50 protein-coding genes (1 of these 50 running past the window's edge) are annotated in these 57,671 nt (G+C 71.5%); 34 read left to right on the top strand and 16 right to left on the bottom strand.

Translation table 11 applies throughout. From position 1 onward, the window contains the following. Both FM076_RS07250 and FM076_RS07245 read left to right on the top strand, forming a co-directional pair. Positions 1-237, top strand: partial view of a TerD family protein gene (locus FM076_RS07250; RefSeq protein WP_173869113.1) — the end only. It extends 1,701 nt beyond the left edge of the window; the window shows 237 of its 1,938 coding nt (coding positions 1,702-1,938); its start codon lies beyond the left edge, outside the window; it ends in the stop codon at positions 235-237. 302 nt (positions 238-539) lie between these two features. Further along, the gene (locus tag FM076_RS07245; protein ID WP_173869111.1) at positions 540-1,625 is read left to right on the top strand and encodes a TerC family protein; all 1,086 of its coding nucleotides are present in this window, start codon (positions 540-542) and stop codon (positions 1,623-1,625) included. A 164-nt stretch (positions 1,626-1,789) separates the two neighbouring features. Here FM076_RS07245 and FM076_RS07240 read toward each other — a convergent pair whose 3' ends face one another. Next, a complete protein-coding gene (locus FM076_RS07240) occupies positions 1,790-5,080 on the bottom strand; it encodes a phosphodiester glycosidase family protein (protein WP_243274822.1) in 3,291 nt (1,096 codons plus the stop codon). A gap of 715 nt (positions 5,081-5,795) precedes the next feature. Between FM076_RS07240 and FM076_RS07235 the strand changes: the two genes are divergently transcribed. Beyond that, complete coding sequence (locus FM076_RS07235) at positions 5,796-7,292, top strand: sugar porter family MFS transporter (RefSeq protein WP_173869109.1); 1,497 nt, start codon at positions 5,796-5,798, stop codon at positions 7,290-7,292. Positions 7,293-7,561: 269 nt separating this feature from the next. Here the strand turns inward: FM076_RS07235 and FM076_RS07230 are convergent, their stop codons facing one another. Beyond that, positions 7,562-8,005 carry a Rieske 2Fe-2S domain-containing protein gene (locus tag FM076_RS07230; protein WP_173869108.1) on the bottom strand — a complete coding sequence of 148 codons (444 nt, stop codon included), beginning with the start codon at positions 8,003-8,005 and terminating at the stop codon, positions 7,562-7,564. Positions 8,006-8,039: 34 nt separating this feature from the next. Further along, positions 8,040-11,012 carry an excinuclease ABC subunit UvrA gene (gene uvrA, locus FM076_RS07225; RefSeq protein WP_173869107.1) on the bottom strand — a complete coding sequence of 991 codons (2,973 nt, stop codon included), beginning with the start codon at positions 11,010-11,012 and terminating at the stop codon, positions 8,040-8,042. Positions 11,013-11,208: 196 nt separating this feature from the next. On the opposite strand from uvrA, the gene FM076_RS07220 reads away from it, so the two are divergent. The 14 genes from FM076_RS07220 to FM076_RS07155 all read left to right on the top strand — a co-directional run bounded on the left by FM076_RS07220 (position 11,209) and on the right by FM076_RS07155 (position 25,230). Continuing rightward, positions 11,209-11,910, top strand: a complete 702-nt coding sequence (locus FM076_RS07220; RefSeq protein WP_173869106.1) for a maleylpyruvate isomerase family mycothiol-dependent enzyme — start codon at positions 11,209-11,211, stop codon at positions 11,908-11,910. 9 nt (positions 11,911-11,919) lie between these two features. After that, complete coding sequence (locus FM076_RS07215) at positions 11,920-12,576, top strand: MBL fold metallo-hydrolase (RefSeq protein WP_173869104.1); 657 nt, start codon at positions 11,920-11,922, stop codon at positions 12,574-12,576. An 85-nt stretch (positions 12,577-12,661) separates the two neighbouring features. Next, positions 12,662-14,734, top strand: coding sequence for an excinuclease ABC subunit UvrC (gene uvrC, locus FM076_RS07210; protein WP_173869103.1), 2,073 nt, complete (start codon positions 12,662-12,664; stop codon positions 14,732-14,734). 38 nt (positions 14,735-14,772) lie between these two features. Next, on the top strand, positions 14,773-15,717 hold the full coding sequence (gene rapZ, locus FM076_RS07205; RefSeq protein WP_173869102.1) for an RNase adapter RapZ: 945 nt from the start codon (positions 14,773-14,775) through the stop codon (positions 15,715-15,717). A 5-nt stretch (positions 15,718-15,722) separates the two neighbouring features. Next, entirely contained in the window at positions 15,723-16,748 is a 1,026-nt protein-coding gene (locus FM076_RS07200) for a gluconeogenesis factor YvcK family protein (RefSeq protein WP_243274351.1), read from the top strand. Beyond that, positions 16,739-17,716, top strand: coding sequence for a DNA-binding protein WhiA (gene whiA, locus FM076_RS07195; RefSeq protein WP_016468208.1), 978 nt, complete (start codon positions 16,739-16,741; stop codon positions 17,714-17,716). The genes FM076_RS07200 and whiA overlap by 10 nt, the downstream gene beginning before the upstream one ends. 234 nt (positions 17,717-17,950) lie before the next feature. Continuing rightward, the gene (gap, locus tag FM076_RS07190; protein WP_173869101.1) at positions 17,951-18,955 is read left to right on the top strand and encodes a type I glyceraldehyde-3-phosphate dehydrogenase; all 1,005 of its coding nucleotides are present in this window, start codon (positions 17,951-17,953) and stop codon (positions 18,953-18,955) included. A gap of 140 nt (positions 18,956-19,095) precedes the next feature. Beyond that, positions 19,096-20,307: a phosphoglycerate kinase gene (locus tag FM076_RS07185; RefSeq protein WP_173869100.1), complete on the top strand. Its 1,212-nt coding sequence runs from the start codon at positions 19,096-19,098 to the stop codon at positions 20,305-20,307. A 5-nt stretch (positions 20,308-20,312) separates the two neighbouring features. Next, the gene (tpiA, locus tag FM076_RS07180) at positions 20,313-21,089 is read left to right on the top strand and encodes a triose-phosphate isomerase (protein WP_173869099.1); all 777 of its coding nucleotides are present in this window, start codon (positions 20,313-20,315) and stop codon (positions 21,087-21,089) included. 149 nt (positions 21,090-21,238) lie between these two features. After that, a complete protein-coding gene (secG, locus tag FM076_RS07175) occupies positions 21,239-21,469 on the top strand; it encodes a preprotein translocase subunit SecG (protein WP_173869098.1) in 231 nt (76 codons plus the stop codon). Positions 21,470-21,716: 247 nt separating this feature from the next. Continuing rightward, entirely contained in the window at positions 21,717-22,052 is a 336-nt protein-coding gene (locus FM076_RS07170) for an RNA polymerase-binding protein RbpA (RefSeq protein ID WP_162465822.1), read from the top strand. A 298-nt stretch (positions 22,053-22,350) separates the two neighbouring features. Then, positions 22,351-24,006 (top strand): glucose-6-phosphate isomerase, encoded by a 1,656-nt coding sequence (pgi, locus tag FM076_RS07165; RefSeq protein ID WP_173869097.1) that lies wholly within the window; start codon positions 22,351-22,353, stop codon positions 24,004-24,006. Between the two features lie 157 nt (positions 24,007-24,163). Next, positions 24,164-24,619: a hypothetical protein gene (locus tag FM076_RS07160; protein ID WP_173869096.1), complete on the top strand. Its 456-nt coding sequence runs from the start codon at positions 24,164-24,166 to the stop codon at positions 24,617-24,619. Beyond that, entirely contained in the window at positions 24,514-25,230 is a 717-nt protein-coding gene (locus FM076_RS07155; RefSeq protein WP_173869095.1) for a hypothetical protein, read from the top strand. The genes FM076_RS07160 and FM076_RS07155 overlap by 106 nt, the downstream gene beginning before the upstream one ends. Before the next feature lie 25 nt (positions 25,231-25,255). Here FM076_RS07155 and pgl read toward each other — a convergent pair whose 3' ends face one another. From pgl to tkt, 5 genes are all read right to left on the bottom strand, one after another. After that, the gene (gene pgl, locus FM076_RS07150) at positions 25,256-26,023 is read right to left on the bottom strand and encodes a 6-phosphogluconolactonase (RefSeq protein ID WP_173869093.1); all 768 of its coding nucleotides are present in this window, start codon (positions 26,021-26,023) and stop codon (positions 25,256-25,258) included. Next, a complete protein-coding gene (gene opcA / locus FM076_RS07145) occupies positions 26,020-27,255 on the bottom strand; it encodes a glucose-6-phosphate dehydrogenase assembly protein OpcA (protein WP_173869092.1) in 1,236 nt (411 codons plus the stop codon). The genes pgl and opcA overlap by 4 nt, the downstream gene beginning before the upstream one ends. Then, positions 27,252-28,787 carry a glucose-6-phosphate dehydrogenase gene (gene zwf, locus FM076_RS07140; RefSeq protein WP_173869090.1) on the bottom strand — a complete coding sequence of 512 codons (1,536 nt, stop codon included), beginning with the start codon at positions 28,785-28,787 and terminating at the stop codon, positions 27,252-27,254. The genes opcA and zwf overlap by 4 nt, the downstream gene beginning before the upstream one ends. A 5-nt stretch (positions 28,788-28,792) precedes the next feature. Beyond that, positions 28,793-29,911 (bottom strand): transaldolase, encoded by a 1,119-nt coding sequence (gene tal, locus FM076_RS07135; protein WP_173869089.1) that lies wholly within the window; start codon positions 29,909-29,911, stop codon positions 28,793-28,795. A gap of 121 nt (positions 29,912-30,032) precedes the next feature. After that, a complete protein-coding gene (tkt, locus tag FM076_RS07130; protein ID WP_173869088.1) occupies positions 30,033-32,108 on the bottom strand; it encodes a transketolase in 2,076 nt (691 codons plus the stop codon). A 452-nt stretch (positions 32,109-32,560) separates the two neighbouring features. Here tkt and FM076_RS07125 point away from each other — a divergent pair, with 452 nt between their 5' ends. Then, positions 32,561-33,520, top strand: a complete 960-nt coding sequence (locus FM076_RS07125) for a heme o synthase (RefSeq protein ID WP_173869086.1) — start codon at positions 32,561-32,563, stop codon at positions 33,518-33,520. Between the two features lie 150 nt (positions 33,521-33,670). Here FM076_RS07125 and FM076_RS07120 read toward each other — a convergent pair whose 3' ends face one another. The 4 genes from FM076_RS07120 to FM076_RS07105 all read right to left on the bottom strand — a co-directional run bounded on the left by FM076_RS07120 (position 33,671) and on the right by FM076_RS07105 (position 37,219). Further along, positions 33,671-33,994, bottom strand: a complete 324-nt coding sequence (locus FM076_RS07120) for a hypothetical protein (RefSeq protein ID WP_173869084.1) — start codon at positions 33,992-33,994, stop codon at positions 33,671-33,673. A gap of 120 nt (positions 33,995-34,114) precedes the next feature. Further along, positions 34,115-35,164 (bottom strand): COX15/CtaA family protein, encoded by a 1,050-nt coding sequence (locus FM076_RS07115; protein ID WP_173869083.1) that lies wholly within the window; start codon positions 35,162-35,164, stop codon positions 34,115-34,117. Positions 35,165-35,426: 262 nt separating this feature from the next. Beyond that, complete coding sequence (locus FM076_RS07110; protein WP_173869082.1) at positions 35,427-36,206, bottom strand: ABC transporter permease; 780 nt, start codon at positions 36,204-36,206, stop codon at positions 35,427-35,429. Between the two features lie 86 nt (positions 36,207-36,292). Further along, the gene (locus FM076_RS07105; protein WP_173869080.1) at positions 36,293-37,219 is read right to left on the bottom strand and encodes an ABC transporter ATP-binding protein; all 927 of its coding nucleotides are present in this window, start codon (positions 37,217-37,219) and stop codon (positions 36,293-36,295) included. A gap of 247 nt (positions 37,220-37,466) precedes the next feature. Between FM076_RS07105 and FM076_RS07100 the strand changes: the two genes are divergently transcribed. From FM076_RS07100 to FM076_RS07045, 12 genes are all read left to right on the top strand, one after another. Continuing rightward, entirely contained in the window at positions 37,467-38,336 is an 870-nt protein-coding gene (locus FM076_RS07100; RefSeq protein WP_173869078.1) for a helix-turn-helix transcriptional regulator, read from the top strand. Then, positions 38,333-39,754, top strand: a complete 1,422-nt coding sequence (gene sufB, locus FM076_RS07095) for a Fe-S cluster assembly protein SufB (RefSeq protein WP_173869076.1) — start codon at positions 38,333-38,335, stop codon at positions 39,752-39,754. The genes FM076_RS07100 and sufB overlap by 4 nt, the downstream gene beginning before the upstream one ends. 152 nt (positions 39,755-39,906) lie before the next feature. After that, positions 39,907-41,088 (top strand): Fe-S cluster assembly protein SufD, encoded by a 1,182-nt coding sequence (gene sufD / locus FM076_RS07090; protein ID WP_173869074.1) that lies wholly within the window; start codon positions 39,907-39,909, stop codon positions 41,086-41,088. Further along, positions 41,085-41,411, top strand: a complete 327-nt coding sequence (locus tag FM076_RS07085; protein ID WP_173869072.1) for a non-heme iron oxygenase ferredoxin subunit — start codon at positions 41,085-41,087, stop codon at positions 41,409-41,411. The genes sufD and FM076_RS07085 overlap by 4 nt, the downstream gene beginning before the upstream one ends. A gap of 7 nt (positions 41,412-41,418) precedes the next feature. Next, positions 41,419-42,183, top strand: a complete 765-nt coding sequence (sufC, locus tag FM076_RS07080) for a Fe-S cluster assembly ATPase SufC (protein WP_173869070.1) — start codon at positions 41,419-41,421, stop codon at positions 42,181-42,183. Further along, the gene (locus FM076_RS07075) at positions 42,180-43,436 is read left to right on the top strand and encodes a SufS family cysteine desulfurase (protein ID WP_173869068.1); all 1,257 of its coding nucleotides are present in this window, start codon (positions 42,180-42,182) and stop codon (positions 43,434-43,436) included. Before sufC ends, FM076_RS07075 begins: the two co-directional genes overlap by 4 nt. Before the next feature lie 9 nt (positions 43,437-43,445). Beyond that, on the top strand, positions 43,446-43,952 hold the full coding sequence (gene sufU, locus FM076_RS07070; protein ID WP_173869066.1) for a Fe-S cluster assembly sulfur transfer protein SufU: 507 nt from the start codon (positions 43,446-43,448) through the stop codon (positions 43,950-43,952). Then, on the top strand, positions 43,949-44,278 hold the full coding sequence (locus FM076_RS07065) for a metal-sulfur cluster assembly factor (RefSeq protein ID WP_173869065.1): 330 nt from the start codon (positions 43,949-43,951) through the stop codon (positions 44,276-44,278). Before sufU ends, FM076_RS07065 begins: the two co-directional genes overlap by 4 nt. Before the next feature lie 103 nt (positions 44,279-44,381). Beyond that, positions 44,382-44,702: a DMT family transporter gene (locus tag FM076_RS07060; protein WP_173869063.1), complete on the top strand. Its 321-nt coding sequence runs from the start codon at positions 44,382-44,384 to the stop codon at positions 44,700-44,702. Beyond that, a complete protein-coding gene (locus FM076_RS07055) occupies positions 44,702-45,259 on the top strand; it encodes a TetR/AcrR family transcriptional regulator (RefSeq protein WP_173869062.1) in 558 nt (185 codons plus the stop codon). Before FM076_RS07060 ends, FM076_RS07055 begins: the two co-directional genes overlap by 1 nt. A 54-nt stretch (positions 45,260-45,313) precedes the next feature. Further along, the gene (gene dapD, locus FM076_RS07050; RefSeq protein ID WP_173869060.1) at positions 45,314-46,303 is read left to right on the top strand and encodes a 2,3,4,5-tetrahydropyridine-2,6-dicarboxylate N-succinyltransferase; all 990 of its coding nucleotides are present in this window, start codon (positions 45,314-45,316) and stop codon (positions 46,301-46,303) included. 67 nt (positions 46,304-46,370) lie between these two features. After that, on the top strand, positions 46,371-47,189 hold the full coding sequence (locus FM076_RS07045; protein ID WP_173869059.1) for an EI24 domain-containing protein: 819 nt from the start codon (positions 46,371-46,373) through the stop codon (positions 47,187-47,189). A 111-nt stretch (positions 47,190-47,300) separates the two neighbouring features. On the opposite strand, the gene FM076_RS07040 is transcribed toward FM076_RS07045, so the two are convergent. After that, entirely contained in the window at positions 47,301-49,235 is a 1,935-nt protein-coding gene (locus FM076_RS07040; protein ID WP_428814715.1) for an endonuclease/exonuclease/phosphatase family protein, read from the bottom strand. A 395-nt stretch (positions 49,236-49,630) separates the two neighbouring features. Between FM076_RS07040 and FM076_RS07035 the strand changes: the two genes are divergently transcribed. The 3 genes from FM076_RS07035 to FM076_RS07025 all read left to right on the top strand — a co-directional run bounded on the left by FM076_RS07035 (position 49,631) and on the right by FM076_RS07025 (position 55,256). Continuing rightward, on the top strand, positions 49,631-51,334 hold the full coding sequence (locus FM076_RS07035) for a hypothetical protein (protein ID WP_173869057.1): 1,704 nt from the start codon (positions 49,631-49,633) through the stop codon (positions 51,332-51,334). Between the two features lie 715 nt (positions 51,335-52,049). Beyond that, entirely contained in the window at positions 52,050-53,339 is a 1,290-nt protein-coding gene (locus FM076_RS07030; protein WP_173869056.1) for a YeeE/YedE thiosulfate transporter family protein, read from the top strand. A gap of 390 nt (positions 53,340-53,729) precedes the next feature. Beyond that, positions 53,730-55,256 (top strand): MFS transporter, encoded by a 1,527-nt coding sequence (locus FM076_RS07025; protein ID WP_173869055.1) that lies wholly within the window; start codon positions 53,730-53,732, stop codon positions 55,254-55,256. Here the strand turns inward: FM076_RS07025 and FM076_RS07020 are convergent. From FM076_RS07020 to FM076_RS07010, 3 genes are all read right to left on the bottom strand, one after another. Next, positions 55,243-55,797: a DUF1648 domain-containing protein gene (locus FM076_RS07020; RefSeq protein WP_345944911.1), complete on the bottom strand. Its 555-nt coding sequence runs from the start codon at positions 55,795-55,797 to the stop codon at positions 55,243-55,245. The genes FM076_RS07025 and FM076_RS07020 overlap by 14 nt on opposite strands. Positions 55,798-56,023: 226 nt before the next feature. Continuing rightward, the gene (locus FM076_RS07015; RefSeq protein ID WP_173869054.1) at positions 56,024-56,239 is read right to left on the bottom strand and encodes a hypothetical protein; all 216 of its coding nucleotides are present in this window, start codon (positions 56,237-56,239) and stop codon (positions 56,024-56,026) included. 14 nt (positions 56,240-56,253) lie between these two features. Next, complete coding sequence (locus FM076_RS07010) at positions 56,254-56,916, bottom strand: TetR family transcriptional regulator (RefSeq protein ID WP_173869053.1); 663 nt, start codon at positions 56,914-56,916, stop codon at positions 56,254-56,256. A 217-nt stretch (positions 56,917-57,133) separates the two neighbouring features. Between FM076_RS07010 and FM076_RS07005 the strand changes: the two genes are divergently transcribed. Beyond that, positions 57,134-57,671 (top strand): TerD family protein (locus FM076_RS07005; protein WP_173874554.1); only part of this gene is annotated, 538 nt, incomplete at its 3' end.

Raw genomic sequence — 57,671 nt, 5'->3', positions numbered from 1 at the left:
GTCGGCGTCAGCCTGATGATGGTCGCCGACCGGGACGAGGCCGGCGGCTACGGGCCCGTGCTCGACCCGCTGTGGCGCTCCTTGCTGCGGCTGACCCCCGTGCCCGACGACCACCTGGCGGACCCCTGGGTCGGCCACGCCTGGACGTACGAGCCGCCCCTGGTGCCCGGCGACAGCCAGGTCGTCCCGCAGGTGCTGCGGCGCGTGGTGGCGGCCCGGCACTCCGCCGGGGGGTGAACGCGGGGCCCCGTCCCGGTCGCCCCGGTCGCCCCGTCGACCCCCGCCGCCACCTTCCTCCAGTCGGCCGGGTCCACCGCGCACACCCGCCTGAGCTGGGGCATTGCCCCCCTCTTTACCTTTCCATGGGTTTGCTTTACTCTTTCTTTCAACGGAGGGGAGTATTCCCAGCCACGCGGTGACCCCGTCAGTACGGACCGGACAGGGCCGGTCCCGGGGCGCCGGCCCGGTCCGCTGTGGGCGGCGGTCCCGGGTGGAAGAGACCTCCGGCCCATGCTCCAAGGCAAGCCGGAGGACTGCTCATGGACGTTTCCCCGTCCGTCTGGGTGCTGACCATCGTCGGTCTGTGCGCCCTCATCGCTGTCGACTTCTTCATCGGCGGCCGCAAGCCGCACGAGGTCTCCCTCAAGGAGGCCGGGATCTGGACGACCGTCTGGATCGTCCTCGCCGCCCTCTTCGGGCTCGGCGTCTTCCTGTTCGGAGGAGGTCAGGCCTCCGGGGAGTTCTTCGCGGGCTTCATCACCGAGAAGTCGCTGAGTGTGGACAACCTCTTCGTCTTCGTCCTGATCATGGCGAAGTTCGCGGTCCCCACCATCTACCAGCAGCGCGTGCTGATGGTCGGTGTCCTCATAGCGCTGGTGCTGCGCGGCATTTTCATCGCGGCCGGCGCCGCGATCATCTCCACCTTCTCCTGGGTCTTCTTCCTCTTCGGCGCCTTCCTCATCTGGACGGCGTGGAAGCTCATCCAGGAGGCCCGCGCGGACGAGGAGGAGGACTTCGAGGAGAACCGGCTGCTCAAGTCCATCGAGCGCCGCTTCCCGTCCACCGACAAGTACCACGGCACCAAACTGACGATCCTGGAGAACGGCAAGCGGCTGATGACGCCGATGCTGATCGTGATGCTCGCGATCGGTACCACCGACGTCCTCTTCGCGCTGGACTCCATCCCGGCCATCTTCGGCCTGACGCAGGACCCGTACATCGTCTTCACCGCCAACGCCTTCGCCCTGATGGGCCTGCGGCAGCTGTACTTCCTCATCGGCGGTCTGCTGAAGAAGCTGGTGCACCTGTCCTACGGGCTGTCGGTCATCCTCGGCTTCATCGGCGTCAAGCTGGTGCTGCACGCCCTGCACGAGACCGGAGTGCACGTGCCGGAGATCAGCATCCCGGTCTCGCTGGGTGTCATCTGCGCCGTGCTGATCGTCACCACGATCACCTCCCTGATGGCCTCCAGCAAGCAGGCCAAGGCCGGGGAGGGCGAGCGCGCCGCGTCGGCCGGGCGGCCGGAGGGTGCGGGGGCGGAGTCCTCGGACGGCGACGGGGGCGCCGAAGGCACCGAGAGGACCCGGGAAGCCGAGGCCGCCCGCAAGGCGGAAGTGGACTCCTGACCCCGGCCTCCCGGGCCCGGCCCGGCACCGCCCGGCCCGGGCTCCCGGCCCCGCCCCGTCACCCCTTCCGGTAGGGGGCGGGGCCGGGGCACTTCCCCTCCGCCTGCCGGTGGGGCGGGGGCGGGTCGCTTCCGGCGGGAGCGCGGGGATGCCCGGACGGCCGGTCAGCGGGTGACGGTCACCTTCTGCTCGGCCCTCACCCCGTTGACGAGCACCGACAGCGTGACGGTGCCCGGCGCGCGCCCGCGCAGCACACCGCTCTTTGGGTCGTACCCGGCCACACACCGCCCCCGGGGCACGCTGCCCCGCACACACAGCCCCGCCGAACCCGGCCAGTCCGCGCTGACCGGCCAGCCGACCGGCACCCGGCGCGCGCCCGGGCCGGTGCCCTGTTCGACAGTGGCCGACGCCGTGCCGCTGCCGCCCACCGACAGCCGCTCGGGGGCCTGGAGCGTCAGCCGGTCCACGTGGGCGCGGGTCTGCACGGAGAGCCAGTCGCCGTCCCGGTGCGGCCGGCCCTTGTCGATGCCCAGCAGCGACCACCCGGTGAACCCGCCCTGGTCCGGTGGGGCGGCGGGCGACTTCCCCGCGTTGCCGTTGACGAGGTAGGGCACGCCGTCCACCCGGGAGGCGTCGAAGGTCCCCACGTGCCCGGCGACCAAGGCCGCGCCCTTGCCCGAGCGGGCGCGGAAGCGGGACAGCCAGTCCTCCAGCAGGTCGGCCTCCATCCGGTCGGTGAGCCGGCTGGCCTGCTGCGGCGTCGGATCGCGCGGGGGCACGTGCTGGATGACGGCGACCGAGGTGACGCGGCGGTCCCGCGCCGCCTCGTCCAGCTGCCGCCGCAGTTCCTGGAACTGCCCGTACCCGCCGCCGCGCACCGTCAGCGACGAGGTGTCGAGGGTGAGGAACCGGGTGCCCTTGTGGTCGAACGTGCGCTGCGCGGGGCCGAACTCCTTGACGAAATCGGCGATGGAGCCGCCCATCACCTCGTGGTTGCCGGGGACGTAGTACCAGGGGAGGGCGTCGCCCAGCTCCTCGGTCAGCAGTTTCCGGGCGAACGCCAGATCCGCCGGCGATCCCTCGTCCACCAGGTCGCCGTTGACGACCAGGAAGTCCGGGCGGGCCGCGCGGATCTCCCGCAGGGTGCGGCGTGCCTGCCGTACCGCCTCGCTGTCCGGGTCACGGGCCACGAACTGCGCGTCCGACATCACCGCGAACCGCCAGTCGCGCCCGGCCACCTCGGCTGCCGTGGAGACCAGCGGGTCGTGCGGGCGCCCGGCGGCCGGAAGGGCGACATCGGGCGGGGTGCGCGCCACGAGTTCGTCCAGCACCACCTGGCCCTTGTACTGCGCCTGGGGTCGGGTCTCGGCCAGGTAGAAGCGGCGCAGTGTCAGCGGGTATGCCACTCCTTCGGGTACGTCGAAGGTGACCTGGCGCCAGTCGCGCCAGTCCACCAGCGGTCCGCGCAGCACCTGGTCGGTGCCGGCCGCGTCCTTGAGGTGGAGCGAGGGCCAGGCACCGGAGCCGTCCCCTCTGATCCACAGGGTGAAGCCGCGTGGCTGGCCGGGAATCGACCGGTCGGCGGGCGGGGTGGCGTAGGCGGCGCGGGTGGCGGTCGACTGGGTGAAGTCGTAGCTGAGCTTCAGTCCGCCGCCCTCCTTGCCGGACGGTTCGGGCGCCACCGATCCGGTGGCACGGGCCGCGCTGAACTTCCACGCGGAAGCGTCGTCGAAGTCCGCGACCGTCTGCTCCCGCAGCCCGACGGTGACGGCCAGCCGTGTCGTCTTCCCGCGCACCGTGACGGTCACCGTGCCGGAGGCCGACTCCTGACCGGAGCGCGGGGTGACGGTGAACCCGCCGCCCGCCGCGTCCTGGTCGGGCACGACGGAGAACAGCGAACGGTCGTACGAGAGCCGTGCGTCGGCCGGTTCGATCGGTGCGCTGTTGCCGTCCGCGTCGTAGCCGACCAGCCCGAACGAGCCCTTGGCGTGGCCGTCCGCCAGCCCGACCCGGTCCGTGGTGGGCCGGACGCGGTCCAGCTCCCCGAGGACCCGCAGCGTCACCGAGCCCTTGGCGGAGCCGTTCGTGGCGCCCCCGCGCGCGGTCACCTCGGTGGTGCCGCCGCGGCGGGCGTGGAAGACGCCGCTCCCGTCGGCCCTGCCCTCGACGCGGCCCACGCGGGGCCGTGCCGTGTGCCAGGAGGGGCGGGGCGCTCCGGTGGCGGGCCCGTAGGTCTCGTCGTACGCGGCGGCGGTCAGGGTGCGCCGCAGACCGGGGAAGACCCGGTCCGGGTGGCCGCCCGGCACGGTGTCGGCGGTCGGGGCCCGGTCCGGGTCGAGGGCCGTCTTCACCCAGTAGCCGCTCAGCCGCCCCGAACCTTCGGGAGCGGTCAGCGCCAGACCGTTGGGCACCTCGCGTTCCTCGCCGTCGGAGGGGGAGTTCTCCAGCCGCAGGGTGTCGGAGCCCGGCTCGCGGGCCAGCAGGGTGGAGGAGCCGCCGCCGTCGAGGTTGAGGGCGTTGTGGGCGCCCAGCCTCGTCATCATCAGCGCCAGTTCGGTGAGGGTCACGCCGCCGGAGGCCGCCTGGCGGCCGTCCACGGTCAGCACGTGCATGGTGCCGCCGTCCTTGGAGAACCCGACCGCGGTGCGCGGCGCCGCCGTGTTGTTCGGCCTGCCGTCCCAGTTCTGCGGCTTCCCGTCCACGACCAGCAGGCCCCGGCCGCCGACCGCGGTTCGCGGCACCGGGGAGCCGTCGTCGGTGCGCACCCGGTACTCGACGGCCACCGGGTCGCCGGGGCGCAGGGCGGCCAGCCGGGCGGCACCCGCTCCCCGGCCCAGCAGAACGGTCGTCCCGTCAAGGATGTCACCCTTTCCGGGCTTCTCCGCGACGGAGGCGACCTTGCCGTCCTCGACCGTCACCTCGGTCACCTTCGGTTCCTGATCGACCGTCAGCGCCCGGTCGGCGTCGCCCCAGTGCGAGTCGTACAGGCCGATGCCGCCCTCCGGCACGTTCGCGGCGTTCCGTCCGGCGAGCGGGGCGGCACCCCCGGGGAGGGTGACCGTTCCCTCGAAGTACAGGTCCAGGATGCGGCCGGCCGCCCGGGGGCCGATCCCGGCCGCCTCGGAGGTGCCCGGGGCGGGGGAGTGGGTCGGTGCGCCGTTGTCGATCCCCGGTCCGAGGGGAGCGCCCGTCTCGTTGATGTCGAAGAAGTCCGCGTTGATCGCCGCGATGGTGCGGCGCCCCTTGCCGGGCTTGTGCGCGGCGGCCAGCCGGCTGACGGTGCGCCGCTCGGAGACCTTGCCGGTGGACAGGTAGTCGGCGCTCGTGCCGCTCTCGGCGCTGCCGAGTTCCAGCGAGAGCGCGTCGGCCCGCAGCCACTTGTCCGACTCCAGGCGGGAGAAGGAGGTGAGCGAGGCGCCGGGTGCGAGGGGGCGGGTGGTGCGGGAGAGTTCCATGCCGTCGCCGTCGGCCATGGAACTGCCGTGGGCTGCGGGGCTGCGGTCGGCCACGGCGGGTGGTGCGGCGGCCGGTGCCGCCTGCCGGGCGGACGGGATGGCGGGCGTGGCCGCCAGTGTGATGCCGGCCGGCAGGAGGCCGGTCAGCAGCGCGGAGACGGCCGCCGCGGGCAGCAGCGACCGGGCGAGTCTTCCGCGTGTCGTGGACCGGTTGGCGCGTGCGTGGACTTGTCTCACAACGTCCCCCACGAAGACCTGTGTTCTCGGCACTTTCTGCGCACAGTGCCGCACAGGGTCCCAAGGGGGACCGGTCTACACCAGAGGGCGGGAGCGAAGTCGGGGGAAACATCAGTCTGGCGGAGGCGCATGCGGCGTAACGGGCGCGGAATAGGGGCCGCCCTGACTCGAACGGACCCCACGACTGCCCTTTTCCGACGTATCGGAGTGGTTTCCGCTCATGAACGCGCAAAATCGCCCGCGTCTCTGTTGACAGTTGCGCGAAACCAGCGGAAACCTTGCACGACCACGCACCCCCTGCCCCCTCGAACGCCTCGAACCCCTCCCAGGAGTACGCATCCGACGGCGTGCGGCAGCGTCCGACGGCATACGACGGCGGGCGGACGGCCCCACGGTGCCCTCGGCACCCCGGCCGCCGCCACCGCGCACCGGCCGCGTCGGACGACAGGCCGCCAGGACGCACCGAAGGGCCCGCACCATGGCAGCACCGCCCACCGCCCCGCCCCCACTCTCCTCCGGCTACCGCGCCGGCCGCATGATCGCGCTCACCGGCGCGGTCGTGGGGGTGGTCTACGGCTACGACACCGGCTCCATCTCCGGCGCGCTGGTCTTCCTGAGCGAGGACTTCGACCTGAGCGCGGGCGAGGCGGGGTTCGTCAACAGCATCCTGGTGCTCGGCAACATCCTGGGCGCCCTGGTCGCGGGACGGCTCGCCGACGCGCTCGGCCGCAAGCCCACCATGGTGCTCGTCGCCGCCGCGTACGCCGTCTTCTCCGCGCTCTCGGCCCTCTCACCCACGGTCCTCGTCCTCGACCTGGTGCGCTTCTGCCTGGGCGTCACGATCGGCGTCTCCATCGTGGCGGCGCCCCTGTTCATCGCCGAGTCCACCCCGGCCCGGCTGCGGGGCGCCGCGGTCGCCGGCTACCAGGTGGCCTGTGTCGCCGGGATCACGCTGACCTACTTCGTCAACTGGGGCCTGTCCGGCGGCGGCCACTGGCGGATCATGCTCGGCCTCGCCGCGATCCCCTCCGCCCTGGTCGTCATCCCGCTGCTGCGGCTGCCCGACAGCCCCCGCTGGTACCTCCTCAAGGGCCGGGTGGACGAGGCGGCCCGCGTGATGGCCGCCACCGACCCGGACGTGGACCCGCTCGCCGAGACCGCCGCCATCCAGCACGAGCTGCGCACCGAGCGGCGGGGCCGCGGTGGCTCACTGGGACAGATGGTCCGCCGCCCCTTCCTCCGCGCCACGGTCTTCGTCCTCGGCATGGGCTTCTTCTGTCAGATCACCGGCATCAACGCCGTCACCTACTACAGCCCGCAGATCTTCCGGACCCTCGGCTTCCACGGCGACGGGCAGGCGTTCCTGCTCCCCGCGATCGTCGAGCTGGTCTCGCTGGCCGCCACGGTCGCCGCCCTGTTCGTCGTGGACCGGCTCGGCCGCCGCGTCGTCCTGCTCTCGGGCATCGGCACCATGCTGGCCACCCTGCTCGTGCTGGCCGCACTCTTCGGCACCCACTCGCTCAGCGGAGCCGGGATCTGGCTCGGCTTCGGTGCGATCGCCCTGTTCACCGCGGCGTTCAACTTCGGGTTCGGCGCGCTCATCTGGGTCTACGCCTCGGAAGCCTTCCCCGCGCGGCTGCGCTCCCTGGGCGCCTCGGTGATGCTCACCGCGGACCTGGCGGCGAACTTCCTCGTCGCCCAGTTCTTCCCCTCTGTGCTGGAGGGCCTCGGCGCCACTTGGGCCTTCGGCGGCTTCGCCGCCCTGGCGCTGATCGCCCTGGTCTTCATGGCCCGGGTGGCGCCCGAGACCAAGGGCCGGCAACTGGAGGAGATCAGGGCGTACTGGCAGAACGGAGGCCGCTGGCCGTCCGAGGGGGAGCCCGGTACCACCGGGGGAGGGCTCCGTCCGGGTACCGCCCCGCCGCTGGGCACCGGCGTGGCGACCTCCACCCCCGGCGAGCGGCCCCGCTCCTGAGGCACTCCGGCACAGAAGGCTCTCTCCCCCTGGAACTTCTGCCCCTGACTTCTGCCCCTGGGACTTCCGCCACCCCGGAGGCTTCCGGCCCTGGGACTTCCGCGCCCGAGGCTTCCGTCCTTGCGACTGCGGTCCCTTGGACTCCGCCTCTGGGAGTCCCGTCCTTGGGAGTCCCGTCCCGGAGACTTCTGCCTCCGGGGCTCCCGTCCCCTGGGACCCGCCGCGGCGTCGGGCCCCGCCCGCGGTTCCCGCGGCCCGCCCCCGGGGCCTCAGCTCTCCGGGCCGGCGATCAGCTTGCCGCCGCGCACCTTCACCGGGACGGACGGCAGCGCCTGGGTGGCGGGACCCTTGGCGACCTCGCCCGTGTCCACATGGAAACGGCTCCCGTGCATGGGGCAGACGGCCACGTCCCCGTCCACCTCGCCCAGCAGGCTTCCCTGGTGGGTGCACACGGCGCTGAACCCCTTGAAGTCGCCCTCCTCCGGCTGCGAGACCAGCACCTTCTGCTCGGCGTACAGCTTGGCGCCGCCCACCGGCACGGCCTTCGCGTCGCCCAGGTCCACGGGCTCGTCGGGACCTTCCGAGGCCCCGGAGCCCCCGGACCCACCTCCGCCGCATGCCGCGGCGGTCAACCCCAGCGCGGCCAGCGCGGCGCCGCACAGCACGGTGCGGCGCGTGGCCGGCGATTCCTTGCTCGTCGTCACGCGCCGCACTCTACGTCCTCTTCTGTCCGGTCCGGCCGGCCGGTCAGCGCTTCCTGGTCGCGGCCGTCTTCCTGGCGGTGGCCTTCGCGGCCGTCGCCTTCTTGGCGGCCGTTCCGGCGCCGGACCTGGCGGACCGCTTCTTCGCCGCCGCCCTGACCGGGGCGGCGTCGCTGACGCGGTCGCCCAGGATGTCCCGCAGGAACTTGCCGGTGTGGCTGGCGGGCTCCGCCGCCACCTGCTCGGGCGTGCCCTCGGCGACGACCGTGCCGCCGCCGATGCCGCCCTCGGGGCCGAGGTCGACGACCCAGTCCGCGGTCTTGATGACGTCGAGGTTGTGCTCGATGACCAGTACGGAGTTGCCCTTGTCGACGAGGCCCTCCAGGACGCCGATGAGCTTCCTGATGTCCTCGAAGTGGAGGCCCGTCGTCGGCTCGTCCAGGACGTAGACCGTCCGGCCCGTCGAGCGCCGCTGCAACTCGCTCGCCAGCTTCACCCGCTGCGCCTCACCGCCCGAGAGCGTGGGCGCGGACTGGCCGAGCCGCACGTAGCCGAGCCCCACGTCGTTGAGGGTCCTCAGATGACGGGCGATGCCGGGCACCGCCTCGAAGAAGTCCAGGGCCTGCTCGATCGGCATGTCCAGGACCTCGGCGATGTTCTTGCCCTTGTAGTGGACCTCCAGGGTCTCCCGGTTGTAGCGCGCGCCGTGGCAGACCTCGCAGGGCACGTACACGTCCGGCAGGAAGTTCATCTCGATCTTGATGGTGCCGTCGCCCGCGCAGTTCTCGCAGCGGCCGCCCTTGACGTTGAAGGAGAAGCGGCCCTGCTGGTAGCCGCGGACCTTCGCCTCCGTCGTCTCGGCGAATAGCTTGCGGATGTGGTCGAACACCCCGGTGTAGGTGGCCGGGTTGGAGCGCGGTGTGCGGCCGATGGGCGACTGGTCGACGTGCACCACCTTGTCCACCAGGTCGTCGCCCTCGACGCGGGTGTGCCTGCCCGGCACCGTCCTGGCGCCGTGCAGCTCGCGGGCCAGGTGGGTGTAGAGGATGTCGTTGACCAGCGTCGACTTGCCGGAGCCGGACACGCCCGTGACGGCGGTGAGGACGCCCAGCGGGAAGGAGACGTCGATGTCGCGCAGGTTGTTCTCCCGCGCCCCCCGCACGGTCAGCTGCCGCGCCGGGTCGACGGGGCGGCGCACCTGCGGCACCGGGATCTCCCGCTTGCCGGCCAGGTACTGGCCGGTCATGGACTGCTCGTTGGCCAGCAGCTCCTTCAACGGGCCGCTGTGCACCACCTTGCCGCCGTGCTCGCCCGCGCCGGGACCGATGTCCACGACCCAGTCGGACGCCTTGATGGTGTCCTCGTCGTGCTCGACGACGATGAGCGTGTTGCCCAGGTCGCGCAGCCGCACCAGGGTCTCGATCAGCCGGTGGTTGTCGCGCTGGTGCAGGCCGATGGACGGCTCGTCCAGGACGTACAGCACACCGACGAGTCCGGAGCCGATCTGGGTGGCCAGGCGGATGCGCTGCGCCTCGCCGCCGGAGAGGGTGCCCGCGGCGCGGTTGAGGGACAGGTAGTCCAGGCCGACGTCCACCAGGAAGCGCAGCCGCTCGTTGACCTCCTTCAGGACGCGCTCGGCGATCTGCTTGTCGCGCCCGGTCAGTTTCAGCTCGCGCAGGAAGTCGGCGCACTCGGTGATCGACATCGCGGAGACCTCCGCGATGGACTTGCCCTGCACGGTCACCGCCAGCACCAGCGGCTTGAGCCGGGTGCCCTCGCAGGCCGGGCAGTTCACCTCGCGCATGTAGCCCTCGAAGCGCTCCCGGCTGCTGTCGGTCTCCGCCTCCGAGTGCCGCCGCTTGACGAACGGGACGACGCCCTCGAACGCGGTGGTGTACGCCCGCTCGCGGCCGTACCGGTTGCGGTAGCGCACCTCGACCTGGGTCTTGTGCCCGTACAGCAGTGCCTTCTTGGCCCGCGCGGGCAGGCCCGCCCACGGGATGTCCGTACGGAAGCCGAGCGCGTCGGCCAGGGCGCCGATCAGCCGGCCGAAGTACTCCCTGGTGTGCCCGTGCGACCAGGGGTGCAGGGCGCCCTCGTCCAGCGACTTCTCCTCGTCGGGGACGATCAGCTCCGGATCGACCTCCATCTGGGTGCCGATACCGGTGCACACCTGGCAGGCGCCGAAGGGGGAGTTGAAGGAGAACGAGCGGGGCTCCAGCTCCTCGAACGACAGGTCGTCGTACGGGCAGTACAGGTGCTCGGAGTACATCCGCTCGCGCTGCGGGTCGTCCTGCTCCAGGTCGACGAAGTCGAGGATGACCATGCCGCCCGACAGTCCGAGCGCCGTCTCCACCGAGTCCGTCAGCCGCCGCTTGGCGCTGCTCTTGACGGTGAGGCGGTCCACGACCACCTCGATGGTGTGCTTCTCCTGCTTCTTGAGCTTCGGCGGCTCGGACAGCTGGACCGTCTGCCCGTCCACCCGGGCGCGGCTGTAGCCCTTGGCCTGCAGCTCGTTGAAGAGATCGACGAACTCGCCCTTGCGCTGGCGCACCAGCGGGGAGAGGACCTGGAAGCGGCTGCCCTCCTCCAGGCCGAGCACCTTGTCCACGATCGCCTGCGGCGACTGGCGGGCGATGGGCCGGCCGCAGACGGGGCAGTGGGGTTTGCCGATCCGGGCGTAGAGCAGGCGGAGGTAGTCGTAGACCTCCGTGATGGTGCCGACCGTCGAGCGCGGGTTGCGCGAGGTCGACTTCTGGTCGATCGAGACCGCGGGGGAGAGCCCCTCGATGAAGTCGACGTCGGGCTTGTCCATCTGCCCGAGGAACTGCCGTGCGTAGGCGGACAGCGACTCGACGTAACGCCGCTGGCCCTCCGCGAAGATCGTGTCGAAGGCGAGCGAGGACTTGCCCGAGCCCGACAGCCCCGTGAAGACGACGAGCGAGTCACGGGGGAGGTCTATCGAGACGTTCTGCAGGTTGTGCTCGCGAGCGCCACGGACGAGAAGACGGTCGGTCACGCCTGTCGGCACCTTTCATGTGAGGAACGGGAGCCCGCCGCACCGCGGGAGTCCCCGACCAAGAGTAGGACGGCGCCGCCCGGAGTGTCGTGCGCTTCGGGAGCGGAGCCGGCCTTCGACTCTATAGCACGTGTTTTCGAATTACGGGCGGCCTCGTCATCTTCCACACGAACGAGTGGCCCCGTAGCTTTGGATCATGACGACGCCCGCGCACGACGCCGAACTCGTACGGACCGCGACCGGACGCCTGCTCAGCGCCACCGTCAAACTGGAGCCCTCGCAGGTGGCCGGGCCCTCCCGGCTGCCAGGCTGGACCCGCGCCCACGTGCTCGCCCACCTCGCCCGCAACGCCGACGCCCTCGTCAACGTCCTGGCGGGCCGCCCGATGTACGTCAGCGCCGAGGCCCGCGACGCCGACATCCAGAAGGGCGCGCACCGCACCCTGGACGAGCTGGTGGACGACGTCCGGGCCTCCGCCTCCCGCCTGGAGAGCGCCTTCGCCGCGCTCGGTGAGGACGACTGGAAGCGCACCGTCACCCTGCGCAACGGTGTGACGGATCTCGCCTCCTCCCTCCCCTTCCGCCGCTGGATCGAGGTCGAGCTGCACCACGTGGACCTCGGCATCGGCTACACCCTCCAGGACCTGCCGGGCACCTTCGTCGACCGGGAGCTGGCGAACATGGCCCGCCGCTTCGCCGGGCACCCCAACGTCCCCGTCGCCCTTGAGCTGCGCGCCGAGGACGGCACGACATGGCGGACCGGCGCCACCGAGGCGGGGGAGGACGGTCCGCTCGTGGTGGCCGGCACCCCCGTCGCCCTGGTCGGCTGGCTCACCGGACGGACCACCGGAAGCGGCCTGTCGGCGAGGGGGCCCCTGCCCGAGCTGCCCGCACTCTAGGGTGAGCCCATGCCATACAGCGGAAACGTGACGGTCGGCGGCCCCGCGGACGTGCACGAGCTGCGGGATCTGATGATCTCCAAGGTCGCCGTCGGCCCCATGGACAACAACGCGTACCTGCTGCGCTGCCGGGCCACAGGGCAGCAGCTCCTGATCGACGCCGCGAACGACGCGGGCACCCTGCTGGAACTCATCGGTGACGACGGCATCGCCTCCGTCGTCACCACCCACCGGCACGGCGACCACTGGCAGGCGCTGGCCGAGGTGGTGGCCGCCACGGGGGCGCGCACCTGCGCCGGGCGGTACGACGCCGAGGGCATCCCCGTCCCCACCGATGTCCTGCTCGAGGACGGGGACACTCTGCGGGTCGGCGAGGTGGAGCTGACCGCACGCCACCTGACCGGGCACACCCCCGGCTCCGTGGCCCTCGTCTACGACGACCCCTCCGGCCACCCGCACCTGTTCACGGGCGACTGCCTCTTCCCCGGCGGGGTGGGCAACACCTTCGGCGACGCGGAGAACTTCGCCCGCCTCATCGACGACGTCGAGAACAAGCTGTTCGGCCAACTCCCGGACGAGACCTGGGTGTACCCCGGGCACGGCGCCGACACCACTCTGGGGACCGAGCGCCCGCACCTGGCGGAGTGGCGCGAACGCGGCTGGTAGCCGACGGCGCACACGCTGAGGGGCGCGCGGCCCGGGGCCGCGCGCCCGATGATCGCTGTCACCCCGCCCCAGTAGGGTGTGAGGTATGGCAGACCCCTCCACCTACCGTCCGAAACCGGGAGAGATCCCCGACTCGCCCGGGGTCTACCGCTTCCGCGACGAACACCGCAGGGTGATCTACGTCGGCAAGGCCAAGAGCCTCCGCCAGCGGCTCGGCAACTACTTCCAGGACCTCGCCGGCCTCCATCCGCGCACCCGCACGATGGTGACCACGGCGGCCTCCGTCGAGTGGACGGTCGTGAGCACCGAGGTGGAGGCCCTCCAGCTCGAATACACCTGGATCCAGGAGTTCGCGCCCCGCTTCAACGTCAAGTACCGCGACGACAAGAGCTATCCGTCCCTCGCGGTGACGATGAACGAGGAGTTCCCCCGCGTCCAGGTGATGCGCGGCCCCAAGAAGAAGGGCGTGCGCTACTTCGGCCCCTACGGCCAGGCGTGGGCCATCCGCGAGACGGTCGACCTGATGCTGCGGGTCTTCCCCGTGCGCACCTGCTCCGCGGGGGTCTTCAAGCGCTCCCGGCAGATCGGCCGCCCCTGCCTGCTCGGCTACATCGGCAAGTGCTCCGCCCCCTGCGTCGGCCGGGTCACCCCGCAGGAGCACCGCGAACTGGCCGAGGAGTTCTGCGACTTCATGGCCGGGCACACCGGCTCCTACCTGCGCCGCCTGGAGCGGGAGATGCAGGAGGCGGCCGAGGAGCTGGAGTACGAGCGCGCCGCCCGGCTGCGCGACGACATCGACGCGCTCAAGCGCGCGATGGAGAAGAACGCCGTCGTCCTCACCGACGCCACCGACGCCGATCTGATCGCGGTGGCCGAGGACGAGCTGGAGGCCGCCGTCCAGATCTTCCATGTACGCGGCGGTCGCGTACGCGGGCAGCGCGGCTGGGTCACCGACAAGGTCGAGGCGGTGGGCACCGCCGAGCTGGTCGAGCACGCGCTCCAGCAGCTCTACGGCGCCGAGGAGGGCGACGCGGCCACCGGCGGCGGCAGCGGCGGCGTCCCCAAGGAGGTGCTGGTCCCGGCCCTGCCCGAGCCGGCGGAGCCCATAGCGCAGTGGCTCTCCGAGCGGCGCGGCGCCCAGGTGAGCCTGCGCATCCCGCAGCGCGGCGACAAGCGCGCCCTGATGGAGACGGTCCGGCGCAACGCCGAGCACGCCCTGGTGCTGCACAAGACCAAGCGGGCCTCCGACCTGACCACCCGCTCCCGCGCGCTGGAGGAGATCGCCGAGGCCCTCGATCTGGACTCGGCCCCGCTGCGCATCGAGTGCTTCGACATCTCCCACCTCCAGGGTGACGACGTGGTGGCCTCCATGGTCGTCTTCGAGGACGGCCTCGCGCGCAAGAGCGAGTACCGCCGCTTCCAGATCAAGTCCTTCGCGGGCCAGGACGACGTGCGGGCCATGCACGAGGTCGTCAGCCGCCGCTTCCGCCGCTACCTGGTGGACAAGCAGCGGACCGGGGAGTGGCCGGAGGAGGAGCTGGGCGGCGAACTGGAGGCGGGGCCGGCGGGCCGGGCCCCTGCCCCGCACCCCGCGGACGGATCCGCCCAGCCCGCGCAGCCCGCCCAGGGCGCCGGGCGGGACGAGGAGGGGCGGCCCAAGAAGTTCGCGTACCCGCCGCAGCTCGTGGTCGTCGACGGCGGGCAGCCGCAGGTCGCCGCCGCGCAGGCGGCGCTGGACGAGCTGGGCATCGACGACGTGGCCGTCTGCGGGCTGGCCAAGCGGCTGGAAGAGGTGTGGCTGCCCGGCGAGAGCGACCCGGTGGTGCTGCCCCGCTCCAGCGAGGGCCTCTACCTGCTCCAGCGGGTCCGCGACGAGGCGCACCGCTTCGCCATCCGCTACCAGCGCGGCAAGCGGGGCAAGCGGCTCCGCAGCAGCCCGCTGGACGACGTGCAGGGTCTGGGGGAGGCCCGCAAGAAGGCGCTGCTCAAGCACTTCGGCTCGGTCAAGAAGCTGCGTGCCGCCTCCGTGGAGGAGATCTCCCAGGTCCCCGGCGTGGGCCGCAAGACCGCCGAGACGGTCGTGGCGGCGCTGGCCGGGGCCGTGCCCTCGGGTCCGGCGGTGAATACCGCCACGGGTGAGATCGTTGAAGAAGAGTGAGCAAACCGCACGAAGACGACACCCCGGGGGATGACAGCATGAGCGCGCAGAGCGAGCAGCGCGGAGACGGAGCAGTGGTGAGTACGCTGGGGACGGCGCAGCCGGAGGAGTCGGCGAACGCGACGATCCCGGAGTTGGTGATCATCTCCGGGATGTCGGGTGCGGGCCGCAGCACCGCGGCCAAGTGTCTGGAGGATCTCGGCTGGTTCGTGGTCGACAACCTGCCGCCGGAGCTGATCCCGACCATGGTCGAGCTGGGTGCCCGGTCCCAGGGCAACGTCGCCAGGATCGCGGTGGTCGTCGACGTGCGCGGCCGCAACTTCTTCGACAACCTCAAGGGCTCGCTCGCCGACCTGGCGGCCTTCAACGTCGCCCGGCGCATCGTCTTCCTGGAGGCCTCCGACGAGGCCTTGGTGCGCCGCTTCGAGTCGGTGCGCCGGCCCCACCCGCTCCAGGGCGACGGCCGCATCGTGGACGGCATCGCCGCCGAGCGCGACCTGCTGCGCGAGCTGCGCGGCGACGCCGACCTGGTGATCGACACCTCCAGCCTGAACGTGCACGAGCTGCGGGCCAAGCTGGACGCCCAGTTCGCGGGCGACGAGGAGCCGGAACTGCGGGCCACCGTCATGTCGTTCGGCTACAAATACGGGCTGCCCGTGGACGCCGACCTCGTCGTGGACTGCCGCTTCCTGCCCAACCCGCACTGGGTCCCCGAGCTGCGCCCCTACACCGGCACCAGCGAGGAGGTCTCCAACTACGTCTTCAACCAGCCCGGTGCCAAGGAGTTCCTGGACCGCTACACGGAGTTGCTCCAGCTGATCGCGGCCGGCTACCGCAGGGAGGGCAAGCGGTACGTCACCGTCGCCGTGGGCTGCACCGGCGGCAAGCACCGCAGCGTCGCCATGTCCGAGAAGCTGGCCCGCAGGCTGTCCGACGGGGGCGTGGAGACGGTGGTCGTCCACCGTGACATGGGGCGTGAGTGACGCCCATGGCCCGTAGGAGCCTGAGGCATCTGGCCGGGCCGCGCGGAGCGCTGCGCGGCCTCACCTCCAAGCAGCCCAAGGTGGTGGCGCTCGGCGGCGGCATGGGACTGTCGGCGTCGCTGACGGCGCTGCGCCGCATCACCGGGGACCTCACCGCCGTGGTCACCGTCGCCGACGACGGCGGCTCCAGCGGGCGGCTGCGCGACGAGCTGGGTGTGCTGCCCCCCGGGGACCTGCGCAAGGCGCTGGCGGCGCTGTGCGGCGACGACGAGTGGGGCCGCACCTGGGCCGAGGTGATCCAGCACCGCTTCGTCAGCCGCGGCGACCTGCACGACCACGCGGTCGGCAACCTGCTGATCGTCGCCCTGTGGGAACAGCTGGGCGACCATGTGCAGGCGCTCGACCTGGTCGGCAAGCTGCTGGGGGCGCACGGCAGGGTGCTGCCGATGTCCGCCGTTCCGCTGGAGCTGCGCGCCCTGGTGCGCGGCCACGACCCCGCGCACCCCGACGACCTGTCCACGGTCCGCGGCCAGGCCACCGTCGCCCTCACCCCCGGCGAGGTCCAGGAGGTCCACCTGGTCCCGCACGACCCGCCCGCCGTGCCGGAGGCCGTACGCGCCGTGCTCGACGCCGACTGGGTGGTGCTGGGGCCGGGCTCCTGGTTCTCCTCCGTCATCCCGCACCTGCTGGTACCCGAACTGCTCCAGGCGCTCACCGAGACCAAGGCGCGCAAGGTCCTCTCTCTCAACCTCGCTCCGCAGCCGGGGGAAACGGACGGTTTTTCCCCGCAGCGTCATTTGGAGGTTTTGGCCCGACACGCCCCTAAACTCACCTTCGACGTGGTGCTGGCCGACCAGGATGCCGTGCCCGACCAGGACTCCCTCAGCGAGGCCGCCGAGCAGCTGGGCGGGAAGGTCGAGCTGGCGCCCGTGGCGGCATCTGAAGGGGCTTCCCGGCACGATCCGGAGCTGCTGGCCGCCGCGTACGACCGTATTTTTCGGATGCATGGAAGGATCGGCCCATGGCGATGACGCCTGCGGTGAAGGACGAGATCTCCCGGCTTCCCGTCACCCGCACCTGCTGCCGGAAGTCAGAGGTCTCGTCGATCCTGCGCTTCGCGGGTGGGCTGCACCTGGTGAGCGGGCGGATCGTGATCGAGGCGGAGCTGGACACGGGCATCGCCGCCCGGCGGCTGCGCAAGGACATCCTGGAGATCTTCGGCCACTCCTCCGATCTGGTGGTGATGGCACCCAGCGGGCTGCGGCGCAACAGCCGGTACGTCGTACGGGTGGTCGCGGGCGGTGACCAGCTCGCCCGGCAGACCGGCCTCGTCGACGGCCGGGGCCGCCCCATCCGGGGCCTGCCCCCGCAGGTGGTCTCGGGGGCCACCTGCGACGCCGAGGCCGCCTGGCGCGGCGCGTTCCTCGCCCACGGTTCGCTCACCGAGCCCGGCCGCAGCTCCTCCTTGGAGGTCACCTGTCCGGGACCGGAGGCGGCGCTCGCCCTCGTCGGCGCGGCGAGGCGGCTGCAGATCGCCGCGAAGGCCCGCGAGGTGCGCGGCGTGGACCGCGTCGTCGTCCGGGACGGTGACGCCATCGGCGCGCTGCTGACGCGGCTGGGCGCCCATGAGTCGGTGCTGGCCTGGGAGGAGCGGCGGATGCGCCGCGAGGTGCGGGCCACCGCCAACCGGCTCGCCAACTTCGACGACGCCAACCTGCGCCGCTCGGCCCGCGCGGCCGTCGCCGCCGGCGCCCGGGTGCAGCGCGCGCTGGAGATCCTCGGCGACGAGGTGCCCGAGCACCTGGCCGCCGCCGGACGGCTGCGCATGGAGCACAAGCAGGCCTCTTTGGAGGAGCTGGGGGCGCTCGCGGACCCGCCGCTGACCAAGGACGCGGTGGCGGGCCGGATCAGGCGGCTGCTGGCGATGGCGGACAAGCGTGCGCAGGACCTCGGAATTCCGGGTACCGAGTCCAATCTGACCGAGGAAATGGTCGGCTGACGGGCCGGCCGAGCATCGGCTGAATGAGCCGGGAAATGCTCGGTTGAGCAAGGAAAAGGGCATCGGAACGAGCCCCGAATTGCTCGGCTGAGCGGCTGGCTGACACGGCTCTCCGGCCCGTCCGGCCGATGTGATCCCCGCCGCGATGGAGAGGTAGGGTCGGACTCGGTCGGGGACATCCCAAACAGCACTCGCCGGTGTCCGCACCGGCGTACCTAGCGAGGAGATCGGTTCGTGACGATCCGCGTAGGAATCAACGGCTTTGGCCGTATCGGTCGTAACTACTTCCGCGCATTGCTGAACCAGGGTGCGGACATCGAGATCGTCGGTGTCAACGACCTGACCGACAACGCCACCCTGGTGCACCTGCTCAAGTACGACAGTGTTCTCGGGCGGCTTCCGTACGAGGTGAGCCACACCGAGGACACGATCACCGTCGGCAAGCAGACCTTCAAGACGATGGCGGAGAAGGACCCGGCCAAGCTCCCCTGGGGCGACCTGGGCGCCGACATCATCGTCGAGTCCACCGGCATCTTCACCAAGCGCCAGGACGCCGCCAAGCACCTGGAGGCCGGCGCGAAGAAGGTCCTCATCTCGGCTCCGGCCAAGGAGGAGGACATCACCGTGGTGATGGGCGTCAACCAGGAGAAGTACGACGCCGCCAGCCACAACGTGATCTCCAACGCCTCCTGTACCACCAACTGTGTGGCCCCGATGGCGAAGATCATGGACGAGACCTTCGGTATCGAGCGCGGCCTGATGACCACGGTGCACGCCTACACCAACGACCAGCGCATCCTGGACTTCCCGCACAAGGACCTGCGCCGCGCCCGGGCCGCCGCCGAGAACATCATCCCGACCACCACGGGTGCCGCGAAGGCCACCGCGCTGGTCCTCCCGCAGCTCAAGGGCCGGCTGGACGGCATCGCCATGCGCGTCCCGGTCCCCACCGGCTCGGTCACCGACCTGGTGCTGGAGCTGAAGCGCGAGACCACCAAGGACGAGGTCAACGCTGCCTTCAAGAAGGCCGCCGAGGGGCAGCTGAAGGGCATCGTCGAGTACACCGAGGACGCCATCGTCTCCTCGGACATCGTCAACCAGCCCCCGTCCTGCACCTTCGACGCCTCCCTCACGATGGTCGACGGCAACCAGGCCAAGATCATCGGTTGGTACGACAACGAGTGGGGCTACTCGAACCGCCTCGTCGACCTGACCAGCTACGTCGGCTCCCAGCTCTGAACCCGGGCGGCCACAGCTGAACGACAGGGCTCGTGCGCCGCACGAGCCCTGTCCCATGCAGTGTTCAACCGGGCGTGCCACCAGGTGTTCAACCGGGTGTTCGACCGGGGCAGCCCCGGACCCCTCGACAGGAGCCAGCCATGAAGACGATCGACGAACTCGTCGGCGACGGAGTGTCCGGCAAGCGGGTCTTCGTCCGCGCCGACCTCAACGTCCCGCTCGACGGCGACACCATCACGGACGACGGCCGCATCCGCGCCGCCGTCCCCACGATCCAAAAGCTCGCCGAGAGCGGCGCGCGGGTGATCGTGGCCTCCCACCTGGGCCGCCCCAAGGGCGCCCCGGACCCGCAGTTCTCGCTCGCGCCCGTCGCGCAGCGGCTCGGTGAACTCCTCGGCACCGAGGTCGCGTTCGCGACCGACACCGTGGGGGACAGCGCGAAGGCCACCGTCGGCGGGACCGCCGACGGCGGGGTCACGCTGCTGGAGAACCTCCGCTTCAACGCCGGTGAGACCAGCAAGGACGACACCGAGCGCGGCGCGTTCGCCGACCAGCTGGCCGCGCTGGCCGACGCCTACGTGGGCGACGGCTTCGGCGCCGTCCACCGCAAGCACGCCTCGGTCTACGACCTGCCGGCGCGCCTGCCGCACGCGGCCGGGTACCTGATCGCCACCGAGGTCGGTGTCCTCAAGAAGCTCACCGAGGACGTCGAGCGGCCGTACGCCGTGGTGCTCGGCGGCGCCAAGGTCTCCGACAAGCTCGGGGTCATCGACCACCTGCTGGGCAAGGCCGACCGGCTGCTCGTCGGCGGCGGCATGGCCTACACCTTCCTGGCGGCCAAGGGCTACGAGGTGGGCAAGTCGCTCCTTCAGGAGGACCAGATCCCCGCGGTCAAGGGCTATCTGGACCGCGCCGAGCAGCTGGGCGTGGAGTTCGTGCTGCCGGTGGACGTGGTGGCCGCGGCCGAGTTCCCCGACCTGAAGACCAAGGCCCCCGCGAACTCGGCGGTGGTCACGGCGGACGCGATCCCCGCGGAGCTGGAGGGCCTGGACATCGGCCCGGAGAGCCGTAAGCGCTACGCCGCGAAGCTCGCCGACGCGGCCACGGTCTTCTGGAACGGCCCCATGGGTGTCTTCGAGCACCCGGACTTCGCCGCGGGCACCAGGGCCGTCGCGCAGGGCCTGCTCGACAGCCCGGCCTTCACGGTCGTCGGCGGCGGTGACAGCGCGGCCGCCGTGCGGCAGCTGGGCTTCGACGAGAACGCGTTCGGACACATCTCGACCGGCGGCGGCGCCAGCCTCGAATACCTCGAGGGCAAGACGCTCCCCGGCCTCGCCGCACTGGAGGACTGACCCCCATGCCCACCCGCACCCCGCTGATGGCGGGCAACTGGAAGATGAACCTCAACCACCTGGAGGCCATCGCCCACGTCCAGAAGCTCGCTTTCGCGCTCACGGACAAGGACTACGAGGCCGTGGAGGTCGCGGTCCTGCCGCCCTTCACCGACCTGCGCTCCGTGCAGACGCTGGTCGACGGCGACAAGCTGAAGATCAGGTACGGCGCCCAGGACCTCTCGGCGCACGAGTCCGGTGCCTACACCGGTGAGATCTCCGGTGCGATGCTGGCGAAGCTCAACTGCACCTATGTCACCATCGGCCACTCCGAGCGCCGCCAGTACCACGGCGAGGACGAGCCCGTCGTCAACGCCAAGGTCAAGGCCGCCCTCCAGCACGGGCTGACCCCGATCGTGTGCGTCGGCGAGGAGCTGTCCGTCCGCGAGGCCGGCAACCACGTCGGCCACACCCTCGCCCAGGTCGACGGCGGCCTGAAGGACGTACCGGCCGAGTCCGTCGCCTCACTGGTGATCGCCTACGAGCCGGTCTGGGCCATCGGCACCGGCAAGGTCTGCGGCGAGGAGGACGCGCAGGAGGTCTGCGGCGCGATCCGCGGCCGGCTGGCCGAGCTGTACGACGAGGAGACGGCGCAGCGGGTCCGCATCCAGTACGGCGGCTCCGTCAAGTCGGGCAACGTCGCCAAGATCATGGCGCAGCCCGACATCGACGGCGCCCTGGTCGGCGGTGCCTCGCTGGACGCGGAGGAGTTCGTCAAGATCGTCCGGTTCCGCGACCAGTGAGCCCACGGCGTGTGACGAGGGCCCGCCCCACGTCGTAGGCTTACGGGGCCGGGGCCCGCGCTCCGGCCCCGTAAGCATCGCGTCACCCTGAGTGTCAAACAACCGTAAGTGTCCAGCCACGATCCGAGAGAGTTGGTCCAGCCGTGGTCATGGGGTTCTCAATCGCCCTCATCGTCTTCAGCGCGCTGCTGCTGCTGCTGGTGCTGATGCACAAGGGCAAGGGCGGTGGCCTCTCCGACATGTTCGGCGGCGGAATGCAGTCCTCCGTCGGTGGATCGTCGGTCGCCGAGCGCAACCTCGACCGGATCACGGTCGTCGTCGGCCTGGTGTGGTTCGCCCTCATCGTCGTGCTCGGCCTGCTGACGAAGTTCGACAACTGAGGCCGCGCCGCACGCCGTCGCCGCGCCGCCGCCGAGCCGCTCCCGCGCGCACATCCGACAGGCGGCGCCTGCACAAGAGCTGACAGGGTGTCGTGTCCCCTGCCTATCATGAGGGCTCGCGTCCGGTACCGACGCAGTAACTCCGGTCACCGGGCGCGCGTTGGGCCCTACGTACACTAGGGCGCCCGCAGCGGAGCGCGCGCATGTGCCGATGCTCCGTAGCACCGTGAGGCAGGGAGTTACGACCGTGGCAAGTGGCAACGCGATCCGGGGCAGCCGGGTCGGAGCGGGGCCGATGGGCGAGGCCGAGCGAGGCGAGTCCGCGCCCCGCCTCCGCATCTCCTTCTGGTGCTCCAACGGGCACGAGACCCAGCCGAGCTTCGCCAGCGACGCGCAGATCCCCGAGACCTGGGACTGTCCCCGCTGCGGCTTCCCAGCCGGGAAGGACCGGGACAACCCCCCGGACCCGCCCCGCACGGAGCCGTACAAGACACACCTCGCCTATGTGCGCGAACGGCGCAGCGACGCGGACGGCGAGGCGATCCTCGCCGAGGCGCTCGCCAAGCTCCGGGGTGAGATCTAGAGGCTCCGGGGCGGGATCCGGCCGAGCCCCAGGCGCGCGGCCCCTCGGGGCCTGGGCGCGAACGGCGATGGCCCGGGGCCCGCACGGCACGCGCAGCTCCCGGGGGACGAGCCCGGGAAAGCCCCCCCGCGCCCGTGAGGACGAGCGGAAGCCCTCGTGAGAACGCCGGCGCCGCCCCATGGCACCGAACGATGGACGGCCCGGCCGTACACCGCCCCTGCGGTGCGCGGCCGGGCCGTCCATCGTCTAGGTTGGAGACGGCGGGGATCATTACGAGAGGAATGGGCTGATTTCGCTGATGAACGCTGAAGGCCGCACCCGGCTCGACCAGATGCCCGAATGGCAGGCGCTGTCCAAGCACCGCGAGGAGTTCGGACGGACGCACCTGCGGCGGCTGTTCGACGACGACCCCGGGCGTGCCGAGCGCTACACCGTGCGGGTCGGCGACCTGACCATCGACTACTCCAAGCACCTGGTCACCGACGAGACGCTGCGCCTGCTGCGGCAGCTCGCCGAGGCGGCGGGCGTGGCCCGGCTCCGCGACGCCATGTTCGACGGTGAGAAGATCAACGTCACCGAGGACCGCGCCGTCCTGCACACCGCGCTGCGTACCCCCGAGTCGGCCACCGTCCGCGTGGACGGCGACAACGTGATGCCCAAGGTGCACCAAGTCCTCATCCGCATGGGCACGTTCGCCACCCGCATCCGCGAGGGCCACTGGCAGGGGCACACCGGGAAGCGCATCAAGAACATCGTCAACATCGGCATCGGGGGCTCCGACCTCGGCCCGAAGATGGCCTACGAGGCACTGCGCCCGTACACGCGCCGCGACATGGTCTTCCGCTTCGTCTCCAACGTGGACGGCGCCGACCTGCACGAGGCCGTCAGGGACCTCGACCCGGCCGAGACGCTGTTCATCGTCGCCTCCAAGACCTTCACCACCGTCGAGACCCTCACCAACGCCAAGGCCGCCCGCGCCTGGCTGCTGAACGCGTTCGACGGGGACACCTCGGCGGTGGCCAAGCACTTCGTGGCCGTCTCCACCAACGCGGAGAAGGTCGCCGAGTTCGGCATCAACACCGACAACATGTTCGAGTTCTGGGACTGGGTCGGCGGGCGCTACTCGTACGACTCGGCCATCGGGCTCTCCCTCATGGTGGCCATCGGCCCCGAGTGCTTCGGTGACATGCTCGCCGGCTTCCACCTCATGGACGAGCACTTCCGCACCGCGCCCTTCGAGTCCAACGCGCCGTTGCTGATGGGCCTGTTGGGCATCTGGTACGGCAACTTCCACGATGCGCAGTCCCACGCCGTCCTGCCCTACAGCCACTACCTGTCCCAGTTCACCGCCTACCTCCAGCAACTGGACATGGAGTCCAACGGGAAGTCCACCACCCGCGGGGGCGGCCCGGTGAACTGGCAGACCGGACCCGTCGTATGGGGCACCCCCGGCACCAACGGACAGCACGCCTACTACCAGTTGCTGCACCAGGGCACCAAGATGATCCCGGCCGACCTGATCGGCTTCGCCGACCCCGTCGCCGAACTCGGCGGCCTGCGCGACCAGCACGACCTGCTGATGGCCAACATGTTCGCGCAGGGCCAGGCCCTGGCCTTCGGCAAGACGGCCGAGGAAGTCCGCGCCGAGGGCGTCCCGGAGGAGCAGGTACCGCACCGCACCTTCCCCGGCAACCGCCCCACCACCACCATCCTGGCCTCGGCGCTGACCCCCTCCGTGCTGGGCCAGCTCGTCGCCCTCTACGAGCACAAGGTGTTCGTCCAGGGCGCCATCTGGGACATCGACTCCTTCGACCAGTGGGGCGTCGAACTCGGCAAGGTCCTCGCCAAGCGCCTGGAGCCCGCCCTCACCGAGGGCGCGGACGTGACCGGCCTCGACCCCTCGACCTCGGCACTGGTCCAGCGCTACCGCTCGCTGCGGGGGCGCGCCGAATAAGCGCATTCGGTTCGCACGCCCGCGCAGGCGGGACCGAGGGGCGGGGCCGGTGAGGCCCCGCCCCTGTGCGTCCCCCCGGCGGCCTCCGCTCACCCGATGGGGTGAGCCGGGCATGAGGCTCGGCCTCCTCCCAGGCCCGGGAACCAGCCGCCGGCGCGTGCCTACCGCGCACAGAGCCGCACCCACGCTGGAGGAGTTCGCGAGCGCGCGGGACGAGGCACGGGCGGTCGGCAGACTGCTGGACGAGGCGTACGAGACGCTCCAGGACCACAAGCGACGCCTGGAGCGGCTGCGCGACCAGGCGCGCGACGCCGGGATGACGATCTCATCCACCCGCCGCTCCACCCATGACCCCGACCGGTCGCTCACCGGCCCCGGGCCCGCGGTCGTCGGGCCGCACGCCGAGACGGAGTGGACCGAACGGATCGCCCGCGCCATCCAGGACACCCGCGACGCCGACCACAACCTGCGGTTCGCCCTCCGGACCGACCCGCCGGACGACGGCCGGTGCCTGGCCGACGGCTTCGACGGCGCGCTGGCCGGTTCCACCGGCGCCGCACACGCCGCCGTGCCGCCGCCCTCTACGCCGAGCTGGCCCGCGGCGAGGAGCTGAGCCCCGCCGAACCGCGCCGCCTCGACTTCCTCCAGCGCGAGAACGGCGACGACCCCGCGTACGCCCGCACCCTGCTGGCCGCCCTCGGCCCCGAGGGCACCACGCGGCTCGCCCACCGCCTCACTCCGCCGGGCGGCCACGGCGGGGACAGCCCCGTCCTCGGCAGGCCGGAGCGGGGCCTGCCCACCTCCCTCGCCACGGCCACGGCCGTGCCGGTCTTCCGGGACGGAACCGGCCGAAGGCTCGCGTTCGGCTCCGCCGGATACCGGTTGCGACCCGCCCCGGGCCGCATGATCGCCGAGTACCCCGGCGACGTGCGGCGCGCCATGTACCGCGACGACCTGCCCGTCACGGGTGCCCCCGCCGGCTTCGGCGCCGCCGAACTCCACGCCTTCCTCGGCGCGGTGGCGCGGGACCCCCACGCCTACGGGGCGATCGCCGCTTCCCAGCACGCCTGCTCCGCCGAACACCTCCAGTCCGTCCTGCACGGCCTGTCAGCGCCTACAAGTTCGACGCCGACTGGAAGAAGCTTCGGGAGCCGTTGGGGAGGCTGGTTCAGGTGGCTATGGGGGAGGTGGAGAAGAGGTTGCCGTGTGAGGGGGTGGGGGTGAGTGGTGTGCACACCCCCGGCCCCTCTCAGTCGGTGGCGGGCAGGCGGGAGGCCGCAGTGTGGTCGAGGAGCCACAGGGTGCGGGAGCGCCCGCGCACGGCCGCGGCCGGGGCCTGGAGTTCGCCCGGGCCCGAGAGGGCCAGGGCGACGGCATCGGCCTTGTCGTCCCCGGCCGCAAGGAGCCAGACCTCTTCCGCCGCTCGGATGGCGGGCAGGGTGAGGGTCAGCCGGGTGGGCGGCGGCTTGGGCGCCGCGTGGACGCCGACGACCGTCCGCTCCGTCTCGCGCAGGGCGGGATGCTCCGGGAAGAGGGAGGCGACGTGGGTGTCGGGGCCGACGCCGAGGAGGAGGACGTCGAAGGCGGGCACCTTCGCCGGGTTGCCGCCCGCCGCCGCGGCCAGCTCGGTGGCGTAGGCCTCGGCCGCGGCTTCGGCGTCCCCCGCGTAGGGGCCGTCCGAGGGCGGCATCACGTGGATGCGCGCGGGGTCCAGCGGGACGCTGTCCAGCAGGGCCTCGCGTGCCTGGGTGTGGTTGCGTTCCGGGTCCCCCTCGGGGAGGAACCGCTCGTCGCCCCACCACACGTCCAGCCGGGACCAGTCGATCCGGTCGCGGTCGCCCGAGGAGGCGAGCGCGCCCAGCAGGGCGTTGCCGTTGCGTCCTCCGGTCAGGACGACGGACGCCGTGCCGCGGGTGTCCTGCGCGTCGGCCAGGCGTGCGATGAGCCTTTCCGCGGTGGCCCGGGCGAGCGCGTCCTTGTCGGGGTGTACGAGCACCTCGCGTCCGGCCGCGCTCACTTGTCCGCCTTCTTGTCTGCCGTGTCCGCCTTGCCCGTCTTCTTGTCCGTGCCCTTGCCCTGGTTCTTGGACGTGCGAGTCCGGGTCGCCGTCTTCCTGGCCGGGGTCTGGGAGCCGGCTCCACCACTCGCTCCGGCACTCGCTCCGGCGCCCGCTCCGCCATCCGCTCGGCCGCCCTCTCCGGCCGTCGCTTCGCCCGCCGCGCCGGCCGGAGCGCCGGTCATCGCCTCGGGGTCGATTCCGGAGGCTTCCTGGGGGGCGGGTGCCGGTGCTGCCGGGGTGGGGTGGGCGGGGTCGGGGCCCGCGATCTTGTTGACGCCGAAGCGCACCGCCTCGGCGTACGCCTCGTCGGGGTCGAGCCGCCGCAGTTCCTCGGCCAGCAGTTCGGCCGTGCTGCGTCGCTGGAGGGCGACGTGCCGGTCGGGCTGGCCGGGGACGGCGAGTTCGGCCAGGGCGCCGTCGGCGCGGTCCAGGCAGATCTGGCCGTCGGCGGTCTCCAGGCGTACGGCGGTGATGCCGGGGCCGTCGGAGATCTGGCGTTCGACGGGGACGCGCAGGCGTTCGGCGAGCCAGAGGGCGAGCAGTTCGCTGGAGGGGTTGTACTCCTCGCCCTCGACGACGGCCGACTGGATGGCGGTGTCCTTCTGGTCGAGGGAGGCGGCGAGCATGCTGCGCCAGGGGGTGATGCGGGTCCAGGACAGGTCGGTGTCGCCGGGTGCGTAGGTGGAGGCGCGGAGGCTGAGCGCGCCGACCGGGTCCTCGGTGGCCGCCGCGTCGGTGATGCGCCGCTGGGCCAGCTTGCCCAGGGCGTCCTCGGCGGGGTTCTCGGGTGCGTCCTCGGGCCACCACACGACCACGGGAGCGTCCGGCAGCAGCAGCGGCAGGACGACGCTGTGGGCGTGCAGGGCGAGTTCGCCGTGCAGCCGCAGGATGACCGTCTCCCCGGAACCGGCCTCGCCGACGCCGGCGCCGACGCGGACCTCGGCGTCGAGCCGGTGCTGTGCCCGGTCGCGGGGGGAGCGTCCGGGGCGGCGGACGACGACGAGGATGCGGGAGGGGTGTTCCTTGGAGGCGCCGCTGGCGGCCTTGAGCGCGTCGTAGTGGTTGCCCTCGTCGGTGACGATGACGAGGGTCAGCACCATGCCCATGGCCGGCGAGCCGAGGGACCGGCGCGCCTTGACCAGTTCGGCGTTGATGCGGCTGGACGTGGTGTCCGTCAGGTCGATGTTCATGGCCGCCGCCAAATCCGTCCGTCGCGTGCGAGCATCTCGTCGGCCGCCTGGGGTCCCCAGGTGCCGGCGGGATACTGCTCGGGCTTGCCGTGCTTGTCCCAGTACTCCTCGATCGGGTCGAGGATCTCCCAGGAGCGTTCGACCTCCTGGTGCCGGGGGAAGAGGTTCGCGTCACCGAGCAGGACGTCGAGGATGAGCCGCTCGTACGCCTCGGGGCTGGACTCGGTGAAGGACTCGCCGTAGGCGAAGTCCATGGTCACGTCCCGGATCTCCATCTGGGTGCCGGGCACCTTGGAGCCGAAGCGGATGGTGACGCCCTCGTCCGGCTGGACGCGGATGACCAGCGCGTTCTGGCCCAGCTCCTGGGTGTCGGTGGCGTCGAAGGGGGAGTGGGGGGCGCGCTGGAAGACGACCGCGATCTCGGTGACGCGGCGGCCCAGGCGCTTGCCGGTGCGGAGGTAGAAGGGGACGCCCGCCCAGCGGCGGTTGTCGATCTCCAGTTTGATGGCGGCGTAGGTGTCGGTCTTCGAGTGGGGGTCGATGCCCTCCTCATCGAGGTAGCCGGGCACCTTCTCGCCGCCCTGCCAGCCGGCGGCGTACTGGCCGCGGACGGTGTACTTGCCCAGGTCCTTCGGCAGCCGTACGGAGTTGAGGACCTTCAGCTTCTCGGTCACCAGCGCCTTGGCGTCGAAGGAGGTGGGTTCCTCCATGGCGGTCAGGGCGAGCAGCTGGAGGAGGTGGTTCTGGATGACGTCGCGGGCCGAGCCGATGCCGTCGTAGTAGCCGGCGCGGCCGCCGATGCCGATGTCCTCGGCCATGGTGATCTGCACATGGTCGACGTAGCTGCGGTTCCACAGCGGTTCGAACATCGTGTTGGCGAAGCGGATGGCCAGGATGTTCTGGACCGTCTCCTTGCCGAGGTAGTGGTCGATCCGGAAGACCTCGCTGGCGCGGAAGACCTCGTGGATGACGGCGTTGAGTTCCTGCGCCGACTTCAGGTCGTGGCCGAACGGCTTCTCGATGACGGCGCGCCGCCAGGAGCCGGGCCCGGCGTCGGAGAGGCCGTGCTTCTTGAGCTGGGAGACGACCGTGGGGAAGAACTTGGGCGGGACGGAGAGGTAGAAGGCGAAGTTGCCGCCGGTGCCGCGGGACTTGTCGAGTTCCTCGATGGTCCTCCGCAGCGTCTCGAACGCCTCGTCGTCGTGGAATTCGCCGGGGACGAAGCGCATGCCCTGCGCGAGCTGCTGCCACACCTCCTCGCGGAAGGGGGTGCGGGAGTGCTCCTTGACGGCGTCGTGCACGACCTGGGCGAAGTCCTCGTCCTCCCAGTCGCGCCGGGCGAAGCCGATGAGGGAGAAGCCCGGGGGGAGGAGCCCGCGGTTGGCGAGGTCGTACACCGCCGGCATCAGCTTTTTCCGTGACAAATCGCCCGTGACGCCGAAGATGACCAGGCCCGACGGCCCCGCGATGCGCGGGAGCCGTCGGTCCTGGGCGTCACGCAGCGGGTTGCTCGCACCGCTGACGTTGTTCAATTCGGTTACGCCTCCTTCGGGGCGAGGCGCACGAGTTCGGCCTCCGTGGACTTGAGCAGGGCGGTCCAGGAGTCCTCGAACTTCTGCACGCCCTCGTCCTCCAGCACCTTGACGACGTCGTCGTAGGAGATGCCGAGCTTGGCGACGGCGTCGAGGACGGCCTGCGCGTCCTCGTAGCTGCCGCGGACCTTGTCGCCCTCGATCTTCCCGTGGTCACCGACGGCCTGGAGGGTGGCCTCCGGCATGGTGTTGACGGTGTTGGGGGCGACCAGCTCGGTCACGTACAGCGTGTCGGGCAGCTCGGGGTCCTTCACGCCGGTCGACGCCCACAGCGGGCGCTGCTGGTTGGCGCCGGCCTTCTCCAGGGCCTGCCACCGGTCCGAGGCGATGACCCGCTCGTACTCGCGGTAGGCCAGTCGCGCGTTGGCGATGGCCGCCTTGCTCTTCAGCTCCTTGGCCTCGTCGGTGCCGACCGCCGCCAGCCGCTTGTCGACCTCGGTGTCCACGCGGGAGACGAAGAACGAGGCGACGGAGTGGATCTCCGACAGGTCCAGGCCCAGGCTCTTGGCCTTCTCCAGACCCGCCATGTAGGCGTCCATGACCGCCCGGTAGCGCTCCAGCGAGAAGATCAGCGTGACGTTGACGCTGATGCCCTTGCCGATCGTCTCGGTGATCGCGGGGAGACCGGCCTCGGTGGCCGGGATCTTGATGAAGGTGTTGGGCCGGTCCACCAGCCAGGCCAGCTGGCGGGCCTCGGCGATGGTGGCCTTCGTGTTGTGCGCCAGGCGCGGGTCCACCTCGATGGAGACCCGGCCGTCCTTGCCGCCGGTCGCGTCGTAGACCGGGCGCAGGACGTCGGCGGCGTCGCGGACGTCCGCCGTGGTGATCATGCGGACGGCCTCCTCGACGGTGACGCGGCGCGCCGCCAGGTCGGAGACCTGCTGCTCGTAGCCGTCGCCCGCCGAGATCGCCTTCTGGAAGATCGTCGGGTTGGTGGTCACGCCGACCACGTGGTGCTCGTCCATCAGTTCGCCGAGGTTGCCCGACGTGATGCGCTTGCGCGACAGGTCGTCCAGCCAGATCGCGACGCCTTCGTCGGAGAGGCGCTTCAGTGCGTCTGTCATGGGATTCGCATCTCCTGTGCTTGTTGGCTTGTGTTGTGTCGGGGCGTGCCGGGCGGTGCACCACTGGGTGCGCCGCCCGGCCGGGGTGCTTCCCCGAGGAAGTCCCGGGGACCTCGGCCCGTCAGCGGGCTGCCGCCTCCAGCGACTCCTTCGCCGCCAGCTGAACGGCCTCCGCGGTGAAGCCGAACTCCTTGAAGAGGACCTTGCCGTCGGCCGAGGCACCGAAGTGCTCCAGCGACACGATCCGGCCCGCCTCGCCCACGTACCGGTGCCAGGTCAGCCCCACACCGGCCTCGACGGCGACGCGCGCCTTGATGTCCGGCGGCAGGACGCTGTCGCGGTAGGACTGCTCCTGCTCCTCGAACCACTCCAGGCACGGCATGGAGACGACCCGCGTCGGGATGCCCTGCTCCTGGAGCCGCTCGCGCGCCTCGACGGCGAGCTGCACCTCGGAGCCGGTACCCATCAAAATGACCTGCGGGTGACCGCCCTCGGCCTCGAACATCACGTAACCGCCCTTGGCCGTGGCCGGGTTGGCCTCGTAGGTCGGCACACCCTGCCGGGTGAGCGCGAGGCCGTGCGGTGCCGGCTTGCTCCCGTGGCGGCGCATGATCTCCGCCCACGCCTGCGCGGTCTCGTTGGCGTCCGCGGGACGGACGACATTGAGGCCGGGGATGGCACGCAGCGCGGAGAGGTGCTCGACCGGCTGGTGCGTCGGGCCGTCCTCGCCCAGGCCGATGGAGTCATGCGTCCACACGTAGGTGACCGGCGCCTTCATCAGCGCGGCGAGCCGGACGGCCGGCCGCATGTAGTCGGAGAAGACCAGGAAGGTCCCGCCGTAGATCCGCGTGTTGCCGTGCAGTGCGATGCCGTTCATCGTCGAACCCATCGCGTGCTCGCGGATGCCCCAGTGCACGGTACGCCCGTACGGGTCGGCACCGGTCAGCGGGTTGCCCTCCGGGAGGAAGGAGGTCTTGGCGAACGTCGTGTTGTTCGAGCCCGCCAGGTCCGCGGAACCGCCCCACAGCTCCGGGATGACCGGGCCGAGGGCCTTCAGGACACTGCCGGACGCCTTGCGGGTGGCCACGGACTCGCCCGCGGGGAAGACGGGCAGCGCCTTCTCCCAGCCCTCGGGCAGCCGGCCCTCGCGGATGCGGTCGAACTCGGCGGCGCGCTCCGGGTTGGCCTCGCGCCACTTGGCCATCCGCTTCTCCCACTCGGCCTGCATCTCGCGGCCGCGGTCGCTGGCCTTGCGGACGTGGGCGAAGACCTCGTCGGAGATGAAGAAGTGCTTGTCCGGGTCGAAGCCCAGCACCCGCTTGGTGGCGGCGACCTCTTCCTCGCCGAGCGCCGAGCCGTGCGCGGCCTCGGTGTTCTGGGCGTTGGGGGCCGGCCAGGCGATGATGGAGCGCATGGCGATGAAGGAGGGGCGCTCGGTCTCGGCCTGCGCCGCCTTGAGCGCCTTGTACAGCGCCTTCGGGTCGAGGTCGCCGTCCTCCTGCTGGTCGACGCGCTGCACGTGCCAGCCGTAGGACTCGTACCGCTTGACGGTGTCCTCGGAGAACGCGGTCGCCGTGTCGCCCTCGATCGAGATGTGGTTGTCGTCCCACAGCACGATCAGATTGCCGAGCTTCTGGTGGCCCGCGAGCGAGGATGCCTCGGCGGAGACACCCTCCTCCAGGTCGCCGTCGCTGGCGATGACCCAGATGGTGTGGTCGAACGGGGACTCACCCGCGGGGGTCTCAGGGTCGAACAGCCCGCGCTCGTAGCGTGCGGCCATCGCCATGCCGACCGCGTTGGAGATGCCCTGGCCCAGCGGGCCCGTCGTCGTCTCGATGCCGGCCGTGTGGCCGTGCTCCGGGTGGCCCGGCGTGCGGCTGCCCCAGGTGCGGAACGCCTTGAGGTCGTCCATCTCCAGGCCGTAGCCGGCCAGGAAGAGCTGGATGTACTGCGTGAGGCTCGAATGACCCGCGGAGAGGACGAAGCGGTCACGCCCGGTCCAGTCCGGATCGGTCGGGTCGTGACGCATCAGCTTCTGGTAGAGCAGGTAGGCGACGGGGGCCAGGCTCATGGCCGTACCGGGATGGCCGTTACCGACCTTCTGCACGGAATCCATGGCCAGGACGCGGACCGTGTCCACGGCCTGCTGGTCCAGGTCGGTCCACTCAAGATCTGTGGTGGTCGGCTTGGTGCTCACCCTGCGTCAGGGCTCCTCTCCACATGTTCGATGGCCGGTGTGTGCGCTCACCGGGCGGTGTCGAGCGTACCGCTGCCGGGACGTGCGACTTTTCGACAGGTCACTGGCTGGACACCACCGCGCCCCGGCCGACACTCAGCAGAACGCCGGGAGAGATATGTGCTATTCCCACCGATTGGCGGCCCGGGTGCCGTGATGCCACTCCCAGGCTGACGTCTGTTCCCTGTATTCGCCTGTCGAACACGGACCGTCGGCCCGGCCGTCCGCCCTCCGGCCCCGTGTTCCCCCGTCCACGGCACCCGACACGGGCGGCGCCCACGGGCCCAACACGGGCGACCCCCCATGACGGGCGGGGTATCGCCAACGTCTAAAGTGGCGTGGTACGCGCGAGCTTGACCCGGGCCTGCACCTTTACCTGCTGTGCGCCCGTTCCGCGAGCTCGCTGGTTCCTTATGAGGCGATCAGGGGTGTCCGTGACGGCCGTCGAATCCCGTCCCGCGGGGGCGGTGGAGCCCAGCGGCCATCGGCCGCTCGGTGCCCGTGTCAAGGCGTTCATCGAGCTGACCAAGCCGCGGGTCGTCGAACTGCTCCTCATGACCACCATCCCGGTCATGTTCCTGGCAGCCCGGGGCGTGCCGGACCTGAAGCTCGTCGTGATCACCTGCGTCGGCGGTTACCTGTCCGCCGGCGGTGCCGCGGCGCTGAACATGTACATCGACCGCGACATCGACGCGCTGATGCACCGCACCGAGCGCCGCCCGCTGGTCACCGGCATGGTCCGCCCCTGGGAGTGCATGGTCTTCGGCATCACCCTCGCCGTGGTCTCGACCCTGCTGTTCGGACTGCTGGTCAACTGGCTGTCGGCCGCGCTCTCGTTGGGCGCGCTCCTCTTCTACGTCATCGTCTACACGATGATCCTCAAGCGCCGCACGTCGCAGAACATCGTGTGGGGCGGCATCGCCGGCTGCATGCCCGTCTTCATCGGCTGGTCCGCCGTCAAGAACGAGGTCAGCTGGGCCGCCCTCATCCTCTTCCTGGTGATCTTCTTCTGGACGCCGCCGCACTACTGGCCGCTGTCCATGAAGGTCAAGGAGGACTACCAGCGGGCCGGCGTGCCGATGCTCCCGGCCATCGCCAACAACATCACCGTCTCCACCCAGATCGTCGTCTACAGCTGGGCGATGGTGCTCGTCTCCCTGCTGCTGTGGCCCCTCGGGTACGTCGGCTGGTTCTACCCGCTGGTCGCCGTCCTGTCGGGCGGCCTGTGGCTGTGGGAGGCGCACGCCCTGCGAGCCCGCGCCCGCGCCGGGCTGACCGGCGCCAAGCTGAAGGAGATGCGGCTCTTCCACTGGTCGATCACCTACGTGTCGCTGCTGTTCGCAGCGGTGGCGATCGACCCGTTCCTCCGCTGAGACGGCCCCGGGGCGCACCCCGGACATCACGTAGGACATACACGTAAGGGGGCCCTCCTGCCCTGGAGGGCGCCCTTACGTGTATGTCCGCGCGGGCGCCCATGTGTGCCCTGCACGGGTGCCCCCGCCGGCATGGCGCGCCGCGGCCCGCTACCGGCTGCTGGCCGGGCCGCCCAACTGGATGCCCGCCATCCGGGACCACTCGTACGGGCCGGTCCTCATGCGCTCGGCCATCTCCCCGTCGAAGCTCTCCTTGACGGTGATCCCGGCCCTCTCCACGGCGGCCTCCGCGACCTCTTTGGAGGGAGCCATCAGGTCGCCCCAGGTGCCGTCCTGGGCGACCAGGGAGATACGGAAGCCCTTCTGGCCCACATAGGCGATCTGCCCCTCGGCGCTTCCGCCGTGCCGCCGTGCGAAGGAACCGATCCACTTGGCGAGCCGGGCCGCCTGCTTACTGCTGTCTGCTGCTGCCATGCGGCAGATGCTACCGGCGGGTAGCCGAACGGGCGAGAGGGGAAGGGCGGCCGGCACCTGTCCCTGCGGAGCGGCGGCGCCCCTGCGGCACGGAACGGCGGCGCGCTTGCGGCGTACCGTTCAGCGGCTGCCCGCGGGCGCCGGCGCGGCGCCCGTCTCCGTGCCCGTACCCGCCGCGAGGGCGCCCTCGCTGACGGAGCCCTCCTCCGGGGTGTCCGGCGTCCCGTCGGCCGACGGGGACGCCCCGCGCTCGCGCGTGGACAGCAGCACCCGCAGGACGCCGATCCACACCAGCGTCGAGCCCAGCAGATGGGCGCCGACCAGCAGCTCGGGCAGGTCGGTCAAGTACTGCACGTACCCGATGGCGCCCTGCGCGAGCAGCACCAGGATCAGGTTGCGCGCGGTGCGCCGGGGTCCCATGGGCGCGTCCATGACGCGCAGGCCCGCGTACAGCAGCACCGCGAGGGCCACCACGATCCAGGCGAAGACGGCGTGCGTGTGGGTCGCCACCTCGACGGGGACAGGCATGCGCTTCACCTCGCTGCTGTCGCCGGCGTGCGGCCCCGCACCCGTGGCGACGGTGCCGGCCACGATGAGGCAGCCGGCGAAGAAAACCAGTACACGAGTGAGCTTCTTGACGGGCTTCCCCACCAGGGGGCGGGGCCGGTCGTCGCCCTCACGGGTGCGCAGCCAGGTGAGAGTGGTGACGGTCAGCAGTGCCGTGGCGGCCAGGAAGTGGGCGGCGACCACGAACGGGTTCAGCTTCACCCATACCGTGACGCCGCCGACGACGCCGTTGCTCATGATGACCCAGAACTGCGACCAGGCGAGCCGGCTCAGTCCCTTGCGGGCGGGCTTGGCCGCCCGTACGGCGATGATGGTCCAGCCCGCGGCGGCGGAGACCACCCAGGTCATCAGGCGGTTGCCGAACTCGATGGCGCCGTGGACGCCCATCTCGGAGGTGGTGGTGAGGGAGTCGTCGCTGCACTTGGGCCAGGTGTCGCAGCCCAGCCCCGACCCGGTGAGCCGTACGGCTCCGCCGGTGACGACGATGACGATGCTCATCAGCAGCGCGAGGAAGGCCGCTCGCTCCACGGTGCGGGGCGAGGGGGTCCAGCGCGCGGCGATGTACGCGATGGGGTTACGTACGAGTTCGAGCAGTTTCGGCACGGGGACATCGTAGGGCGCCGCTTGTGCGCGCTTTCACGAGGGGCTCCCTACGCGGCCCGCCACCGGGCGGAGCCCCTCCCGGACTCGGGACGGAAAACGGAAAACGGAAGACGGGAAGGGGCGGCAAGGGCGGAAAGGGCCGGCAAGGACGGGAAGGGCCGGCAAGGACGGGAAAGGGAAGCGCCCGTGTCTGACTCACCGCCGGCGGGAGACCCACTCCCACGTGAAGAAGGAGACCCACTCCATGTGAGGAGCGGAAGGCTCACTCCCACTTGAAGAAACGCGCCGCGGCGCCCAGCCCCAGCACGGCCCACACCGCCAGGACGCCCAGGTCGCCCCACGGCACCCCGGCGCCGTGCCGGAGCACCTCGCGCAGACCGTCGGACAGGGCCGAGATCGGCAGCAGCTCCAGCGCCTGCCGCGCGGCGTCGGGGAACTTGTCCAGCGGGACGATCACGCCTCCGCCGACCAGCAGCAGGATGAAGACCAGGTTGGCCCCCGCGAGCGTGGCCTCGGCCTTGAGCGTGCCCGCCATCAGCAGGCCGAGCCCGGAGAAGGCCGCCGTGCCCAGCAGGAGCAGGAGCAGCACGGTGGCCGGGTTCCCGTGCGGCGCCCAGCCCAGCGCGAGCGCCACCAGTGTCAGCAGCAGCACCTGGAGGGCCTCGATCACCAGCACGGAGCAGGTCTTGGCCGTCATCAGCCCCCAGCGGGGCAGCGGCGAGGCGCCGAGCCGCTTGAGGACGCCGTAGCGGCGCTCGAAGCCGGTGGCGATGGCCTGGCCCGTGAAGGCGGTCGAGAGGATCGCCAGCGCGAGGATGCCGGGCGCCAGGAAGTCCACCCGCGAGCCGGCGCCCGTGTCGACGATGTCGACCGCGCTGAAGAGCACCAGCAGCAGGGTCGGGATGATGACGGTGAGCAGCAGCTGCTCCCCGTTGCGCAGCTGGGTGCGCGTCTCCAGCCACGCCTGGGCCCGCACCATGCGCGGCAGCGGCGCGGCCCCCGGTGCGGGCGCGTACGTCCCGGTACCGACCGGACCACTCATGAGGCCGGCTCCTTCCCCGTCGACTCCACGCTGCGATCCCCCGAGGGGCGACCCCTCGGGCCCCCGGCCGGGCGAGAAGGGCTGCCTCATGCGCGCAGCTCCTTCCCCGTCAACTCCAGGAAGACGTCCTCCAGCGTCCTGCGTTCCACCGAGATGCGGTCCGGGAGGACGCCGTTCTGGGCGCACCAGGAGGTGACGGTGGCGAGCAGCTGGGGGTCGACGGTGCCGGTGAGCCGGTAGCTGCCGGGGCCGGTCTCCACCGCGGTGGTCTCCGCGGGGAGGGCCTTGAGCAGCGAGGGGAGGTCGAGGCCGGGGCGTCCGGTGAAGCGGAGGGTGTTCTCCGCGCCGCCCTTGCACAGCACGTCGGGCGCGCCCTGGGCGATGACCTTGCCGCCGTCGACGATGGCCACATCGTCGGACAGCTCTTCGGCCTCCTCCATGTAGTGCGTCGTCAGTACCACGGTCACACCGTCGGCGCGCAGCTCGCGGACCAGGTCCCAGGTGGCGTGCCGGGCCTGGGGGTCCAGTCCGGCGGTGGGCTCGTCCAGGAACACCAGTTCAGGGCGGCCGACCAGGGCCAGCGCGAGCGCGAGGCGCTGCTGCTGGCCGCCGGACAGCCGGCGGTAGGGCGTGCGGCCGCAGCCGCCCAGGCCGAGGCGTTCGACGAGGGCGGGCACGTCCAGCGGGTGCGCGTGCAGGGTGGCCATGTGGCGCAGGGTCTCCTCGGCCCGCGCCGTGGGGTAGATCCCGCCGCTCTGGAGCATCACCCCGATCCGCGGCCGCAGCTCGGCTCCCTGGGTGACCGGGTCCAGGCCCAGCACCCGGACGGTGCCGCCGTCCGGACGGCGGTAGCCTTCGCAGGTCTCGATGGTGGTGGTCTTGCCCGCGCCATTGGGGCCGAGGAACGCGGTGACGGTGCCGGGCGCGACGGTCAGGTCGAGTCCGTCGACGGCGGTCCTGCCGCCGTACCGCTTCACCAGCCCCGCGACTTCCACGGCCGCTGCACTTCGCATGCAAGGCAGTCTAAGGAGCCGCTCACGGCGCTTTCGCCGGGGGCTTCCCGAGGGGGCGAGGACGGGGAGAGGGCCGGTGCGGGGCGTCGCGGGTGCTTCGCCTGGGGGCTCACGGGCGCGCGGGTTAGGTACGCCTTACGTGATACACCCCATGGGGCCTGGCCAGAGGTGGCGCTTGCCGGGGTCAGCGGAATTAAGCAACAATGACGTTGTGAAAAAGAGGGAGAAGGCTCGGGAGGACCGACCGATGGCCGCACAGGCCACCGGCGAGGCCGCCGCGCCCGGTCCCTCCACATCAGATGGCATCCAGAGTGCACAGACCACCCAGGATGAACAGCACGGCACCAGGAACAAGGTCGCGCGCTCCATTCTCGACCACGGTCCGTCCACCGCGGCCGAGCTGGCGCTGCGCCTTCAGCTGACCCAGGCGGCCGTCCGCCGCCACCTCGACGCGCTCGTCGCCGAGGGCGTCGTGGAGGCTCGCGCCAAGCGGGTCTACGGGTCGCGTGGCCGGGGCCGTCCCGCCAAGGTGTTCGCCCTCACCGACTGCGGCCGGGACGCCTTCGACCAGGCGTACGACCAGCTCGCCGCCGACGCCCTGCGCTGGATCGCCCAGCAGGCGGGCGGCGGGGAGGTCGGGAACGCGGCGGTCGCGGCCTTCGCCCGTGCCCGCGTCGAGGCGCAGGCCGCCAAGTACCACGCGGCGCTCGCCGGCGTGCCGCCCAAGGACCGCGCCCGGGCGCTGGCACGGGCCCTGTCCGAGGACGGGTACGCTGCCACGGCGCGGGAAGCCCCCGGGCAGGCCGGCGAGCAGCTCTGCCAGCACCACTGCCCGGTGGCCCATACGGCGGAGCAGTTCCCCCAGCTGTGCGAGGCGGAGACAGAGGTCTTCTCCCGCCTGCTCGGTACGCACGTACAGCGCCTGGCGACCATCGCGCACGGCGACGGGGTGTGTACGACCTTCATCCCCGGGGCACAGCCGAAGACCGCGGCACAGGGCGCCCCGGCGCGGCCGCAGATCCCGGCGCCACCGCCGCGGAAGACCGCAGCACCACCCAAGACCAGCAAAGCCAGCACCGCCACCACAGCGAACAAGGCCGGGAGGAACCCCGCATGACTGCTCCCACGGAGACTGCTCACCCCGAGCTCGAGGGGCTGGGCAAGTACGAGTACGGCTGGGCCGACCCCGACGCCGCGGGCGCAGCAGCCAAGCGCGGGCTCTCCGAGGAGGTCGTCCGCGACATCTCCGCGAAGAAGAACGAGCCCGAGTGGATGCTCAAGCTCCGGCTCAAGGGTCACAAGCTCTTCGAGAAGAAGCCGATGCCGAACTGGGGCTCGGACCTGTCGGGTATCGACTTCGACAACATCAAGTACTTCGTCCGGTCCACCGAGAAGCAGGCCCAGACCTGGGAGGACCTGCCCGAGGACATCAAGAACACCTACGACAAGCTCGGTATCCCGGAGGCGGAGAAGCAGCGCCTGGTCGCCGGCGTCGCCGCGCAGTACGAGTCGGAGGTCGTCTACCACCAGATCCGTGAGGACCTGGAGAAGCAGGGCGTCATCTTCCTGGACACGGACACCGCGCTGCGCGAGCACCCCGAGCTGTTCCAGGAGCACTTCGGCACCGTCATCCCGGCCGGCGACAACAAGTTCGCCGCGCTGAACACGGCGGTGTGGTCGGGCGGTTCGTTCATCTACGTGCCGAAGGGCGTGCACGTGGACATCCCGCTCCAGGCCTACTTCCGGATCAACACCGAGAACATGGGCCAGTTCGAGCGGACGCTGATCATCGTCGACGAGGACGCCTACGTCCACTACGTCGAGGGCTGCACGGCGCCGATCTACAACTCGGACTCGCTGCACTCGGCCGTGGTGGAGATCATCGTCAAGAAGGGCGGCCGGTGCCGCTACACGACGATCCAGAACTGGTCGAACAACGTCTACAACCTGGTCACCAAGCGCGCCGTGGCCTACGAGGGCGCGACCATGGAGTGGGTCGACGGCAACCTCGGCTCCAAGGTGACGATGAAGTACCCGGCGGTCTACCTGATGGGTGAGCACGCCAAGGGCGAGACGCTGTCCGTCGCCTTCGCCGGCGAGGGCCAGCACCAGGACGCGGGCGCCAAGATGGTCCACATGGCCCCCCGCACCTCCTCGAACATCGTCTCCAAGTCGGTGGCCCGGGGCGGCGGCCGCACCTCCTACCGCGGTCTCATCGAGATCGGCGAGGGCGCCGAGGGCTCCAAGTCCAACGTGCTGTGCGACGCGCTGCTGGTCGACACCGTCTCGCGTTCGGACACCTACCCCTACGTCGACGTCCGTGAGGACGACGTGACGATGGGGCACGAGGCGACCGTCTCCAAGGTCAGCGACGACCAGCTCTTCTACCTGATGAGCCGCGGTCTGGCCGAGGACGAGGCCATGGCGATGATCGTGCGCGGTTTCGTCGAGCCGATCGCCAAGGAGCTGCCCATGGAGTACGCCCTGGAGCTGAACCGGCTGATCGAGCTGCAGATGGAGGGCGCGGTCGGCTAGTGCCGTCCCGGCAGCGGTCGAACTCTCGGGTGCTGCCGTCCTGATGCCGCCGGACCCGCACCGCCGTGGCTGAGCCCCCCAGCCTCCGGCCGGGGGGCATCCGCAGGCGGCGGACAAGATTTCTCACCCAGGAAGCGAGCAGAACGAGACCCATGGCTGAGGCCCAGAACATTCCGGCTGGCTCCAGCACCGCCGGAGCCATCGCGGTGGCCGCAGAGTCCACCACCGCCACGAGGATGAGCGCGCCGCCGTCCTTCGACGTGGCGGACTTCCCGGTGCCGCACGGCCGCGAGGAGGAGTGGCGCTTCACTCCGCTCGACCGGCTGGGGGGCCTGCACGACGGCACCGCGCAGGCGTCCGGCAGCATCAAGGTGGACGTCTCGGCGCCCGACGGTGTCATCGTCGAGTCCGTCTCCCGGGACGACGCGCGCATCGGCCGCGCCGGCAAGCCGGTGGACCGGGTGGCGGCCCAGGCGTTCTCCTCCTTCGAGAAGGCGTCCGTCATCACGGTGCCCAAGGACGCGGTGCTGACCGAGCCGGTGCGGGTGAGCCTGCACGGCGAGGGCGGTGTCACCTACGGGCACACGGTCTTCGACATCGGCGCCTTCGCCGAGGCCGTCATCGTCATCGACCACACCGGTGACGCGGTGCGCTCGGCCAACGTCGAGTTCGTCGTCGGCGACGGCGCCAAGGTGACCGTGGTCTCGGTGCAGGACTGGGACGACACCGCCGTGCACTGCTCGCAGCACAACGCGCTGGTCGGCCGCGACGCGACGTTCAAGTCCGTCGTGGTCACCTTCGGCGGCGACCTGGTGCGGCTCAACCCGCGGGTCAGCTACGGCGGCCCCGGCGCCGAGGCCGAGCTGTACGGGCTGTACTTCACCGACGCCGGCCAGCACCAGGAGCACCGTCTCCTGGTGGACCACGACACCCCCAACTGCCGCAGCAACGTCGCCTACAAGGGTGCGCTCCAGGGCGAGGACGCGCACGCGGTGTGGATCGGGGATGTGATCATCCAGGCGGCGGCCACCGGAACCGACACCTACGAGCTGAACCGGAACCTGGTCCTCACCGACGGCGCGCGCGTCGACTCGGTGCCGAACCTGGAGATCGAGACCGGCGAGATCGTCGGCGCCGGACACGCCTCGGCGACCGGCCGCTTCGAGGACGAGCAGCTGTTCTACCTGATGGCGCGCGGCATCTCGGAGCGCGAGGCGCGCCGCCTGGTGGTGCGCGGCTTCTTCGCCGAACTGGTCCAGCAGATCGGCCTGCCCGACCTGGAGGAGCGGCTGCTCGCCAAGATCGATGCCGAACTGGAGGCGTCCGTCTCATGAGCGAGGAAGGCTTCGAGCGCGTCGCGTCGCTCAGCGAGCTGGAGGAGGACACCCCGCTGCGGGTGGAGCTGGGCGGTGTCCCGGTCTCCGTCGTCCGCACGGAGGGCGAGGTGTTCGCCATCAACGACATCTGCTCGCACGCGAACGTGTCGCTGTCGGAGGGCGATGTGGAGGACTGCACGATCGAGTGCTGGCTGCACGGCTCGCGCTTCGACCTGCGGACCGGCAAGCCCTCGGGGCTGCCCGCCACCCGCCCCGTCCCCGTGTACCCCGTAAAGATCGAAGGGGACGATGTGCTCGTCTCCGTCACACAGGAGTCCTGAAGTCCCCATGGCAACGCTTGAGATCAACGACCTGCACGTCTCCGTCGAGACCGAGGGCGGCCCGAACGAGATCCTGCGCGGCGTCGACCTGACCGTGAAGCAGGGCGAGACGCACGCGATCATGGGCCCGAACGGTTCGGGCAAGTCCACGCTGGCGTACTCGCTGGCCGGCCACCCGAAGTACACCGTCACCGGCGGCTCCGTGAAGCTCGACGGCGAGGACGTCCTGGAGATGTCCGTCGACGAGCGCGCCCGCGCCGGCGTCTTCCTCGCCATGCAGTACCCGGTCGAGGTCCCCGGTGTCTCCGTCTCCAACTTCCTGCGCACCTCCGCCACCGCCGTCCGCGGTGAGGCCCCCAAGCTGCGGACCTGGGTCAAGGAGGTCAAGGAGGCCATGGAGCGGCTCTCCATCGACCCGAAGTTCGCCGAGCGCAACGTGAACGAGGGCTTCTCCGGCGGTGAGAAGAAGCGCCACGAGATCCTCCAGCTGGAGCTGCTCAAGCCGAAGATCGCGATCCTGGACGAGACCGACTCCGGCCTCGACGTGGACGCGCTGCGCGTGGTGTCCGAGGGCGTCAACCGGGTCCGCGAGACCGGCGAGGTCGGCACCCTGCTGATCACGCACTACACCCGTATCCTCCGCTACATCAAGCCCGACCACGTGCATGTGTTCGCCAAGGGCCGCATCGTCGAGTCCGGCGGCGCGGAGCTGGCCGACAAGCTGGAGGAAGAGGGCTACGAGCAGTACGTGAAGGGTGGTGCCACTGCGTGACACAGCTCCCGGGCCTGCTCGACACCGACGCGATCCGTAAGGACTTCCCCGTCCTGGACCGCCAGGTGCACGACGGGCGCAAACTCGTCTACCTGGACAACGCGGCGACCTCGCAGAAGCCGACCCAGGTACTCGACGCGCTGGCCGACTACTACGAGAAGCACAACGCCAACGTCCACCGCGGCGTGCACGTGCTGGCCGAGGAGGCCACGGCGCTGTACGAGGGCGCGCGCGACAAGGTCGCCGCGTTCGTCAACGCGCCCAGCCGCGACGAGGTGATCTTCACCAAGAACGCCTCGGAGTCGCTGAACCTGGTGGCGAACATGCTCGGCTGGGCCGACGAGCCCTACCGCGTCGAGCGGGACACCGAGATCGTCATCACGGAGATGGAGCACCACTCCAACATCGTCCCGTGGCAGCTGCTGTCGCAGCGCACCGGCGCGAAGCTGAAGTGGTTCGGCCTCACCGACGAGGGCCGGCTCGACCTGGCCGGGATCGAGGAGCTGATCACGGAGCGCACCAAGGTGGTCGCGCTCACGCTCGTCTCCAACATCATGGGCACCTTCAACCCCGTCGAGGACATCGTGCGGCGGGCGCAGGAGGTCGGCGCGCTGGTCGTGGTGGACGCCTCCCAGGCGGCCCCCCACATGCCGCTGGACGTGCAGGCCCTCCAGGCGGACTTCGTGGCCTTCACCGGGCACAAGATGTGCGGCCCCACCGGCATCGGCGTGCTGTGGGGACGCCAGGAGCTGCTCAACGACCTGCCGCCGTTCCTCGGCGGCGGGGAGATGATCGAGACCGTCACGATGCACGCGTCGACGTACGCTCCGGCTCCGCACAAGTTCGAGGCGGGCACTCCGCCGATCGCCCAGGCGGTCGGCCTCGGCGCGGCGGTGGACTACCTGACGTCGATCGGCATGGACCGCGTCCAGCAGCACGAGCACGCGCTGACGGAGTACGCCGTGCGCCGGCTGAAGGACATCCCCGACCTGCGGATCATCGGCCCCACCACGGCCGAGGACCGCGGCGCGACGATCTCCTTCACGCTCGGTGACATCCACCCGCACGACGTGGGCCAGGTGCTGGACGAGCAGGGCATCGCGATCCGTGTCGGCCACCACTGCGCACGCCCCGTCTGCCTGCGCTACGGAATTCCCGCGACGACACGAGCGTCGTTCTATCTGTACTCCACGCCCGCCGAGGTGGACGCCCTGGCGGACGGACTGGAACACGTTCGGAATTTCTTCGCATAGGGGCTGTCGGTGAAGCTGGACTCGATGTACCAGGACGTCATCCTGGACCACTACAAGAACCCGCACGGGCGCGGGCTGCGCGACGGCGATGCCGAAGTGCACCACGTCAACCCGACCTGCGGCGACGAGATCACCTTGCGGGTGCGCTACGACGGCGACAGGATCGAGGACGTGTCGTACGAGGGCCAGGGCTGTTCCATCAGCCAGGCCAGCGCCTCGGTGCTCAACGAGCTGCTGGTCGGCAAGGACCTGGCCGAGGCCCGCAGGATCCAGGAGAGCTTCCTGGAGCTGATGCAGTCCAAGGGCCAGCTGGAGCCGGACGACACCATGGAGGACCTGCTGGAGGACGCCGTGGCGTTCGCCGGGGTCTCGAAGTACCCGGCGCGGGTGAAGTGCGCCCTGCTGAGCTGGATGGCCTGGAAGGACGCGACGGCGCAGGCGTTCGGCGGGGCAGAGGCGACGGCGCAGGCGCCGGGCTCGACCGAAGCCGACTCGGCCAAGGAGAGGACCGCATGACCGAGATGACCACCAAGCCCGCGAGCGAGGACGAGGTCCGCGAGGCGATGATGGACGTCGTCGACCCCGAGCTGGGCATCGATGTCGTCAACCTCGGCCTGGTCTACGGCATCCACATCGACGACACGAACGTGGCGACGATCGACATGACGCTCACCTCGGCGGCCTGCCCGCTGACCGACGTCATCGAGGACCAGGCCCGTTCGGCCACCGAGGGCATCGTCAACGAGCTGAGGATCAACTGGGTCTGGATGCCGCCGTGGGGTCCCGACAAGATCACCGACGACGGCCGCGAGCAGCTGCGGGCCCTGGGCTTCAACGTCTGAGTCCCGCCTGCCGTCAGCCCTGCGCAACGGCCGCGCACCCACCGGGTGCGCGGCCGTTCGCGCGCCGCGGTCCGGCCGCCGCCCGTTGTGTACGCTCGTACGTATGGTCTATGTGACGCTCGCGGGCGCGATCCTCGCCGAGGTGCTGGGCACGACGGCGATGAAGTACAGCGACGGCTTCAGCAAACTGGTGCCCTCGCTGCTCACCGCCGCCGGATACGTCGTCGCCTTCCTGCTGCTCGCACACACCCTCAAGACCATGCCGGTGGGCACCGCCTACGCCATCTGGTCCGGCGCGGGGACGGCGGCCATCGCACTGATCGGGATGGTGTTCATCGGCGAGGCGGTCACCGCGCTGAAGCTCCTCGGCCTGCTGCTGGTGATCTGCGGCGTCGTCGTCCTCAACCTGGGAGGAGCCCACTGATGGGACGGCGGTACGACCCCGAGCGGCGGCAGCGCATCATCGACGCGGCCATCCGCATCGTGGAACTCAAGGGCATCGCGGCCCTCAGCCACCGCACGGTGGCCGCCGAGGCCGACGTCCCCCTGGGCTCGACGACCTACCACTTCGCGACCCTGGACGATCTCCTGCTGGCCGCCCTGGAACAGGTCAACTGCGAGCCGCAGACCGCCATCGAGGCGTGGGGCCGCGAACTGGCCGGGGGCGTGCCGCTGGCGGACGGGCTCACCCGGCTGCTGGAGGAGTACGCCTCGGGCGGCCGGGGCCGCATACGGCTGGAGTACGAGCTGTACCTGGCGGCGCTGCGCCGCCCCCTGCTCCAGCCGGTGGCCGCCGCCTGGCTGGACGACATGGTGCGGGCGCTGGCCCCCCACACCGCCGACCTGGCCACCGCCCGCGCCCTGGTCGCGCTCATCGACGGACTGCTGCTCCAGCTGCTGCTCACCGACCGGCCCTTCGACCGGGCGGAGGTCCGCGCCGCCCTCGCCAGGGTCCTCGGCGAGGGCGGTGACGGGGAGTGACCGCCCCGTGGACCGGTTCGTCATCCCGCACCGAATCCGGATAGCGTTCGAGACATGACCGAAGCACCCAACCCCAGCACCACCGGGGCCGTCGCCGCCGGCCTCGCCACCGTCGCGGCCGACGGAACCGTCCTGGACACCTGGTTCCCGCGGCCCGAGCTGACCGCCGAGCCCGGCCCGGCCGGGACCGAGCGGCTGAGCGCCGAGCGTGCCGCCGAGCTGCTCGGCCAGAGCGCGCCGAAGGCCCTCGGCGAGGACCCCCGCCGCGGGGTCGAGGTCGTGGCCGTCCGTACGGTCATCGCCGCCCTCGACGACAAGCCGCTGGACGCGCACGACGTCTACCTGCGGCTGCACCTGCTCAGCCACCGGCTGGTCAAGCCGCACGGCCTCAGCCTGGAGGGGCAGTTCGCCCACCTGGCCAACGTCGCCTGGACGAACATCGGCCCGGTGCCGGTGGACAGGGTCGAGGACGTCCGGCTGGCCGCCCGCGCCTCCGGCACCCAGCTGACGGTCACCAGCGTGGACAAGTTCCCCCGCATGACCGACTACGTCGTCCCCAAGGGCGTGCGCATCGGCGACGCCGACCGGGTCCGCCTCGGCGCGCACCTGGCCGAGGGCACCACCGTCATGCACGAGGGCTTCTGCAACTTCAACGCCGGCACGCTGGGCACCTCCATGGTGGAGGGCCGCATCAGCGCGGGTGTCGTCCTCGGTGACGGCACCGACCTGGGCGGCGGCGCCTCGATCATGGGCACCCTCTCCGGCGGCGGCAAGCAGATCGTCTCCGTCGGCGAGCGCTGCCTGATCGGCGCCGAGGCGGGCCTCGGCATCGCCCTGGGCGACGACTGCGTGATCGAGGCCGGGCTCTATGTGACCGCCGGTACGCGCGTCACCCTGCCCGACGGCAAGATCGTCAAGGCGCTGGAGCTGTCCGGCGCGAACAACCTGCTCTTCCGCCGCAACTCCGTCACCGGCACCGTCGAGGCACTCCAGCGCACCGGCTCCTGGGGCGGCCTCAACGAGGCGCTGCACAGTCACAACTGAGCTGCGATCGCGGAGGCTGTGTCACAGTCCGCGCACGCGCGTGCCCGCAGGCCCTAGGCTTGCGGGCATGCGTGATCTTGGGGCTGGGCTGCGGTACTTGGGACGAGGACAACGGTGGGTGCTCACCCACGGGCGGTGGTTCGGATTCGGACTCCTGCCCGCGCTGATCACCCTCGTCCTCTACGCCGCCGCCCTGACCGCGCTGGGCTTCTACGCCGACGACATCGCCGCCTGGGCCACACCCTTCGCCGACGACTGGGGCTCCACCGGCCGGATGCTCACCCGCGGCGTCTTCGCCGTCATGCTGTGGCTCGCCGTCCTCATGCTCGCGGTGGTGACCTTCGCCGCCGTCGCCCTGCTGATCGGGGAACCCTTCTACGAGAAGCTCTCGGAGAAGGTGGAGGAGAGCGAGGGCGGGACGAGCGGGGCCGTCGAACAGCCGCTGTGGCGCGAGGTGTGGACCGCGCTCACCGACAGCCTCTACGTCCTGAGCCGGACACTGCTGTTCACCGTCCCGCTGTTCTTCCTCGGCTTCGTCCCGGTGATCGGCCAGACCGTGGTGCCCGTGCTCGGGTTCTGCGTCTCCGGGTTCTTCCTCACCCTGGAGCTGACGTCCGTCGCCATGCAGCGCCGGGGGGTCCCGGTGCGGGAGCGGCTGCGCATGCTGCGCTCCCGCAAGGCCCTCGCCCTCGGGTTCGGGGTGCCCCTGACCCTCGCGTTCCTGGTGCCGCTGCTCGCCGTCCCCCTGATGCCCGGCGCCGTCGCCGGCGCCACCTTCCTGGTACGCGACCTGGATGGGGAGCGCCCGCACCCTGATGCGGGCGCCACCCCGCCGCCGTACCCCGCCCATGGCACCCAGGCGCCGCCCCCGCCCGCCTGGCACTGAGCTGTCACGGCACGCGCCCCTGCCCCAGGGCGGGTCGGCGGGTGGCGGGCGGGGCCCCGGTCCTGGTGCCCGTGAGGGCGGGCAGGCGGTGGCGGCGGGCAAGCGGCGCGGTTACCGGGGGAGGCGTACCACCGACGGGTCGTGGTCGCTGGTCTGGTCGGCGAACTCGGCGTTGATGTGGACGATGTCGTAGTCGGGGCGCCCGGCACCCGGGCTGGTGAGCAGGTGGTCCAGCGTCTGCGAGTTGCCGTTGAAGACGTAGCCGTAGCGCTCGTCGCCGGGCAGCTGGTTCATCGGGCTGGTGAGGGCGTGGCCCGAGCGCAGGGTCTTAAGGGTGGGGGAGAACGGGAAGTCGTTGAAGTCGCCGCCCGCGACGACGACGGCCCGGGAATCCACCGCCCGGATGTCCCGTACGAAGGCGTTCAGCAGCTTCGCCTGCTCGACGCGCTGCGGTTCCGAGTGCCTGGCCGGCGGCTGGAAGCGGCCCTCCATGGGCTGGTCCCCGTCCAGATCACCGCCGCCCTTGGAACTGAAGTGGTTGGCGACGACGAAGACCGTGCGGCCCCGGAAGCGGAACTCGCCCGCCAGCGGCTTGCGGCTGGCCTTCCACGCCGGGTCCTGGGACGCGATCCGCCCTGGCGAGGCGGACAGCGCTGGCTTGCCGCCCTTCTCGACGACCTTCACGGGAGTCGTCGAGTCGCCCCCGGGGCGGTCGGTGAAGGAGACCCGCTCGGGGTTGTAGAGGAAGGCGACACGGATGTTGCCGCCCGGCTGGCCGCCGTCGGCCTGGTCGACCGGGTCGATCTGGCGCCACGCGTAGGAGGGGCCGCCCGCCTTCTCGACGGCGTCGGTGAGCATGGTGAGCGTCTTGCGCGCGCCGACCGTGCCGTCGTCGTCGGGGCCGGTGTCGTCCTGGACCTCCTCGACGGTGACGATGTCGGGGGAGGAGAGGTTGCTGACCAGGCCCTCGGCCAGCCGCGCGAACTTGGCCGGGTCGGACCTGGGGGAGAGGTTCTCCACGTTGTAGGTGGCCACCGCCAGTTCGTCGCGGCGCTGCTTGCGGGTCCGCTCGCGCTCCAGGTGGTTGTCGCGGTGCGTGCCGAGTGTGGTGGCGCGCAGCGTGTAGCCGCCGAACTGCTCGTAGTCCAGCGGGCCTGCCGTGGTGCCGTCCAGTTCGTCGCCGACGTCGGCCTGCGGGAAGGGGTGCTCGTCCAGCGGGAGGAGCGAGGAGACCTTCATCCGGGCGCCGTTCTGGTCCTCGTAGCCGCCGTAGAGGGTGCCGCCGCGCGGGGTGGGGTTCTGGCCGGGGTCGGTGGTCACCCACAGGTCGTGGTAGCGGGAGGTGGGCCCGGTGACCCCCGCGTCGTGTACGGACACCCGCATGCCCTCCAGCGACTCGTACCGGTCCAGCGCGTACCGGCCGGGCCGCAGCGCGCGGTTCTCGATGCTGCCGCCCCCGGCGTCGGGCGCGTACGCCTCCGGTACGGAGCGCGGGGTGAGCCGGAAGGCGGCCGGGAGCCCGCCGCCGCGCCGGGTGCCGTCCGTCTTCCAGGACGCGCCGGTCAGTTCGGTGACCGACTGGCCGCCGGCCTCCTTTCCGCCGGGGTAGAACTCGGTGACCCGGCCGCTGACCCGCAGACCGTCCCCGACGGCGACACCGGGGCTCTCCTTGCCGGTGAACACGAAGAGGCCCTCGCTGGTGGCCGCGTTCCGGTCCGGGTGCGGGTCCTGGAGCCAGAAGCCGCGCGCCTGGCCGAAGTCCCGCACCCCGGTGACGACGCCGGGCACGTCGGTGACGCGCTCTCCGGCCAGGGGGGACAGCCGGGTCGTGCCCTGGATGTCGTGGATCCGGGGCGCGCGGGCCGTGGGGGAGGACGAGGCGGCCGGGGCCGCCGCCGAGGCGGGCAGGGCCGGCAGCGTGGCGCACACGGCGGCGACCACCAGGGCCGCGGCCCGGCCCGGCCGCCAGGAGGAGCGGGACGAGGGGTGGGACGAGGGACGGGGCCCGGGGTGGGAAGAGGAGCGGGACGGGGATCGGGACGGCACGAAGAGCCTCCGGAGGACGTTGTGGGGGACGTACGGAACGAAGGAGGGGCGGGGCGGCGTGCTGTTGTCGTACGGTCGCGCACTCGCTGGGCGCGCACAGGTGACGCTTGCGCACATGCGGCGCCTGTGCGCGTGTGACACCTGTGCGCAGGCGACGTGTGCACGTGTCGCGTGGCGCATGTCGCGTGTGCACGCACTGTGCGCGCATTCTTTACGCGCGTAAAGCATGGCGGGCGAACGGCAGTTGTCAAGGTCGTGACAGGTCGGGGGCGCGGGCTGTCACCAGGCCGTTAGGTGGCCGCTGCACGATTCGGGCACCCGGGTACAGAACCCGTCTACGCTGGGGTCCGCACCGTCCGGCGAACCCGTAGGACCCGTAGGAGATGAACCCCCACATGACCGGTGACGACCGTCCCACCCTGCCGCCCGTACGGCTGCCCTCCGATGCCGAACTGGCGCGGGACGCACTGGCCGCACCGCTCCTCTCACGCGCCGTGGAACTCACCCGCTGGGCGCGCGGGAGCGGGTCAGCGACGCGGGGGGTGCCGGTGGGAGCCGGCGGTGAACTCCTGTCCGAGCAGCTGAAGGAGGCCGCCGCACACCTGGGTCTGACCGGCGACGAGGAGGCTCCGGCCCTCGCCGCCGACGCCTGGAACTTCGCCGTCGACACGGGGCTGTTGACCGTGGAGGAGGACGACGCGGCGGACGGCGCCGGCCCGGACGCCGGCACCGACGGTCCGCCCAGCAGCGACGAGCCCGTCGGACTGGCCACCCCCGACGAGGAACTGGGCGGCCTCACCGGTGCCCCCGACGCGGCCATGCCGGGGCCCGCCGACATTCTCGACCTGTGGCAGAACGGCCTGGACACGGTCCTCGCGGACGCCGCGACCCCCAGTTTCGAGGAGCTGCTGGGCGGCATCGAGGGGGCCATCGGTGAGGACGGCCAGGTGGACCCGGACGCCCTCGACCTCGACGCCGTGGACTGGGACCCCGAGGAGGAGACCGCCGCGCTCGACAGCGCGCTCGGCAACCTCTACCTGCTCACGGCCACCGACCCCGCCGTGGCGGCCGGCTCCATGGTCCCCCTCCCCGTGCTGGCGGCGTCCATGATCGTCCCCGAGGGGATGGACGAGCCCACCGACGAGGTACTCGAAGAGGTCTCGACGGCGATGATGCGGCTGGACGAGCAGTTCCGCATGCTGGAGCCGACCGGTCTGGTCGAGTACCAGCCGGTGGACGAGGCCCTCACCCAGGAGGCCGACGAGACCGGCGAGTCCGGCGAGGCCGATGCCTTCGGAGAGGGGCGCCGGACGCCGGGCGGCGAGCAGCCGGGCGCGGACCTCGGCGGCCTCGGCGAACACGGTGACCTCGGCGAACTCGGTGAACTCGGTGAACTCGGTGAACTCGGTGAACTCGGTGAACTCGGCGAGGAGGACGTCTCCCGGTACGGCATGGTGCGGCTCACCCCGCTGGGGTTGCACGGTGTCCGGGAACGGATGCGGCAGGCCGGCATGGACGTCCCCGCGGTGGGCGACCTCGCCGGCGCCGCGGCGGACCGGTTGCTGGCCGCCCTGCCCGTCTACACGGAGGACAACGCGCGCAGCGAGATCGAGGGCTGGTTCGCCGCCCGGGGCGACGGCGGCACGCCGGCCGCGGCCCGCGAACTCCTGGCGGCGGCGCGCGGCAGCGACGAGGAGGCACCGGTGCGCCGCCTCGCCTGCCAGCAGGCCCTCTCCCTGGCCGGCCCCGACGCCGAGCCCGCGCTGCGCGAGGTGCTCGACGACCGGCAACTGGGCGGGCTGGCCCGGGTCTGGCTCGCGGAGCGCGGTGCGGCCGAGGTGCCCCAGCCCGACGAGGAGATGGTCTTCTGGCTGACCATCGACACCATCGCCGCCCAGGTCGCGACCGCGGGCGAGCCCGAGGAACTCCGCGAACTGGTGCGGGACCTGGTCGACCAGCACACGGGGTTCTTCGACAAGGCGTGGCGGGTCGACCACCCCGCCACCGGGGACGTGCTGGAGACCATGGGCCGGGTGCATCCCGACAAGCACGTCGCGAAGGCAGCCCGCAAGGCCGCCTTCAAGGCCCGCTCCCGCTGACGGCCGCCGGGCCGACGAGGCCCGCCTGCCGCCCTGAGGACCGACCGCGCCGGTCGAGCCGTCGGCGCGGGTCGAGGCCCGCCTGCCGCTGAGGGCCGTCCGGTCGAGGAGGCCCGGTCCCTTCCCACGGAGTCAGTGGGGGAGGGACCGGGCCTTTCCGTTTCCGCCCGGGCGTGCGGTGTCGAACGAGCAGCGGCGGGCCCCTCCGGTGGCGGAGGCGGAGCCGCGCTCGTGCGCCTCCCCGGCCGCCTCGGCGCCGTGGGCGCACTCCTGGGCGAGGCCCGCCGGTTCGGGCAGGGCCCTCTGGGCGTGCAGCGACGCCAGGACGGCCCTCAGGCTGATCTGGGGGAACCGGTCGAGCCGGGCGGCCGGCTCTGTTGCGGACCTCGCGTCTCATCTTCTGTCTCGCGAAGCGAGATGCGGCCGTACGAAACCAGCCACGTGCTTTACCGTTGCCTTCATGTCCGGACCCGCGTGCCTGCTGGCACTCGCGCTCACGCTCTTCGCGGCCACCGCGTGGAGCGTGGACGACGCGCTCTGTCGCCGCTTCCGCCGCTGACGGCGCACGCGCACCCCGGCCTTTTCGCGCGCGTCCAGGACGCGTCTCGGTCCGTGAGACGGCGCCGTCTCCGCCCCGCTCTCCCGGGCCTCCCGTCGCTCGGCCCCAGTGGCTCCCCTCCCGCTCACCCCTCCCCGCCTTCGCACGGAGACTGTTGTGACAACCGCTTCCCCGCCCTCTCCCCGCCAGGCTCCTTCCCGTTCGGTGCTGCCCGGTCCCGCGCCGACCCGGCTGCCCGCGCCCGAGGCGCCCGCCGCGCCCGCCGTGCGGTGGGTGCCGCTCGGTGTCGCGCTGGTGATCGGGCTGGCGCTGACCGGTTACGTGTGGTCCGCGCACGGCACCAAGCCGGGCGTCCTGCTCCTGCTCGGTATCGGCCTGGGCGTCGGCCTCTTCCACTCGCGCTTCGGGTTCACCTCGGCCTGGCGGCAGCTGATAGCCGTCGGGAACGGCACCGGGCTGCGGGCACACGCGCTGCTGCTCGGCACGACGGCCACCCTGTTCGCCCTGGTCATCGGAACCGGCACGGGACTGTTCGGTTCGGCGCCCGCACCCAGCGCCGGGCCGATCGGGATCGGGCTGCTGCTGGGCGCCTTCCTCTTCGCCGTCGGAATGCAGCTCGGCGGCGCCTGCGCCTCCGGGACCCTGTTCGCCGTCGGCTCGGGCCAGAGCACGATCGTGCTGACGCTGGGCGGCTTCGTCGTCGGCTCGACCCTCGCCGCCTGGCAGTACGGCCTCTGGAGCGATCTGCCGGCCTTCGACCCGGTGCTCTTCTCCGACCACCTGGGCTGGGGCGGGTCGCTGGCGGTGACGCTGGCGCTGCTCGCGCTCGTGGTGCTGGTCTCGCGCCGGGTCCAGGCCCGGCGCACTCCGCCGCCGGTCGGCGTGCCGCCGTCGGCGCGCGGCACGCTGGCGCGCGTGGTGCGCGGCTCGTGGCCGCTGGCCGTCGGCGCCCTGGTGCTGGCCGTACTGGGTGCCGCCGTGCTGCTCGTGTCGGGTGGCGCCTGGGGTGTGACCAGCGCGTTCGCGCTGTGGGGGTCCAAGATCGTAGCGGCGCTGGGCGGCTCGCCCGAGAGCTGGGCGTACTGGAAGCAGCCCGGCAACGCCGAGGCGCTGTCCGGCCCGGTGCTGGCCGACAAGACCAGCCTCACCGATCTCGGCATCATGATCGGCGCCGCCGTCGCCGCGGCGGCCGGCGGCGTGTGGACGCTGCACAAGGGCGTCGCCTGGCGGACCGCCGGCGCGGCCGTGCTCGGCGGCATCCTGATGGGGATCGGGGCACGGCTGGCGGGCGGCTGCAACATCGGCGCGTACCTCGCCGGTATCGCGTCCGGTAGTCTGCACGGCTGGCTGTGGGGCGCCGTCGCGCTCGCCGGCACCTGGGTGGGTCTGCGGCTGCGGCCGTACGCCGGGCTCGCCAACCCGAAGCCGGACGACGGCGTCTGCTGAGCGGCCGAGGCGCGGCCGGGCCTCGGCCGCCGGGTCCGCGGGGGCGGGCCTGGTCAGCTTCGTCGTCGTCCGCGGGGGCGGGCGCCCGGTCTCAGCTTCGTCGTCGTCCGGGGGCGGGTTCGGCCGGGTCCGGCGTCGGCCGCCGGGCTCGTGGTGTCCCGGGCGTCCTGGGCGCCCGCGGTGTTGTGGGCGCCCGGGGGGGCATGGCGGTCCGGAGCCGACCGGGGTGCCCCTGGCGCCTTCACCGGACCGGCACGTCCGCTGTGTGCCGGTTCGCGTGTGTGATGCGGCGAGTCCGGCAACCCGGTTCCGGGATCCGCTCGGGCCTTTCCGTACGATCGAGCAGATCCAGCCTTTCGGCCATACGGAACAAAGGGTGTGAATGCCGACGTGACAGAGAGCCCCAAGCGACAACCGGGGGGCAAGGCGGCGGCCCGGCACGTACCCCAAGCGGTCGCCGAGCTGCCACGCCAGGTGCGCGACGAACTGGTGCGCAGGCTGCGCCGCAAAGGCAGGCCGTTCACCAAGGACGACGTGCAGGTCGTCGAGGAGCCGATGCTGAAGCGGGCGGTGACCGCCTCGGCGCTCGGCAACTGCATGGAGTGGTTCGACTTCGGCGTCTACAGCTACCTGGCCGCCACCATCGGCAAGGTCTTCTACCCGGGGGCCTCGGACGCGGCACAGCTGCTGGCCTCGTTCGCGACCTTCGCCGCGGCGTTCGTCGTCCGCCCGCTGGGCGGGCTCTTCTTCGGGCCGCTCGGCGACAAGCTGGGGCGGCAGAAGGTGCTCGCCGCGACGATGATCCTGATGGCGTTCGGCACCTTCCTGATCGGCTTCATCCCCAGCTACGCCACCATCGGTATCGCGGCGCCCATCCTGCTGCTCGTCGCGCGGATGCTCCAGGGCTTCTCCACCGGCGGCGAGTACGGCGGCGCCACCACCTTCATCGCGGAGTTCTCCCCCGACCGCAGGCGCGGCTTCCTCGGCAGCTGGCTCGACTTCGGCACGTTCGTCGGCTACGCGCTCGGATCGGCCCTCGTCACGCTGCTCAACTTGGCGCTGACCGACGCCCAGATGCTTTCCTGGGGCTGGCGCGTCCCCTTCCTGATCGCGGGTCCGCTGGGCCTGATCGGCCTCTACATGCGGCTCAAACTGGAGGAGTCCCCCGCCTTCCAGCAGCAGTTGGACGAGCACGACCAGAAGCTGGCGGAGCGGGAGACCAACCGGCACGAGTTCCGCACCATCCTGCGCAAGCACTGGGAGCCGCTGCTGATCTGCGTCGGCCTGGTGCTGCTCTACAACGTGACCAACTACATGGTCACCGGCTATCTGCCGACCTACCAGACCGAGGTGCTGGACAGGCCGGGGACCACCTCCGACGTACTGGTGCTGGTCGGCATGGTCTGGGTGGTCGTGCTGATCACCTTCATGGGGCGGCTGAGCGACCGCGTCGGCCGCCGCCCGGTCTACCGCTGGGCGGCGATCGGCCAGATCGTGCTGGCCGTGCCGTCCTTCATGCTGATCCGCTCCGACGGCTGGGTGCTGCCCGCCCTCGGCGTGCTCGTCCTGGCCACGCTGCTCGCCGGGTTCGCCGCACCCTCCGCCGCGACGCTGCCCGCGCTCTTCCCCACGAGCGTGCGGTACGCGGCCATGGGGATCGGCTTCAACTTCTCCGTCGCCGCGTTCGGCGGCACCACGCCGCTGATCACCGAGGGCCTGGTCAGCGCCACGGGCACCAATCTGCTGCCCGGCGTCTATCTGATCGCCAGCGGTCTGATCGGCCTGCTCGCCGTCCGCTTCATGCCCGAGAGCGCGGGGGTCCCGCTGCACGGCTCGCAGCCCATGGTCAGCACCGAGGAGGAGGCCAGGGAGCTGATCTCCACCAGCCGGGAGCTGGAGACGTTCAGCCGGCGCTAGGCGGCCTGTGCGGTCCGCCGCCGGTCTCCGTCCCCGTCGCCTTCTTTGTCTTCGCCGCGGGGACGGAACGGCGGTCCCACAGGGCCGCCCCGAGAACCGCGAGGGTGCCCACGGCGAGGGGCGCCAGGACGAGGACGAGCGGGCCGGCCGTGGCCGCGCCCCGCCGGTGCGGTGCGGTGTCCCACATCAGCTTGCAGCTCCCGGCCATCGTCAGCCCCAGGCAGAACCCGAGGAAGAGCTGCGCCTTGGCGATGCGCCGCGCGCCCTCCCGGGTGCTCGGCCGGTTGACGAGGCCGAAGGCGCGCCGACCGGGTCCCAGCTCGGACGCCGGCGTCACCCGCAGGGTGGCGTACGCCGTCCCGGCCACCAGGGCGAGCGCCCCCGCGTGCACCAGGACGGGCAGGAAGACGCTGCCGACGGACTTGTCCGCGTACGCGTCCACACCGTCGCTGCCGAAGTGCTGTGGCACCTGAGGGGGAAGGCGGGGATAGACGACGATGCCCCACGCCACGAGCCCCGCCAGCGTCAGCAGCCCGGGCACCAGCCATACCCAGGGGAACGCCGTCCCCCGCGGACCCCGGCCCCCGTTCCCGTCCCCCTGGCCGCACGTGTCGTTCCCGCAGGTGTGGTTCCCACACGTGCGGTTCCCGCAGGTGTCCATCCCGCGCCTGTCGTGCCCGTGCCGTCCGTTCCCGGCTCCGTCCCGGCGCACGTCGTCCCCTCCCTTCGCCGCCCGGGCTCTCCTCATCCGCCCGGCGGTACCGTCCTCACTCCGCCTCGCGTCCCCAGACCAGGTGATTCCCGCCGCGCCAGTCGATGATCGCGTCGTCGTAGAGGTCGATCGTCGCGACGTCCAGGCCCGTACGGCCGAGATACTCGATCAGGTCCGTCAGACCGTACGCGGTCCCCAGCGTCTCACCGTGCGACGTGACACGGCGGCCGCCTTCCGGGGAGGGAGGGTGGACGACTATGAGCGAACTCATACTTCCAGGTTGCGTCAGGCGCGATCGTGACGCACATCGGTTCTCCGGCCCCGACGCGGGTGCCCGGCCCGCTGCCCGTCGGCCGCTCCCGCCCGGTCCAGCGCCTGCTCGGCCAGCGCGCGTGCGGCGGCGACCGGGTCGTCGACGACACCGAGCCCGTGCAGCACCGTGGCGCCCTCGTGCAGCAGCGTCAGCTCGTCGGCCAGCCGTCCGGGATCGGCCGCGTCCGCGGCCACGCACAGCTCGTACAGATAGCCACGCAGCCAGTGCTTCTGCTCGGTGATCACGCGCCGCCCCGGGTGCGAGGGATCGGGCAGCTCGGCGGCGGCGTTGACGAAGCCGCAGCCCCGCGCGTTGTTGCGCCGGGTCCACTCGGCGAGCGCGTCGAAGGTCGCCAGCATTTTCCCGCGCGGTCCGGCGGGTGCCTCCCCTCCGTCCACCCAGGAGGTCAGCCAGGACCGCCAGCGGCGGTCGCGCTCACTAAGGTACGCGGCGATCAGCGCGTCCTTGCCGCCGAACCGGTCGTAGAGGGTCTTCTTGGTGGTCCCCGCCTCCCTGGCGATCAGGTCCACACCCACGGCTGTGATGCCGCGCTCGTAGAAGAGGGCGCTCGCCGCGTCCAGGATCTTGCGGGCCCCCGGAGTCAGCCCGTCGGGCCCGGCCGTTCCCGTCTCCACCGCTCACCGGCTCCTTCCCATCCCCTGGTCCACCCCACCGCGCCCACGCGCGGCGGTAAACCGTCCTGTCTACTGCACTGTACGTCGCCCGGCGGGCCCGGCGCCGGTTGCCCGGTGCCTGCCCGGCAGTACCGGTGCGCGCCCGGCCGCGGCGGAACCGGTCCCTCGGCAAAGGAACCGCAAAGCACGGCCGGTCGTTACCTTCGGCATGACCGCAATGACTCCCGGCTCCAACCTGCCGCTGACCGCACAGCGCGTGGCGGTGGACGTGACCGCACCCACCAAGCTCGATGTCTCGGCCCTGCTGCTGAGCACGGACGGCAAGGTGCGCTCGGACGACGACTTCGTCTTCTACAACCAGCCGACCGCGCCCGGCGTGACGCACAGCAGCGGTGCCGCTGACACCATCACCGTGGAGACCGGGTCCGTTCCCGCCGAGATCGACAAGGTCGTCGTCACCGCGAGCCTCGACACCCCCGGTGCCACCTTCGCGGGGACGGAGCCGACGGCCACGGTCCGCGACGCGGCGAGCGGTGCCGTGCTCGCCACCTTCACCCCGCCGCGGCTGGGTGCCGAGACGGCGCTGCTGGTGGTGGAGATCTACCGCAGGAACGGCGCCTGGAAGGTACGGGCCGTCGGGCAGGGGTATGCGAACGGACTGGGCGGGATCGCCTCCGACTTCGGGGTGAACGTCGAGGAGCCCGCCGCCTCGCCGGCCACCCCCGCCGCACCGGCCACCCCCGCCGCGCCGGCCG

Source organism: Streptomyces albus subsp. chlorinus (assembly GCF_013302895.1).
Taxonomy (GTDB): Bacteria; Actinomycetota; Actinomycetes; order Streptomycetales; family Streptomycetaceae; genus Streptomyces; species Streptomyces chlorinus.
The sequence above is the reverse complement of the archived record's forward strand: the minus strand, read 5'-3'. Positions and strand labels throughout refer to the sequence as shown.

What these genes read in the sequence shown, in the direction of transcription:
- FM076_RS07245 (WP_173869111.1), top strand. Translation starts at nt 540, where the DNA reads ATGGACGTTTCCCCGTCCGTCTGGGTGCTGACCATCGTCGGTCTGTGC.
- FM076_RS07240 (WP_243274822.1), bottom strand. Translation starts at nt 5,080, where the DNA reads ATGGAACTCTCCCGCACCACCCGCCCCCTCGCACCCGGCGCCTCGCTC.
- FM076_RS07235 (WP_173869109.1), top strand. Translation starts at nt 5,796, where the DNA reads ATGGCAGCACCGCCCACCGCCCCGCCCCCACTCTCCTCCGGCTACCGC.
- FM076_RS07220 (WP_173869106.1), top strand. Translation starts at nt 11,209, where the DNA reads ATGACGACGCCCGCGCACGACGCCGAACTCGTACGGACCGCGACCGGA.
- FM076_RS07215 (WP_173869104.1), top strand. Translation starts at nt 11,920, where the DNA reads ATGCCATACAGCGGAAACGTGACGGTCGGCGGCCCCGCGGACGTGCAC.
- uvrC (WP_173869103.1), top strand. Translation starts at nt 12,662, where the DNA reads ATGGCAGACCCCTCCACCTACCGTCCGAAACCGGGAGAGATCCCCGAC.
- rapZ (WP_173869102.1), top strand. Translation starts at nt 14,773, where the DNA reads ATGAGCGCGCAGAGCGAGCAGCGCGGAGACGGAGCAGTGGTGAGTACG.
- FM076_RS07200 (WP_243274351.1), top strand. Translation starts at nt 15,723, where the DNA reads ATGGCCCGTAGGAGCCTGAGGCATCTGGCCGGGCCGCGCGGAGCGCTG.
- whiA (WP_016468208.1), top strand. Translation starts at nt 16,739, where the DNA reads ATGGCGATGACGCCTGCGGTGAAGGACGAGATCTCCCGGCTTCCCGTC.
- FM076_RS07185 (WP_173869100.1), top strand. Translation starts at nt 19,096, where the DNA reads ATGAAGACGATCGACGAACTCGTCGGCGACGGAGTGTCCGGCAAGCGG.
- tpiA (WP_173869099.1), top strand. Translation starts at nt 20,313, where the DNA reads ATGCCCACCCGCACCCCGCTGATGGCGGGCAACTGGAAGATGAACCTC.
- secG (WP_173869098.1), top strand. Translation starts at nt 21,239, where the DNA reads ATGGGGTTCTCAATCGCCCTCATCGTCTTCAGCGCGCTGCTGCTGCTG.
- pgi (WP_173869097.1), top strand. Translation starts at nt 22,351, where the DNA reads ATGAACGCTGAAGGCCGCACCCGGCTCGACCAGATGCCCGAATGGCAG.
- opcA (WP_173869092.1), bottom strand. Translation starts at nt 27,255, where the DNA reads ATGAACATCGACCTGACGGACACCACGTCCAGCCGCATCAACGCCGAA.
- tal (WP_173869089.1), bottom strand. Translation starts at nt 29,911, where the DNA reads ATGACAGACGCACTGAAGCGCCTCTCCGACGAAGGCGTCGCGATCTGG.
- FM076_RS07125 (WP_173869086.1), top strand. Translation starts at nt 32,561, where the DNA reads ATGAGGCGATCAGGGGTGTCCGTGACGGCCGTCGAATCCCGTCCCGCG.
- FM076_RS07120 (WP_173869084.1), bottom strand. Translation starts at nt 33,994, where the DNA reads ATGGCAGCAGCAGACAGCAGTAAGCAGGCGGCCCGGCTCGCCAAGTGG.
- FM076_RS07110 (WP_173869082.1), bottom strand. Translation starts at nt 36,206, where the DNA reads ATGAGTGGTCCGGTCGGTACCGGGACGTACGCGCCCGCACCGGGGGCC.
- FM076_RS07105 (WP_173869080.1), bottom strand. Translation starts at nt 37,219, where the DNA reads ATGCGAAGTGCAGCGGCCGTGGAAGTCGCGGGGCTGGTGAAGCGGTAC.
- FM076_RS07100 (WP_173869078.1), top strand. Translation starts at nt 37,467, where the DNA reads ATGGCCGCACAGGCCACCGGCGAGGCCGCCGCGCCCGGTCCCTCCACA.
- sufB (WP_173869076.1), top strand. Translation starts at nt 38,333, where the DNA reads ATGACTGCTCCCACGGAGACTGCTCACCCCGAGCTCGAGGGGCTGGGC.
- sufD (WP_173869074.1), top strand. Translation starts at nt 39,907, where the DNA reads ATGGCTGAGGCCCAGAACATTCCGGCTGGCTCCAGCACCGCCGGAGCC.
- FM076_RS07085 (WP_173869072.1), top strand. Translation starts at nt 41,085, where the DNA reads ATGAGCGAGGAAGGCTTCGAGCGCGTCGCGTCGCTCAGCGAGCTGGAG.
- sufC (WP_173869070.1), top strand. Translation starts at nt 41,419, where the DNA reads ATGGCAACGCTTGAGATCAACGACCTGCACGTCTCCGTCGAGACCGAG.
- FM076_RS07065 (WP_173869065.1), top strand. Translation starts at nt 43,949, where the DNA reads ATGACCGAGATGACCACCAAGCCCGCGAGCGAGGACGAGGTCCGCGAG.
- FM076_RS07060 (WP_173869063.1), top strand. Translation starts at nt 44,382, where the DNA reads ATGGTCTATGTGACGCTCGCGGGCGCGATCCTCGCCGAGGTGCTGGGC.
- FM076_RS07055 (WP_173869062.1), top strand. Translation starts at nt 44,702, where the DNA reads ATGGGACGGCGGTACGACCCCGAGCGGCGGCAGCGCATCATCGACGCG.
- dapD (WP_173869060.1), top strand. Translation starts at nt 45,314, where the DNA reads ATGACCGAAGCACCCAACCCCAGCACCACCGGGGCCGTCGCCGCCGGC.
- FM076_RS07045 (WP_173869059.1), top strand. Translation starts at nt 46,371, where the DNA reads ATGCGTGATCTTGGGGCTGGGCTGCGGTACTTGGGACGAGGACAACGG.
- FM076_RS07035 (WP_173869057.1), top strand. Translation starts at nt 49,631, where the DNA reads ATGACCGGTGACGACCGTCCCACCCTGCCGCCCGTACGGCTGCCCTCC.
- FM076_RS07015 (WP_173869054.1), bottom strand. Translation starts at nt 56,239, where the DNA reads ATGAGTTCGCTCATAGTCGTCCACCCTCCCTCCCCGGAAGGCGGCCGC.